47 protein-coding genes (2 of these 47 only partly in view) are annotated in these 56,432 nt (G+C 74.9%); 24 read left to right on the top strand and 23 right to left on the bottom strand.

All coding sequences use genetic code 11. The features are described from left to right. A protein-coding gene (locus ACZ6Y7_RS11415) for a response regulator (protein ID WP_465757653.1) crosses the window boundary here: on the top strand, positions 1 to 93 show its final stretch. 585 nt of this gene lie to the left of the window's left edge; only the last 93 of its 678 coding nucleotides appear in the window; its start codon lies beyond the left edge, outside the window; it ends in the stop codon at positions 91 to 93. Between the two features lie 15 nt (positions 94 to 108). Here ACZ6Y7_RS11415 and ACZ6Y7_RS11410 read toward each other — a convergent pair whose 3' ends face one another. The 3 genes from ACZ6Y7_RS11410 to ACZ6Y7_RS11400 all read right to left on the bottom strand — a co-directional run bounded on the left by ACZ6Y7_RS11410 (position 109) and on the right by ACZ6Y7_RS11400 (position 3,560). Next, the gene (locus tag ACZ6Y7_RS11410) at positions 109 to 1,536 is read right to left on the bottom strand and encodes a phytoene desaturase family protein (RefSeq protein ID WP_465757652.1); all 1,428 of its coding nucleotides are present in this window, start codon (positions 1,534 to 1,536) and stop codon (positions 109 to 111) included. After that, complete coding sequence (locus ACZ6Y7_RS11405; protein ID WP_465757651.1) at positions 1,533 to 2,768, bottom strand: PP2C family protein-serine/threonine phosphatase; 1,236 nt, start codon at positions 2,766 to 2,768, stop codon at positions 1,533 to 1,535. The genes ACZ6Y7_RS11410 and ACZ6Y7_RS11405 overlap by 4 nt, the downstream gene beginning before the upstream one ends. 324 nt (positions 2,769 to 3,092) lie before the next feature. Beyond that, positions 3,093 to 3,560 carry a MarR family winged helix-turn-helix transcriptional regulator gene (locus ACZ6Y7_RS11400; RefSeq protein WP_465757650.1) on the bottom strand — a complete coding sequence of 156 codons (468 nt, stop codon included), beginning with the start codon at positions 3,558 to 3,560 and terminating at the stop codon, positions 3,093 to 3,095. Here ACZ6Y7_RS11400 and ACZ6Y7_RS11395 point away from each other — a divergent pair. Further along, complete coding sequence (locus tag ACZ6Y7_RS11395; protein WP_465757649.1) at positions 3,559 to 4,428, top strand: SAM-dependent methyltransferase; 870 nt, start codon at positions 3,559 to 3,561, stop codon at positions 4,426 to 4,428. The two genes, ACZ6Y7_RS11400 and ACZ6Y7_RS11395, sit on opposite strands and share 2 nt — an antisense overlap. A 177-nt stretch (positions 4,429 to 4,605) precedes the next feature. Here ACZ6Y7_RS11395 and ACZ6Y7_RS11390 read toward each other — a convergent pair whose 3' ends face one another. Continuing rightward, positions 4,606 to 5,280, bottom strand: coding sequence for a helix-turn-helix transcriptional regulator (locus ACZ6Y7_RS11390; protein WP_465757648.1), 675 nt, complete (start codon positions 5,278 to 5,280; stop codon positions 4,606 to 4,608). Positions 5,281 to 5,447: 167 nt separating this feature from the next. On the opposite strand from ACZ6Y7_RS11390, the gene ACZ6Y7_RS11385 reads away from it, so the two are divergent. Continuing rightward, complete coding sequence (locus ACZ6Y7_RS11385; RefSeq protein WP_465757647.1) at positions 5,448 to 8,627, top strand: cytochrome P450; 3,180 nt, start codon at positions 5,448 to 5,450, stop codon at positions 8,625 to 8,627. A gap of 119 nt (positions 8,628 to 8,746) precedes the next feature. Here the strand turns inward: ACZ6Y7_RS11385 and ACZ6Y7_RS11380 are convergent, their stop codons facing one another. From ACZ6Y7_RS11380 to ACZ6Y7_RS11365, 4 genes are all read right to left on the bottom strand, one after another. Next, positions 8,747 to 9,634, bottom strand: coding sequence for a S1 family peptidase (locus ACZ6Y7_RS11380; protein ID WP_465757646.1), 888 nt, complete (start codon positions 9,632 to 9,634; stop codon positions 8,747 to 8,749). Positions 9,635 to 10,143: 509 nt separating this feature from the next. Then, on the bottom strand, positions 10,144 to 10,713 hold the full coding sequence (locus tag ACZ6Y7_RS11375; protein ID WP_465757645.1) for a GNAT family N-acetyltransferase: 570 nt from the start codon (positions 10,711 to 10,713) through the stop codon (positions 10,144 to 10,146). 25 nt (positions 10,714 to 10,738) lie between these two features. After that, positions 10,739 to 11,494 carry a DUF3592 domain-containing protein gene (locus ACZ6Y7_RS11370; protein WP_465757644.1) on the bottom strand — a complete coding sequence of 252 codons (756 nt, stop codon included), beginning with the start codon at positions 11,492 to 11,494 and terminating at the stop codon, positions 10,739 to 10,741. 150 nt (positions 11,495 to 11,644) lie between these two features. After that, a complete protein-coding gene (locus ACZ6Y7_RS11365) occupies positions 11,645 to 12,091 on the bottom strand; it encodes a hypothetical protein (protein ID WP_465757643.1) in 447 nt (148 codons plus the stop codon). Positions 12,092 to 12,606: 515 nt separating this feature from the next. Between ACZ6Y7_RS11365 and ACZ6Y7_RS11360 the strand changes: the two genes are divergently transcribed. From ACZ6Y7_RS11360 to ACZ6Y7_RS11325, 8 genes are all read left to right on the top strand, one after another. Then, positions 12,607 to 13,152, top strand: coding sequence for an STAS domain-containing protein (locus ACZ6Y7_RS11360; protein ID WP_465757642.1), 546 nt, complete (start codon positions 12,607 to 12,609; stop codon positions 13,150 to 13,152). A gap of 5 nt (positions 13,153 to 13,157) precedes the next feature. Continuing rightward, the gene (locus tag ACZ6Y7_RS11355; RefSeq protein ID WP_465757641.1) at positions 13,158 to 13,622 is read left to right on the top strand and encodes an ATP-binding protein; all 465 of its coding nucleotides are present in this window, start codon (positions 13,158 to 13,160) and stop codon (positions 13,620 to 13,622) included. A gap of 155 nt (positions 13,623 to 13,777) precedes the next feature. Continuing rightward, positions 13,778 to 14,161, top strand: a complete 384-nt coding sequence (locus ACZ6Y7_RS11350) for an STAS domain-containing protein (protein ID WP_465757640.1) — start codon at positions 13,778 to 13,780, stop codon at positions 14,159 to 14,161. A 204-nt stretch (positions 14,162 to 14,365) separates the two neighbouring features. Continuing rightward, positions 14,366 to 18,529, top strand: a complete 4,164-nt coding sequence (locus ACZ6Y7_RS11345) for a HAMP domain-containing protein (RefSeq protein ID WP_465757639.1) — start codon at positions 14,366 to 14,368, stop codon at positions 18,527 to 18,529. Positions 18,530 to 18,689: 160 nt separating this feature from the next. Further along, the gene (locus ACZ6Y7_RS11340) at positions 18,690 to 21,185 is read left to right on the top strand and encodes a PP2C family protein-serine/threonine phosphatase (RefSeq protein ID WP_465757638.1); all 2,496 of its coding nucleotides are present in this window, start codon (positions 18,690 to 18,692) and stop codon (positions 21,183 to 21,185) included. 98 nt (positions 21,186 to 21,283) lie between these two features. After that, positions 21,284 to 21,754: a hypothetical protein gene (locus tag ACZ6Y7_RS11335; protein WP_465757637.1), complete on the top strand. Its 471-nt coding sequence runs from the start codon at positions 21,284 to 21,286 to the stop codon at positions 21,752 to 21,754. Between the two features lie 39 nt (positions 21,755 to 21,793). Continuing rightward, positions 21,794 to 22,213, top strand: coding sequence for an ATP-binding protein (locus ACZ6Y7_RS11330; protein ID WP_465757636.1), 420 nt, complete (start codon positions 21,794 to 21,796; stop codon positions 22,211 to 22,213). A gap of 114 nt (positions 22,214 to 22,327) precedes the next feature. Beyond that, the gene (locus ACZ6Y7_RS11325; RefSeq protein WP_465757635.1) at positions 22,328 to 23,485 is read left to right on the top strand and encodes a baeRF2 domain-containing protein; all 1,158 of its coding nucleotides are present in this window, start codon (positions 22,328 to 22,330) and stop codon (positions 23,483 to 23,485) included. 157 nt (positions 23,486 to 23,642) lie between these two features. Here the strand turns inward: ACZ6Y7_RS11325 and tsaA are convergent, their stop codons facing one another. Then, positions 23,643 to 24,089, bottom strand: a complete 447-nt coding sequence (tsaA, locus tag ACZ6Y7_RS11320; protein ID WP_465757634.1) for a tRNA (N6-threonylcarbamoyladenosine(37)-N6)-methyltransferase TrmO — start codon at positions 24,087 to 24,089, stop codon at positions 23,643 to 23,645. A gap of 115 nt (positions 24,090 to 24,204) precedes the next feature. Between tsaA and ACZ6Y7_RS11315 the strand changes: the two genes are divergently transcribed. Next, positions 24,205 to 25,365 carry a hypothetical protein gene (locus ACZ6Y7_RS11315; RefSeq protein ID WP_465757633.1) on the top strand — a complete coding sequence of 387 codons (1,161 nt, stop codon included), beginning with the start codon at positions 24,205 to 24,207 and terminating at the stop codon, positions 25,363 to 25,365. Positions 25,366 to 25,479: 114 nt separating this feature from the next. On the opposite strand, the gene ACZ6Y7_RS11310 is transcribed toward ACZ6Y7_RS11315, so the two are convergent. Both ACZ6Y7_RS11310 and ACZ6Y7_RS11305 read right to left on the bottom strand, forming a co-directional pair. After that, positions 25,480 to 28,146, bottom strand: coding sequence for a glycoside hydrolase family 31 protein (locus ACZ6Y7_RS11310; protein WP_465757632.1), 2,667 nt, complete (start codon positions 28,144 to 28,146; stop codon positions 25,480 to 25,482). 279 nt (positions 28,147 to 28,425) lie between these two features. Further along, positions 28,426 to 28,917 (bottom strand): Lrp/AsnC family transcriptional regulator, encoded by a 492-nt coding sequence (locus ACZ6Y7_RS11305; RefSeq protein ID WP_465757631.1) that lies wholly within the window; start codon positions 28,915 to 28,917, stop codon positions 28,426 to 28,428. A 159-nt stretch (positions 28,918 to 29,076) separates the two neighbouring features. Here ACZ6Y7_RS11305 and ACZ6Y7_RS11300 point away from each other — a divergent pair, with 159 nt between their 5' ends. After that, positions 29,077 to 30,792: a PLP-dependent aminotransferase family protein gene (locus ACZ6Y7_RS11300; RefSeq protein ID WP_465757630.1), complete on the top strand. Its 1,716-nt coding sequence runs from the start codon at positions 29,077 to 29,079 to the stop codon at positions 30,790 to 30,792. 27 nt (positions 30,793 to 30,819) lie between these two features. Here ACZ6Y7_RS11300 and ACZ6Y7_RS11295 read toward each other — a convergent pair whose 3' ends face one another. Continuing rightward, the gene (locus tag ACZ6Y7_RS11295) at positions 30,820 to 31,068 is read right to left on the bottom strand and encodes a hypothetical protein (RefSeq protein WP_465757629.1); all 249 of its coding nucleotides are present in this window, start codon (positions 31,066 to 31,068) and stop codon (positions 30,820 to 30,822) included. 119 nt (positions 31,069 to 31,187) lie between these two features. Here ACZ6Y7_RS11295 and ACZ6Y7_RS11290 point away from each other — a divergent pair, with 119 nt between their 5' ends. Further along, the gene (locus ACZ6Y7_RS11290; protein ID WP_465757628.1) at positions 31,188 to 31,916 is read left to right on the top strand and encodes a ribonuclease H family protein; all 729 of its coding nucleotides are present in this window, start codon (positions 31,188 to 31,190) and stop codon (positions 31,914 to 31,916) included. A 166-nt stretch (positions 31,917 to 32,082) separates the two neighbouring features. On the opposite strand, the gene ACZ6Y7_RS11285 is transcribed toward ACZ6Y7_RS11290, so the two are convergent. Beyond that, entirely contained in the window at positions 32,083 to 33,330 is a 1,248-nt protein-coding gene (locus ACZ6Y7_RS11285) for a hypothetical protein (RefSeq protein WP_465757627.1), read from the bottom strand. Between the two features lie 436 nt (positions 33,331 to 33,766). Here ACZ6Y7_RS11285 and ACZ6Y7_RS11280 point away from each other — a divergent pair, with 436 nt between their 5' ends. Continuing rightward, positions 33,767 to 34,489, top strand: a complete 723-nt coding sequence (locus ACZ6Y7_RS11280) for a hypothetical protein (RefSeq protein WP_465757626.1) — start codon at positions 33,767 to 33,769, stop codon at positions 34,487 to 34,489. A gap of 119 nt (positions 34,490 to 34,608) precedes the next feature. Here ACZ6Y7_RS11280 and ACZ6Y7_RS11275 read toward each other — a convergent pair whose 3' ends face one another. Continuing rightward, positions 34,609 to 35,190, bottom strand: coding sequence for a hypothetical protein (locus tag ACZ6Y7_RS11275; RefSeq protein WP_465757625.1), 582 nt, complete (start codon positions 35,188 to 35,190; stop codon positions 34,609 to 34,611). A gap of 228 nt (positions 35,191 to 35,418) precedes the next feature. Between ACZ6Y7_RS11275 and ACZ6Y7_RS11270 the strand changes: the two genes are divergently transcribed. After that, positions 35,419 to 36,696: a YncE family protein gene (locus ACZ6Y7_RS11270; RefSeq protein WP_465757624.1), complete on the top strand. Its 1,278-nt coding sequence runs from the start codon at positions 35,419 to 35,421 to the stop codon at positions 36,694 to 36,696. A 222-nt stretch (positions 36,697 to 36,918) separates the two neighbouring features. Then, positions 36,919 to 37,407, top strand: a complete 489-nt coding sequence (locus ACZ6Y7_RS11265) for a hypothetical protein (RefSeq protein ID WP_465757623.1) — start codon at positions 36,919 to 36,921, stop codon at positions 37,405 to 37,407. 80 nt (positions 37,408 to 37,487) lie between these two features. Here the strand turns inward: ACZ6Y7_RS11265 and ACZ6Y7_RS11260 are convergent, their stop codons facing one another. Next, positions 37,488 to 37,880 carry a DUF4267 domain-containing protein gene (locus ACZ6Y7_RS11260; protein WP_465757622.1) on the bottom strand — a complete coding sequence of 131 codons (393 nt, stop codon included), beginning with the start codon at positions 37,878 to 37,880 and terminating at the stop codon, positions 37,488 to 37,490. Positions 37,881 to 37,999: 119 nt separating this feature from the next. Further along, positions 38,000 to 38,665, bottom strand: a complete 666-nt coding sequence (locus ACZ6Y7_RS11255) for a hemerythrin domain-containing protein (RefSeq protein ID WP_465757621.1) — start codon at positions 38,663 to 38,665, stop codon at positions 38,000 to 38,002. Positions 38,666 to 38,748: 83 nt separating this feature from the next. Between ACZ6Y7_RS11255 and ACZ6Y7_RS11250 the strand changes: the two genes are divergently transcribed. Next, complete coding sequence (locus tag ACZ6Y7_RS11250; RefSeq protein ID WP_465758018.1) at positions 38,749 to 42,084, top strand: BTAD domain-containing putative transcriptional regulator; 3,336 nt, start codon at positions 38,749 to 38,751, stop codon at positions 42,082 to 42,084. 172 nt (positions 42,085 to 42,256) lie between these two features. On the opposite strand, the gene ACZ6Y7_RS11245 is transcribed toward ACZ6Y7_RS11250, so the two are convergent. Next, complete coding sequence (locus tag ACZ6Y7_RS11245; protein ID WP_465757620.1) at positions 42,257 to 43,192, bottom strand: hypothetical protein; 936 nt, start codon at positions 43,190 to 43,192, stop codon at positions 42,257 to 42,259. 92 nt (positions 43,193 to 43,284) lie between these two features. Then, a complete protein-coding gene (locus ACZ6Y7_RS11240; RefSeq protein WP_465757619.1) occupies positions 43,285 to 43,686 on the bottom strand; it encodes a hypothetical protein in 402 nt (133 codons plus the stop codon). Between the two features lie 391 nt (positions 43,687 to 44,077). Between ACZ6Y7_RS11240 and ACZ6Y7_RS11235 the strand changes: the two genes are divergently transcribed. Then, entirely contained in the window at positions 44,078 to 45,484 is a 1,407-nt protein-coding gene (locus ACZ6Y7_RS11235; protein WP_465757618.1) for a HEAT repeat domain-containing protein, read from the top strand. Between the two features lie 217 nt (positions 45,485 to 45,701). Here ACZ6Y7_RS11235 and ACZ6Y7_RS11230 read toward each other — a convergent pair whose 3' ends face one another. After that, a complete protein-coding gene (locus ACZ6Y7_RS11230; RefSeq protein WP_465757617.1) occupies positions 45,702 to 46,271 on the bottom strand; it encodes an RICIN domain-containing protein in 570 nt (189 codons plus the stop codon). 375 nt (positions 46,272 to 46,646) lie between these two features. Continuing rightward, a complete protein-coding gene (locus ACZ6Y7_RS11225; protein ID WP_465757616.1) occupies positions 46,647 to 47,159 on the bottom strand; it encodes a DUF1877 domain-containing protein in 513 nt (170 codons plus the stop codon). Positions 47,160 to 47,466: 307 nt separating this feature from the next. On the opposite strand from ACZ6Y7_RS11225, the gene ACZ6Y7_RS11220 reads away from it, so the two are divergent. After that, positions 47,467 to 49,512, top strand: a complete 2,046-nt coding sequence (locus tag ACZ6Y7_RS11220; RefSeq protein ID WP_465757615.1) for a sensor histidine kinase — start codon at positions 47,467 to 47,469, stop codon at positions 49,510 to 49,512. Between the two features lie 165 nt (positions 49,513 to 49,677). On the opposite strand, the gene ACZ6Y7_RS11215 is transcribed toward ACZ6Y7_RS11220, so the two are convergent. After that, complete coding sequence (locus ACZ6Y7_RS11215; protein WP_465758017.1) at positions 49,678 to 50,259, bottom strand: TetR/AcrR family transcriptional regulator; 582 nt, start codon at positions 50,257 to 50,259, stop codon at positions 49,678 to 49,680. Positions 50,260 to 50,394: 135 nt separating this feature from the next. Between ACZ6Y7_RS11215 and ACZ6Y7_RS11210 the strand changes: the two genes are divergently transcribed. Beyond that, positions 50,395 to 51,504, top strand: a complete 1,110-nt coding sequence (locus tag ACZ6Y7_RS11210) for an FAD-dependent oxidoreductase (RefSeq protein ID WP_465757614.1) — start codon at positions 50,395 to 50,397, stop codon at positions 51,502 to 51,504. Between the two features lie 254 nt (positions 51,505 to 51,758). Further along, complete coding sequence (locus ACZ6Y7_RS11205) at positions 51,759 to 53,048, top strand: hypothetical protein (RefSeq protein WP_465757613.1); 1,290 nt, start codon at positions 51,759 to 51,761, stop codon at positions 53,046 to 53,048. Here the strand turns inward: ACZ6Y7_RS11205 and ACZ6Y7_RS11200 are convergent. Then, positions 53,030 to 53,809 (bottom strand): hypothetical protein, encoded by a 780-nt coding sequence (locus tag ACZ6Y7_RS11200; protein ID WP_465757612.1) that lies wholly within the window; start codon positions 53,807 to 53,809, stop codon positions 53,030 to 53,032. The two genes, ACZ6Y7_RS11205 and ACZ6Y7_RS11200, sit on opposite strands and share 19 nt — an antisense overlap. A 538-nt stretch (positions 53,810 to 54,347) precedes the next feature. Here ACZ6Y7_RS11200 and sph point away from each other — a divergent pair. Together sph and ACZ6Y7_RS11190 are read left to right on the top strand one after the other, a co-directional pair. Beyond that, positions 54,348 to 55,325 carry a sphingomyelin phosphodiesterase gene (sph, locus tag ACZ6Y7_RS11195; RefSeq protein ID WP_465757611.1) on the top strand — a complete coding sequence of 326 codons (978 nt, stop codon included), beginning with the start codon at positions 54,348 to 54,350 and terminating at the stop codon, positions 55,323 to 55,325. Positions 55,326 to 55,483: 158 nt separating this feature from the next. Beyond that, positions 55,484 to 56,341 carry a thioesterase family protein gene (locus ACZ6Y7_RS11190; protein WP_465757610.1) on the top strand — a complete coding sequence of 286 codons (858 nt, stop codon included), beginning with the start codon at positions 55,484 to 55,486 and terminating at the stop codon, positions 56,339 to 56,341. A 69-nt stretch (positions 56,342 to 56,410) separates the two neighbouring features. On the opposite strand, the gene ACZ6Y7_RS11185 is transcribed toward ACZ6Y7_RS11190, so the two are convergent. Then, positions 56,411 to 56,432, bottom strand: partial view of a radical SAM protein gene (locus tag ACZ6Y7_RS11185; RefSeq protein WP_465757609.1) — the final stretch only. It continues 1,304 nt past the right edge of the window; 22 of the gene's 1,326 nt are visible here — the last part of the coding sequence; its start codon lies off the right edge, out of view; its stop codon occupies positions 56,411 to 56,413.

Here is a 56,432-nt window from a genome sequence, read left to right as displayed (position 1 = left end):
CGGGTCCTGGCGAAGATCGGCGCCCGGGACCGGGTGCAGGCGGTGATCTTCGCCTACGACCGCGGCCTGACCCGCCCGCAGCCGCCGCTCTGAGCCGCGGCCCCACGCTCAGCCCGCCGGCGTGATCCCCAGGTGCCGCAGGGCGGAGCGGGCCGCGTGCACCCCGCACAGGCCGTGGACGCCCGCACCGGGCGGGGTGGCGGCCGAGCACAGGTAGACGCCGGGGATGCCGGTGGCGTACGGGTCGAGGGCGGCGCGCGGGCGCAGCACGGTCTGCAGCGGGGTGTTGGCGCCGGTGCAGATGTCGCCGCCGACGAGGTTGGCGTTGCGGCCGGCCAGTCGCAGGGCCGGGGTGACGGCGGTGGCCAGCACCCGCTCCCGGAAGCCGGGGGCGAAGCGTTCGAGCTGGGCGAGGATCGGCTCGGAGGCGTCCCCGTCGTAGCCGTGCGGCACGTGCGCGTAGGCGTACACGGGGTGGACGTCGCCGCGCGAGCGGCAGGGGTCCGCGAGGTACTGCTGCGCCACCAGGACGAAGGGGCGCTCGGGCAGGCGGCCGAGGGCGGCCTCGCGTTCGGCGTGCGCGATCTCCTCCAGGGTGCCGCCGAGGTGGAGGGTGCCGGCCCGGCGGCAGTCCGGGTGGCGCCAGGGGACGCCGTCCTGGACGGCGAAGTCCATCCGGAACGCCGCCGGCCCGTACCGCCAGCGCCGGTAGGCGCGCCGGACGCGCGGGGGCAGCTCCTCGCCGCAGAGGTCCGCGGCGGCGCCGGGGGCGAGGTCCAGCAGGACGAGCGGGCAGGGCCGCAGCTCGGCCAGCGAGCGCACCTCGCGGCCGGTCTCGACGCGTCCGCCGAGTTCGGTGAGCCGGGCCGCGAGGGCGGCGGCGATCCGGCCGGATCCGCCCCGGGCGACCGGCCAGCCGCGGTGGTGCGCGGCCGCGAGGAGCAGCAGGCCGACGGCCGAGGTGAGCGGGCGGTCCAGCGGCTGGAAGGCGTGCGCCGCCGCCCCGGCGAACAGCGCCCGGGCCCGGTCGGTGCGCCACTGCCGGGCGAGCAGGGTGGCGGGCCGGACGGCCCGCAGGCCGAAGCGGGCGAGCGGCAGCGGGTGCCGGGGCAGGTGCGCCAGCGGGCGCAGGGCGTCCTCGGCCAGCGCGTCGAAGTCCGCGCTCGGCCGGGCGAACACCCGCAGCCAGGCGTCGGCGTCGGGCCCGAGCGCCCGGGCGGAGTCCCGGAGGGAGCGCGTCGCCACGGCCGCGTCGCCGCCGTCCAGCGGGTGGGCCAGGTCGACCTCGGGCCAGGCCCACCGCAGTCCGTGCCGGGCGAGGTCGGGGGAGCGCAGCAGCGGGGAGGCCACGCCGAAGGGGTGGACGGCCGAGCAGTGGTCGTGCAGCAGGCCGGGCAGGGTCGCCTCCCCGCTGCGGGTGCCGCCGCCGATCTCCTCGGCGGCCTCCAGCACCGTGACGGCGAGTCCGTGCCCGGCGAGCGTGACGGCGGCGGCCAGGCCGTTGGGCCCGGAGCCGACGACGACGGCATCGGTCATGCGCCCGCTCCCGCCCGTGATCCGGCGGGCCGGCGGACGGCGAGCAGCGCGGTGTCGTCGCCGAGGCGGCCGCCGGTGTGCCGGGTGACGGCGGCGGCGACCTCGTCCACCAGGCGGTCCGGGTCGCCCGCCCCGGGCACGCCGGCCAGCCCGGCGAGGTGGGCGCCGAGCGGGAAGAACCCGCCGTGCCGGTCGCGGGCCTCCGTCACCCCGTCGGAGACGATCAGGACGGTCTCGTCCGCGGCCAGGGGCACCCGCAGGACGGGCGGCAGCCCGCCCGCCAGGTGGGCGAGGCCGATCGGCACGCCGTGGCCCGGGGGCAACTGCCGTGCGCCGCCGGGCCCGAGGACGTGCGGGCTGTCGTGGCCGAAGTTGACCACCTCGATCTCGCCCGGCGCCGTCCGCGGGAAGGAGATCACGACGGCCGTGGTGAACCGCTCCTCCGGCGCGCCCAGCCGGACGGACAGCAGGTTCTGCCGGTGCAGCCGCTCCTCCAGCCAGGACGCGACGGCCGCCAGGTCCTCCTGGTGGTAGGCGGCCTCCCGGAAGCAGCCGACCAGGGCCGCCGCGGTGGAGACGGCCGGCAGTCCCTTGCCCTGGACGTCACCGAGGATGACCCGGGCGCCGTACGGGGTGGACAGCACGTCGTAGAAGTCGCCGCCCACCCGGGCCTCCACGTCCGCCGCCAGGTAGCGCGCCGCCGAGTCCACCCCGCCCCAGCCCGGCGGCACCGGACGCAGCACCACCTGCCGGGTGGTCTCGGCGGTGCCCTGCAGCCGGTGGACGTAGGCGGCGGCCCGGGCGCGGTTGACGCTCAGCGGGACGGCGAGCACGGAGCCGGCGATCACCAGCAGGTAGTCCTCGATCCCCTGGTCCTTGGCCCAGATGCCGTCCAGCACGGGGTACCCGGCGATCGCGACGCCCGCGAACACGGCGGTGAGCGGCGGGCCGCAGAGCCCGGCGGCGACCACCGGCACCAGGGCCAGCCAGCTGACGGACGAGAACGTGGTGGGCGTCGCGGCGGCCACGCCCACCACCGCGCCGAGCAGCGCCGTGGGCACCAGCCAGGAGCGGTGGCCGTACCGGACCAGCAGGGGCAGGGACGGCTCGGTCGCGTCGACGGATCCCGCCCCGTTCCGAGGGCCCGGGCGCCACCGTTCCGGGAACCGCCCCGACCGCCACCGCCCCGACCGCAACTGCCCCCGCCCGGCCCGACGTCGCTCGGAAGCCACCCGTGCCGTCCCTCCTCGGTCCGATGTCGCGTGGGGCCCTCGGTAGGGCGCGGCGGTCATGGACGTCGTCCCTGGTCTCCACCCCCGCGCCAGGTGCGAAGCCCTGGGGCGGAGCCGTCGCCCCAGGCTAGGGCCTCTTCGTCGGATCCGGTCGGATCAGCGCGCGGGGTCGGGCGCCGTCCTTCCCGGTCCGGGTGTTCATCCCCACCTCCGTGGACCGGCCGGGAGGCCTCCCCGGTGGCCGGTCGGGATGATGCCGGCGACGTGACCGCCGCGGGCGCCGTGGATGCTTCGCGACGGAGTCCCGTGGCGGGGACGGAGCGGTCAGGGGAGCAGGAGGGCGGCGAGTTCGTCGAGCAGCTCGGCGACCCGGTGGGCCTGGGCCGGGTCCGGGACGGCCGCCGCGATGACCGGCTCCGCGGGCTGGGCGACCCGGGCGCGGATGGCGCCGCGGGCGCGGTCGGAGACGGTCAGCAGGGTGCGCCGGCCGTCCGCCGGGTCGGCGGTGGCGTCGAGCAGGCCGGCCTCGCGCAGCCGGGCGACGGAGGCGGAGACGTGGCTCTGGGCGAAGCCGGTGCGTGCCCGGACCTCCTGGGCGGAGGTGCCGGGGTGGCGGTACACGTCGGAGATCACGGCGATCTCTCCGGCGGTGTAGCGCGCGGATGCCGGCTCGGTGATCATCGTGCGGCCGAGGTCGGTCAGTCGCTTGCCGAGTCTGAGGAGTCGCACACCGTCCATGCCCGCAGAATACATCTGCACCGATACATCGGTGGCGATGTAGATTGCCGACATGACGACCTCCGAAGCCGCCCCCGAGCCCGCCTCCGAAGCCGCCCCCGAACCCGCCTCCGAACCGTCCGGCGCGACCGCGGAACCGCTCAGCCCGGTCTCCCGCACCGCGCTGTCCGTCGCCCGGGTCCGGGCCTACGAGAGCGCCCGCCCGCAGCCGCTCTTCGTCGATCCGTACGCCGCCGCCTTCGTCGCGGCCGCCGACCTGCCGGCGCCCGCCGCGGACCGGGGCAGCCCCCTCGCCCGGGCTCTGGTCGCGCACGGCATCCTGCGCACCCGCTTCTACGACGACCGCCTGCTCGCCGCCGGCACCGACCAGATCGTGCTGCTCGCGGCCGGCCTGGACACCCGCGCCTACCGGCTGGACTGGCCGGCCGGCACCCGGGTCTTCGAACTCGACCTGGCCCCCGTGCTGGCCTTCAAGGACCAGGTGCTCGACGGGCTCGGCGCCCGACCGACCGGCGGGCGCACCACCCTGCCCACCGACCTGCTCGACCCGCACTGGCCCGCCCGGCTGGTCGCGGCCGGCTTCGACCCCAGCAGCCCCTCGGCCTGGCTGGCCGAGGGGCTGCTGGTCTACCTCACCGCCGAGGAGGCCGCCGGGCTGCTCACGGCCGTCGCCGACCTCGCCGCCCCCGGCAGCCGCCTGCTGCTGGAGAAGGGCGGTGACCCGGCCGCCACCCCGCAGGACCCGTCCCTCGCGCACATCACCGGCCTGTGGCGCGGCGGCCTCGGCCCCGACACCCACGGATGGCTCGACCGGCACGGCTGGACCACCGAACTCACCACCCTGGACCGGATCGCCGAGACCCACGGCCGCCCGCTGTCCCGTCCCAGCACCAGGGGCTTCATCGAAGCCGTTCGCAGCTAGGCCCCGTCCGGCGAAGGCGCCGAACGTCCACGCCGCTACCGCCGCGCGGTGCTTCCGGCGCCGTGTCGGTCGATCGAGAGATCCCTGCCAGGCGTGGCCGGGCCGGCGCACGGCGTCACCCGTTCGGGCTGTTCCGCCGCCGGATCCGGCCGGGTTCCGGGCCCGGTGCCGACGGGGTCAGGTCGGCTCCGGTGGCCAGGCGCCGATCGCCAGCACGCCGGTGGCGTAGGCGCGGGCGACCAGGGCGGTGCGGTTGGGCACCCGCCACCGCCGGGAGAGCCTCGCCAGGTGGTAGTTGACGCCGTCCGTGGTGAGGCCGATCTCCCGGGCGATCTGCGCGGTGGTGGCACCGCGGGCCGCCGCGGCGAGGATCCGGGCCTCCACCGGGCTGACCTCGACCCGCGGGCCCGGCGGCGGCTCCGCCCCGGCGGCCTCCGCGGCGGCCTCCACGCGGCGCAGCGAGAGCAGCAGGTTCGGGGTCTGCTCGGGGGTGTCGGCGACCAGGTCGACGGTCATCACGCCGTACCGTTCGCCGCCGTGGGCGGGCTTCCAGGAGACCCGGGCCGGGTACTGCGAGCGGCGGTGCAGCCGGACCGCCTCGGCGAGCGCCTGCAGGGTGTCGCTGTCCCGCAGGGTGAAGAACTCCAGGATCTTCCGGTCGCGGAACTGCCCCGGCAACAGGCCGAACTCGGCGGCCATCGCGCGGTTGACGATCAGGGTCCGGCCGCCGAACTCCACCACCGCTATCGGCAGCGGCACGTGGTCCATCAGCCGCAGTGCCCGGTTGCGCCAGACCACCGCGGCGTCCTGTCCGTTCCCCGGTGCCGGACCGCAGCCCTCGGTCGCTTCCATGGTGTCCTCTCCTCCCGTGGCGTCCGCACAGCCAGAACTGACGGTCCGTGGGCAAGACCGGGGACGCTCCGCGTACTACACAATCATGTAGTGATCACGGCCGGGCCTCCCTCCCGGTGGGCGCAGAGTGGGGGGAGCCGAAACGTCAGCTGCGGGAGGGACCCACGATGACCGAGACCACCATGACCGGGGCCGCGAGGACCGGGGCCGCCGTCGCCGAGCAGGGGGCCGGAGCCGTCCCCCTGGTGGACATCTCCTCGGCGCCGCCGGTCGCCGCCCCCGTGCTGCGGACCATGGAGCTGGCCAGAGAGCACGGCCCGGCCTTCGTGCAGCGGCTGCACGGGCGGGACACGCTGGTCGTCAGCGGCCTGGAGCTGGTCGAGGAGCTCGCGGACGAGACCAGGTTCACCAAGTCGATCGGGCCGGGCCTGGAGAACGTCCGCCAGTTCACCGGCGACGGCCTGTTCACCGCGTACAACGAGGAGCCCAACTGGGCGCGGGCGCACGACATCCTGATGCCCGCCTTCGCGCTCGGCTCGATGCGCACCTACCACCCGGTGATGCTGCGGGTGGCCCGCCGGATGATCGACTCCTGGGACCGCCGGGAGGCCGCCGGGCTGCCGGTGGACGTGCCCGGCGACATGACCCGGATGACGCTGGACACCATCGGGCTGGCCGGCTTCGGCTTCGACTTCGGCTCCTTCCAGCGGGACGAGCCGCACCCCTTCGTGGACGCCATGGTGCGCTGCCTGGAGTGGGCGATGACCAAGTTCACCCGCGACCCGGCGCTGGACCACTCCGAGCGCGACGCGGCCTTCCGGGCCGACGCCGACTACCTGGCCGACGTCGTCGACGAGGTGATCGCCGCCCGCGCGGGGGAGGAGCGCGAGGGCCCGGCCGAGGACCTGCTCGGTCTGATGCTCGGCGCGGTGCGCCCGTCCGACGGCACCCGGCTGGACGCCGAGAACATCCGCAACCAGGTGATCACCTTCCTGATCGCCGGGCACGAGACCACCTCCGGCGCGCTCTCCTTCGCGATGTACTACCTGGTCAAGAACCCGGCCGTGCTGCGGCAGGTCCAGCGCGAGGTGGACGCGCTCTGGGGCGACCGGGCCGACCCGGAGCCCTCGTACGAGGACGTCGGCCGGCTGCGGCTGACCCGGCAGGTGCTCAACGAGGCGCTGCGGCTGTGGCCCACCGCCCCCGCCTTCAGCCGCGAGGCGCGCGAGGACACCCTGCTCGGCGGCCGGATCCCGCTGCGCGCCGGGGAGACGGTCTTCGTGTCGACCCCGATGCTGCACCGGGACCCGGCCTGGGGCGACAACCCCGAGCTGTTCGACCCGTCCCGGTTCGACGAGGAGGCCGAAGCGACCCGCTCCCCGCACGCCTTCAAGCCCTTCGGCACCGGTGAACGCGCCTGCATCGGGCGGCAGTTCGCGCTGCACGAGGCGACCATGCTGCTCGGCATGCTGGTCCACCGCTACCGGCTGATCGACCACACCGACTACCGGCTGACCGTCAAGCAGACGCTCACCATCAAGCCCGACGAGTTCACCCTCGTCCTCGCCCGGCGCACGCCCGTCCCCGTGGCCGCCGAGCCGGCGGCCGGCTCGGCGACCCGGGCCGGTGCCGCCGAGCGCCCGGGCCGGGTCCGGCAGGGCACCGGGCTGCTCCTCCTGCACGGCTCCAACTACGGCGCCGGCCGCGAGTTCAGCCGGCAGCTCGCCGAGGCGGCCGCCGACCTCGGCTGCGACACCGCCGTCGCGCCCTTGGACGCGTACGCGGACGGACTGCCCACCGACCGCCCGGTGGTGATCACCGCGGCCTCGTACAACGGGCAGCCGACGGACGACGCCGCCGTCTTCGTCCGCCGCCTGCAGGAGGCCGAGGACGGCGCCGCGGCGGGCGTGGCCTACGCGGTGCTCGGCATCGGCGACCGCACGTACGCCGCCACCTACCAGCGCGTCCCGGGCCTGATCGACGACCGGCTCGCCGCCCTCGGTGGCACCCGGCTGCTCGCCCGCGCCGAGGCCGACGCCTCCGGCGACCTCTCCGGCACCGTCCGGCAGTTCACCGAGGCGCTGCGCGAGGCCCTGCTGGAGCGCTACGGGGACGCCGACGCCCCCGCCGCGCCGCGCCAGGAGGCGGCGTACACGGTGACCGAGGTGACCGGCGGCCCGCTGGCGGCGCTGGCCGCCCGGCACGACATGACCGAGCTGACCGTCACCGCCGTCGGCAGCCTGACCGACCCCGACTACCACCGGGTCAAGCGCCTGGTCCGGCTCGCCCTGCCCGAGGGCACCGGCTACCGGACCGCCGACCACCTCACCGTGCTCCCGGCCAACGACCCGGCGCTGGTCGAGCGCGCGGCCAAGCTGTTCGGCGCGGACCCGGACACGGTGCTCAACATCGTGGCGCACCGGCGCACCGGCCTGGCCGTCGACCGGCCGCTGACGGTGCGCGAACTGCTCACCCACCACGTCGAGTTGCAGGACCGCCCGAACGCCGAGCAGCGCGCCGCGCTCGCCGCCCTCAACCCCTGCCCGCCCGAGCGGGCCGCGCTCAGCGCACTGCCCGAGGACGACCCGCGCACCCTGCTGGACCTGATCGAGGACCACCCGGCCCTGCACGGCGCGCTGAGCTGGCCGGTCCTGCTGGACCTGCTGCCGCCGATCCGGCCCCGGCACTACTCGATCTCCTCCTCCCCCGCCCGGGACGCGACCGAGGTGGACCTGATGGTCTCCGTGCTCAGCGCCCCCGCCCGCTCCGGCCGGGGTACCTTCCGGGGCACCGGCTCCGGTCACCTCGCCCGGCTGGCCGTCGGCGACACCGTGCTGGCCCGGGTCCAGCCCTGCCGGGAGGCGTTCCGGATCGGACACCGCACCCCGGTGATCATGATCGCGGCCGGCACCGGCCTCGCCCCCTTCCGCGGCGCCGTCGCGGATCGCCGGGCGATGCTCCACGGCGGCGCCGAACTCGCCCCCGCGCTGCTGTACTTCGGCTGCGACACGGCGGAGGCGGACTACCTGCACCGGCCGGAGCTGGAGGCCGCCGAGCGGGAGGGCGCGGTCTCGCTGCGGCCCGCCTTCAGCGAGCGGCCCCAGAACGGGCGGCGCTTCGTCCAGGACCGTCTCGCCGCCGAGGCGGCCGAGGTGTGGGAACTGCTGGCGGCCGGCGCGGAGGTGTACGTGTGCGGTGACGGCGCGCGGATGGCGCCGGGCGTGCGGGCGGCCTTCCGGGCGCTGTACCGGGAGCGCACGCCGGGCGCCGACGAGCAGCGGGCGCAGGCCTGGCTGCAGGGCCTGATCGAGGCGGGCCGGTACGTCGAGGACGTGTACGCCGGCTGACCCCGCCGGGAACGGCCCCCGGCCCCGCCGCGCGAAGCGGCGGGGCCGGGGCCAGACGGTTCGGGGGCCAGACGGTTCGGGCCCGGTGGCTCGGGGTTCGACGGCCGGGGGGCTCGGGCTCAGTAGATGTGCACTCCGTACGCGGTGAGCGCCGCGTTGACCGGCTGGAAGAAGGTCGTCCCGCCGACGGTGCAGTTGCCGCTGCCGCCCGAGGTGAGCCCGAGGGCCTTGGTGCCGTCGTACAGCGGGCCGCCGGAATCGCCGGGCTCGGCGCAGACGTTGGTCTGGATCAGCCCGCGCACGGTGCCGCCGCCGCTGTAGCGGACGGTGGCGTTGAGCCCGGTGACCCGGCCGCTGTGGGTGCCGGTGGTCGAGCCGGTGCGCTTGACCACCTCGCCGACGAAGGCGTTCGGCGCGGAGGTGAAGCCGCCGGGGTGGCTGAGGGCGGCGTTGTCGTAGCGGACCAGCGCGTAGTCGTGGGTCGGGAAGGTCGAGGCGACGGTCGGTCCGATCGCGGTCGTGTGGGCGGCGTCCGTGTACCACTCGGGTGCGATGTTGCCGCAGTGGCCGGCGGTGAGGAAGTAGTGGGTGGCGCCGTCCACCACGTTGAAGCCGAGCGAGCAGCGGTAGTTGCCGCCGTAGATCGCGTCGCCGGCGGCGAGCAGCGGGCGGAAGGCGCCGGGGACGCGGTGGACGGTCAGGACGGACGCGTCACCGCCGGCGAGCCGGGTGATCCGGTCGAGCGCTTCGGTGGAGACGGTGCTGTCGGCGGTCACCACGACGCGCCCGGCGGCCTCGTCGACGTACCACGCGGTGCCGTCGACCTCGGCCTTCAGCACGGCGTCGCTGAGGGCGGTGAGCTGGGCGGGCTCGGGCTTGGTGTCGGGGGCGGCCGCGGCGCCCGGCACGGCGACCGCGGTGGCGGTCAGCAGGCCGAGGGCGACGGCGAGCAGGCGGGTGCGGCGTCGGGCGGTGCCGGGACGGGGGGTTCTGCGCATGGTCCTCACCGTTCTCCTCCGGGAGTGAGAGGCCCCCGGGGTTCGGGGGGCCGTGAGGCGCGGTCAGACGGCGGGCGGACGCCGGCGCGCTGTCCGGAAGCACGGCGGATGATCTGCCCCTGACAGGCGCTGACCGGAAGTATCAGGAAACGGACTGTTCGGTACAAGCTTCCTGACCGGGTGTCGGCGGACCCGCGCGCGGTCGGCGCAGTGCGCGGATCCGCCGTTCGGAGGTCCGGGCGCCCGCCGTGCCGCCACCCGGCGGGGGCGGCCGCGGGAAAGTGTTATCGGCGCGGCGCGGGGAGGTCTCCCAGGTACGGGAACGGACGCGCGAAGCCGCGGGTGAGGGTCCGCGGCGGGTCTGCGGGGTTCGACAAGGGGCGCTCCGCACGGAGGCTTCGGCCTCCCACCGCGTCCGTTCCCGGCGCGCCGCCGGACCGTCCCGTCCGGCCGGGCGTGCCCGGCGGTCCGCCCGCTCCCCCCACGGCGGCGGACCGCCGGGAATTGCCGGACACGCCTTACGGCCTGGTCAGCCGCCAGACCTGCTCCTCGCCGGATTCGGCCGGGGCGAGCGCCTCGGCCGGGCGGCGCAGGTGCGCGGTGAAGCCGAGGCGGGCCGGGACGGCGCCGCTGGCCCGGTTGGCCGGGTCGTGGACGATCTCCACGTGCTCCACCCCGGGCAGCCGGAAGGCCTCGTCGACCAGGGCCGCGGCGGCCCTGGTGGCGACGCCCCGGCCGGTGGCGGCCGGGTGCAGCCAGTAGCCGATCTCCAGGACCTCGGCCGAGCAGTCCTCGCGCCGGTACAGCCCGCAGGCGCCGACGATCGCGCCGTCCCGCACGACCGCGTAGGAGAAGTCCTCGCCGCTCGCCCAGCGTTCCGCCCGGGAGGCCAGGTACTCGGCGGTCTTGGCGCGGCTGTGCTCGGCGACCCACGGCATCCACGGCCGCAGGTGCTCCAGCGACTCCTCGATGACCGCGAAGAACTCGGGGAGGTCCGCCTCGCCGGCGAAGCGGCGCAGCGTCAGGCCGTCCAGGGCGATGACCGGCCGGGGGGACGTCGTGGGTGCCGCGGGTTCCAGGTGTTCCATCCGCAGAGGATCGTCCGTACCCGGCTCAGTCGGCAAACGGGTTTTCCGGCGGAGGCGGCGCGGGCGGGCGGCGCGCGGCGCGGCCGCGGGCGAGGTGGAGTACGGCGCCGAGGCCGGCCGCCGTGCCGGCGACGACGAGCAGGACGACATCGAAGAACCCCACCAGCGCCAGGTCGGCGCGGGCGCCGCGGGCGACGGCGGTGAACTCCGGCTCCACCAGGCCGTCCGGGTCCTCGGTGACACTGACCCGCTCGCCCACGGTGTCCCCGGCGCCGCACCTCACCGAACCGCCGTGCCCGGGCGCGTCCTCGTAGCGGACGGCGCACCGGTAGGTGGTGGTCCTGCCGTGGCTGACCCGCACGCCGGTGACGGTGCCGGGGTGCGCGACACCGCGCAGCTCCAGCACCGCCGCCCGGGTGGCGTCCATGCTCAGCAGCGGGACCGCGATCAGCGGGGCGAGGACCAGCGGCAGCACGACGATCCGCAGCGGCCGCGACCGGCAGAGGCTGAGGAGGGCGTGGACCAGGCCGAGCAGCACGGCGACGACCAGCGCCACCGCCGGCACCAGCAGCCACGGCCCGAAGGCGCCGAGCGCGCCGACCAGCGGGAGCAGGACGGCGGCGCCCGGGATCCACAGGGCCGTCAGCAGCGGACGCCGGGGCCAGGGCGGGTCGTCCCGGCCGCCCCGACCGCGTCCGCCCCGGCCGCCTCCTGTCCGGCCGATCCCTGTCCGGCCGCGCCGTGGGCGGGAGTCGGGGGAGGAGGTCTCGCTTCGCGTCATGGCGGGAGATCCTGCCAGGCCGACCCCCGGCGGTACATGCGCGAGACGTCGAAGGCGGCGACCGGGGGCGGGAGGGATCCGGGGACGGCGTCGACGCGGTGCCGGGGACCGGCGACCGCTCTGCGGTGGCCGGGCCCCGGCAACCGCCGATCAGCCTGTGTAGACCACGGGCGACCAGAAGCCGCCGATGATCCGTCCCGACTCGGTCTCGTAGACGTGGGAGTAGAAGTGCGCGGGGTGCGTGCACGACCACGAGATCTGGGTGCTGTAGGGGCCCTGTCCGGGCCAGGCGTGGATTCCGCCTTCGCTGTAGTTGGAGGCCACCACGCTCCACCCGCCGCTGCAGTCGCTGTACAGGTCGTCATAGACCCGCACGTCGGTGCCGGCACCGACGCTGGTGACGGTGTATCCATCGGTGGCACGGTAGCCGGACGTGCTGATGCACTCGTGAGCCGACCAGCCGTAGCCGATGGGGCCGCCGTTGCACGCACCGTCGGCGTGGGCGGCCCCGGCGGTGGCGAGGGTTGAGCCGCCGGCGAGCGCGAGAACGGCGGCGGCGGTGGCGATGCCGCGTCGGATGTTGCGAAGCTTGAGCACGGTGCTGTCTCCTCGGTCCGAGATGGCGGCCGGTATGCCGTGCGGATCCGGGAGTCTCCTCCCGGACCGGCCGGGGACGGACGACGCACTCCGCAGTCAGCGGTGGTGCCTCTCGTTCCCGACCCCAGGAAACCAGTGACAGGTCCGTCCTCCCCGACGATTCGATGAGGTTCGAACGCTCATGACGCCGCCGGCCCCGCAGGTGCCCGACGGCTCGCCCCGGGGGTGCTGTGCCGTCCGGGGGTTCCGCGCGTCGTGCGGACGGCCACCGGCCGGCGCCGACAGACAGGACCGTCGGTCGCCACGCCTTCTCCCGTCCGCCTTCTCCCGTCCGCCCCAGGTGTGACCGCGGCGCGCCGGGGCAGACGCCGGCCGTGGACGACCGACGGACGGTGCCCCCGGCCGTCATCGGGTGATGGCCGGATGCGGGACCGGTCGTCCGCGCGGCCCGGGACGTCGGGCGCGATGATGGTCACGACGGCGCCCAGCCGTCCCGACCGGACCGGGAGTGAACCATGGCACGGCCATCCGAGGAACCCCGCGAGCCCGACCGGGAGCACGCATCCGGCGGCCTGCGCGTCGCCGTGGTGGACCAGCCACCGCTGCGGACCGTCACCGTCGCCGGTGAACTGGACCACGACACGGCGGCCGGCCTGCGCGCCGCGCTCGCCGCTCCGCACGAGGACGGCTTCGCGCACATCCTGGTCGACCTGGCGGACCTGCGCTTCTGCGATTCGACGGGCCTGAACGTCCTGCTCCGCGCCCGGTTGGACGCGGACGCGGCCGGGGTGCGGCTGGCGTTGGTCGGACCGAACCCCGTGGTGGCGCGGCTGTTCGCGATCACCGGGGCCGACACCGTGCTGCCGATCCACCCGGACCTCGACACGGCCCTGAAGGAACTCGCGGCGGACCCCGGGCCGGCCGACTCCGCCCGGTCCGGCGATTCCGCCGGTCACCCCGAGGCCGCCGATTCCGCCGGTCACCCCGAGGCCGCCGATGCCGGTGATGCGGGCAGGCCCCAGGGCTCCACCGGTCCCGCTGCCTCGTCAGGGCCGTCGTGAGCCGCGTGACCGGCGACCGTCGCGACGGCGACCGGCCGCCGGGCCCGGAGCAGACCCGTCGGCTGCCGTTCACGGGCAGCACCGGCGCGGTGCAGCGCAGCCGTGACTTCAGCCGGCAGGCGCTGGTGTCCTGGCACTGGCTCCCGACCGCCGACGAGGACCAGCGGCTGGCGGTCGAGGACGTGCTGCTGATGGTCTCCGAGCTGGTCACCAACGCCTGCCTGCACGCCCCCGGCGGCCCGCGCGAGCTGCGGCTGCGCTGGGACGGCGACCGCCTGCGGGTGGAGGTGGCGGACGCCAGTCCGGTGCTGCCGCGGCTGCGCGCGTCCGCCGACCCGGGCCGGCCGGGCGGGCACGGGCTGCGGGTGGTGGACCGGCTCTCCCGGGCCTGGGGCGCGCAGCCCGAGGACGGCGGGAAGCTGGTCTGGCTGGAGGTGCCGGCCCCGGCGGTCGGCTCAGGCCGGGGCTGACGACGGCGGTCCCCCGTCCGTCCCCCCTGTTCGTCCTGCCCTGTCGGCTCGTCCGGCCCGGTCCGTCCGGGCTTCCTCGGGCGCGGGCGTTTCCGGCCGCCCCGACCGGTTAGCCGAGTGGTCGAAGCACCGGCAGCCGGGAGGAGCACGCAGCCATGACGGAGCGCTCGTCGAAGACCGGGGACCAGGCCGTGGACCGGGCCGCGCGGAGCGGTGAGGGCCTCACCTTCGAGATCCGTCCGTGGGCCCTGGGCACCGTGCTGGTCCTCCACGGCGAGCTGGACCTCGACTCGGTGGCCGATCTGCGCTCGGCCGTCGAGCAGGCCCTCGCCCGGCCCGCCGGGGTCCTCGTGATCGACTGCGCCGGGCTGGAGTTCTGCGACTCCACGGGGTTGAACGCCCTGCTCCGGGCGAGGGCCCGGGCCGCGGCGGACGGCAGCCGGCTCGAACTGGCCAGGCCCCGGCCGCTGTTCCTGCGGATGCTCGAACTGACCGGTGTCACCGACGCCTTCCCGGTCCGCGAGAAGGTGCCGGGCTGAGCGTGCCCGGCCGAGCGCGCAAGGCCACCCGTGCCGGCCCAGGGCGCCGGGACGGCGTGCGGCCCGAGCGGGCGCTGCGTCCTCCCCGTCCGCCGCCTCCCGGATTCGGTGGCACAGTGGGAGCAGGGGCGGCGGCCCGCCGCCCCCGATCCGAGGTGCCCGGACGGTGCACCCCGGTCGTGCCAGGCTCCGGACGGTGGACGGATGGACGAGCACCCGGTACCGGCGGACCCGGCCGAGCAGGCGCTGCGGCAGCTGCTCGCCGGGCTGACGGCCGTACGCGACGGAGACTTCCGCACCCGGCTCACCCCGGACCGGCCGGGGGTGCTCGGGGAGATCGCCGAGGTCTTCAACGGGATGGCCGACCAGCTGGCCCGGGTGACCTCCGAGGTGACCAGGGTGGCCCGGGAGGTCGGTACGGACGGGCGGCTCGGCGGGCAGGCCCAGGTGCCGGACGCGACCGGGACGTGGCAGGAACTGACCGACTCGGTGAACGCGATGGCGGGCAACCTGACCTGGCAGGTGCGCAACATCGCCCAGGTGACCACCGCGGTCGCCCGCGGGGACCTCACCCAGAAGATCGAGGTGGCCGCGCGCGGGGAGATCCTGGAGCTGAAGAACACCGTCAACACGATGGTCGACCAGCTGTCGTCGTTCGCCGACGAGGTGACCAGGGTGGCCCGGGAGGTCGGTACGGACGGGCGGCTCGGCGGGCAGGCCCAGGTGCCCGGCGTCGCCGGGACGTGGCGCGACCTGACCGACTCGGTGAACGCGATGGCCGGCAATCTCACCTGGCAGGTGCGCAACATCGCCCAGGTCGCGACCGCCGTCGCCGAGGGCGACCTCACCCAGAAGATCTCGGTCGCCGCGCGCGGGGAGATCCTGGAGCTCAAGACCACCATCAACACGATGGTCGACCAGCTGTCGTCCTTCGCCGACGAGGTGACCAGGGTGGCCCGGGAGGTCGGCACCGAGGGCCGGCTGGGCGGCCAGGCGGACGTGCGGGACGTCTCCGGCACCTGGAAGGGGCTGACCGAGTCCGTCAACGTGATGGCCGACAACCTCACCGCGCAGGTCCGCGCGATCGCCTCGGTCACCACCGCCGTCGCCGAGGGCGACCTCACCCAGAAGATCCGGGTGGACGCGCGCGGGGAGATCCTGGAGCTGAAGGAGACCATCAACACGATGGTCGACCAGCTGTCGTCCTTCGCCGACGAGGTGACCCGGGTCGCCCGCGAGGTCGGCACCGCCGGAAACCTGGGCGGCCAGGCCACCGTGCGGGGCGTCTCCGGCACCTGGAAGGACCTCACCGACAACGTCAACGTGATGGCCTCCAACCTCACCGGGCAGGTCCGCTCGATGTCCGAGGTCGCGACCGCCGTGGCGCGCGGTGACCTGTCCCGGAAGATCACCGTGGAGGCCAAGGGCGAGGTCGCCGCCCTCGCCGACGCGATCAACACCATGGTCGACACCCTGTCCGTCTTCGCCGACGAGGTCACCCGGGTCGCCCGGGAGGTCGGCACCGAGGGCATCCTGGGCGGCCAGGCCCGGGTGCCGAACGTCGCCGGGACGTGGAAGGACCTCACCGACAACGTCAACTTCATGGCGCACAACCTGACCAGCCAGGTGCGCAACATCGCCCAGGTCACCACCGCCGTCGCCGAGGGCGACCTGACCCGCAAGATCGACGTGGACGCGCGCGGGGAGATCCTGGAGCTCAAGACCACCGTCAACACGATGGTCGACCAGCTGTCCTCGTTCGCCGCGGAAGTGACCAGGGTGGCCCGGGAGGTCGGCAGCGAGGGCCGGCTGGGCGGCCAGGCCCGGGTCGAGGGCGTCTCCGGCACCTGGAAGCGCCTCACCGAGAACGTCAACGAGCTGGCCGGCAACCTGACCCGGCAGGTCCGGGCGATCGCCGAGGTCACCAGTGCCGTCGCGGCCGGCGACCTGACCCGCTCGATCAGCGTCGACGCCTCCGGCGAGGTCGCCGACCTGAAGGACAACATCAACGCCATGGTCGGCTCGCTGCGCGAGACCACGCTCGCCAACCAGGAACAGGACTGGCTGAAGACCAACCTGGCCCACTTCTCCGCCGCCATCCAGGGCCGCCGGGACATCCGCTCGGTCGCCGAGATGATCACCGACGAGCTGACCCCGCTGGTCGGCGCCCAGTACGGCGCGTTCTTCCTCAGCGAGGAGGGCGCGACCGGCACCGAACTGGTCCTGATCAGCGCCTACGGCCGACCGGCCGGGGAGGAACGGCGGCTGCGGCTCGGGGAGTCCCTGGTGGGCCAGGCCGGCCGGAGCCGGCGCACCATCACCGTGGACGACCTGCCGCCCGGCTACGCCCCGCTCTCCTCGGCCGCGGGCAGCGGCGACGCCCGCTCCCTCGTCGTCCTGCCGATCGCGCTGGAGGAGTGGCTGATCGGCGTCATGGAGTTCGCCTCCGTGCACGCCTTCACCCAGACCCACCGCGACTTCCTGGAGCAGTTCGCCGAGGCCTGCGGCGTCAACATCGGCACCCTGCTCGCCAACGCCCGCACCGACGAACTGCTCGGCGAATCCCAGCGGCTCACCGCCGAACTGCAGGCACGATCCGGCGAGTTGCAGGAAGGCCAGGAGGAACTCCGGCGGAGCAACGCCGAGTTGGAGGAGAAGGCCGCCCTGCTCGCCCAGCGGAACCGGGACATCGAGGCGAAGAACCTGGAGATCGAACAGGCCCGCCAGGAACTGGAGGAACGTGCCCGGGAGTTGACCAGGGCCTCGCTGTACAAGTCCGAGTTCCTGGCCAACATGAGCCACGAGCTGCGCACCCCCCTCAACAGCCTGCTCATCCTCGCCCAGCTGCTCGCCGAGAACGCGAGCGGCAACCTCAACGCCAAACAGGTCGAGTACGCGGGCGTGATCCACTCGGCCGGCACCGACCTGCTCCAGCTCATCAACGACATCCTCGACCTCTCCAAGGTGGAGGCCGGGAAGATGGAGCTGACCCCCGAACCCTTCGCGCTGCGCGAGCTGCTGGAGTACGTCGAGTCCGGCTTCCGGCCGCTGGCCGACCAGAAGGGCCTGGCCTTCGAGGTCACCGTCGACCGGGCCGTCCCGGAACGGATCGTCACCGACCAGGCCCGGCTGCGCCAGGTGCTGCGCAACCTGCTCTCGAACGCCGTCAAGTTCACCGACACCGGCCGGGTCGAGCTGCGGATCCAGCGGGTGGAAGCGGCCGACCTGCCGCCCGAACTCGGCCGGGCGCACGCGGCGGTGGTCTTCCACGTCCAGGACACCGGGATCGGCATCGACCCGGGCCACCTGGACAGCATCTTCGGCGCCTTCCAGCAGGCCGACGGCTCCACCGCACGGCGCTACGGCGGCACCGGCCTCGGGCTGTCCATCAGCCGGGAACTCGCCCGGCTGCTCGGCGGCGCGATCACCGTCCGGTCCGCCACCGGGCAGGGCAGCCGCTTCACCCTCTACCTGCCGCTCGGCGAACCCGAGCAGCGGCCGGCCGACGACCCGCCGGCCGAGACCCGGATCCTGGTGGTCGAACCGGACCCGCCGGCCCTGCTCACCCAGCTCGCCCGCGCGGCCGCGGCGGAGCTGGGCGGGGCCTCCACGGGCGGGACGCCGGCGGACGGGGCCGGGCCGGGCCCTGCCGAAGCGGGCGAAGCGGTCGCGCCGGTACGGGTGGACGGAGCCGGCGACGAGTCCGCGCTTCGGGCCGCGCTCGCGGGCGGGCCGTACCGCTGCGTGCTGCTCGACCTGGCCGGCTCCGCCGAGCTCGCCCCCGTGCTGGCGGAGACCGCGGCGGCGGGCACGCCCGTGCTCGGGTACGGGGGCGGCGGCGACCTGCCCGGCGGGGTGGAGCGCGCCGGGGGACTGGACGACCTGCTGGAGCGGGTGGTCCGGCTGCTCGGCGGCCGCCCGTCGACCGGGCCCGTCGCGCCGACAGCGGCACCGGCGACCACACCCGCCGGGCGGCGCGCCGACGACCCGCTCGCCGGACGGACCGTCCTGATCGTCGACGACGACATCCGCAACGTCTACGCGCTCACCGCCGCCCTGGAACAGCACGGACTGACCGTCCTGCACGCCGCCGACGGCCGCGCCGGGCTCGACCTGCTGCGCGCCCACGCCGAGACCGACCTGGTGCTGATGGACGTCATGATGCCCGGACTGGACGGCTACGCGGCCATCGAGGCGATCCGCGCCGACGCCCGCTTCGAACGGCTGCCGGTGGTGACCGTCACCGCCAAGGCCATGCCCGGCGACCGGGACCGCAGCCTGGCGGCGGGCGCCGACGACTACGTCACCAAGCCGGTCGACACCACCCTCCTGGTCGAGCGGATCCGGACCTGGCTGGACGCGTCATGACCACCGGGGCGCCGCCCGTCGGCCGCGGGTGCCGGCGGGCCGTGCGGCCGGGGGTCGCTCCCGCTGCCGCGCGGCGCGGGTCCGTGGTGTGCCGGTGGGGTGCCGCGGCGGGGCGCGCCGGCCCGTGCCACCGGGCGGGCCCGCGCCGACCGGAGCGGCCGTGACCGCCGCCCAGGACCCCCGGGACGCCCAGGACCCCCGGGAACCCGGGGACGCCCAGGACCCCCGGGAACCCGGGGACGCCCAGGACCCCCGGGAACCCGGGGACGCCCAGGACCCCCGGGAACCCGGGGAGCAAGCGGCGCGGGAGTCCGCGGACCGGACCGCCTGGGCCTTGGCCGAGGCCGTCCGGCGGCTGCGGGGCGCCGTCGTCCGGCTGCACGCCGAGGCGCGGACGCGGGCCGCCGTCGACCTCGCCACCGGCATCCTGGCCGAGCGGCTCGGGCTGCCGACCACCGAGGCCGCCGCGCACCTCGCCCGACTGGCGCGGGACGCGGGCGTGCCGGTCGTCGCGCTGGCGGCCGAGATCGCCGGGCTGCCCGAGCCGGAACCGGAGCCGGACGACCTCGGCGCGGTCGACGCCCCGGGAGTCCCCGGGGGCCCCGATGACGCCGCCGTCGCCGTCCCCGGCGCGCTCGGCCCGGAGCCCGGCACGGGCCCGCCCGTCGCGCCCGCGCTCGCCGCCGCCTCCGACCTGCAGCGCGCCGCCGAGGCCGTCCTGGAGCAGACCGGCGCGGTGCTCGGCGCCCGGGCCGTGGTCGTCTGGCTGCGGCTGCCCGACGGCGCGCTCGCCCTCGCCGCGCACGCCGGGCTGTCCGCCGGCGAGGCCGCCGGCTGGGACCGGGTGCCGCCCGGGGTCGCCACCCCGGCGCGGCGGGTGGTCGACGGCGGGGGTGACCTGTGGCCCGGCGAGCCGGGGAGCGCGGCACCCTCGGTGGGCGGCGGGTCCGCCCGGGCCGTCCTGCCGCTGCTCGACCAGGGCCGCCGCCGGGGCGCCCTGGAACTGCTCTGGTCGGGCCCCGCCCCGGAACTCCGCCCGCCCGAGCGCCGCCCGCTGTACGCGCTGGCCGACCTCTGCACGACCCTGCTCGGCCCGCCCGCGGAACCCGTGACGCCGGAGGAGACCACCGTCCTCCTGGACGGGCTGCTCACCCCCGCCCTGCTGCTGGAACCCGTCGTCCGGGACGGCCACGTCGCCGACTTCACGATCCGGCGTCTCAGCGCCCGGTTCCGCGACCCGCTCGGCCGCCCCCGGGACGTGCTGGAGGGCGCCTCGCTGGTGGAGGCCTACCCGGTCGCCGCCGCCGGGGGCCTGTTCGACCGCCTGGTGCGCGCGCACGAGACCGGGGCGCCGCTGCCCGCCGAGCGCGTCCGGCTGGCCTTCCGGGGCACCGGGCGCACCGCCCCCGGGGCCGCCCCCGCCGCCGTCCAGCTCGCGGTCGCCCCGCTGGGCGGCCGGCTGCTGCTCTGCTGGCGGCTCGACGACGAGCCGCCCGGAGCGGACGAGCGGGCCGAGGAGGACGCGCGCGCCGACCTGCTGCGCCAGGCCCAGCGGCTCGCCCGGGTGGCCGGGTTCGAGGAGCACCCCGGCGAGGGCCGGATCCGCTGGAGCGACGGGCTGCACGAGCTGTACGGGCTGCCGCCGGACGCCGCGCCGGTACCGCTCGCCCTGCTCGCGCAGCACACCCACCCGGACGACCGGCCCGCCATCCGGCGCCTGCTGGACACCGTCCGGCACCGCCACCGCACCGCCTCCGCGGTCGTCCGCCTCGACCGGCCGGACGGCACCCACCGCTTCACCCGGGTGATCGCCGAGCCCGTCCTGGACGAGACCGGCCGGCTGACCGCGATCCGCGGCGCCTACCACGACGTGTCCGCCCAGCACTGGACGGAGGTCGCGCTCGGCGCCACCCGGGAGCGGCTCGCCGACAGCGAGCAGGAGTCCGCCGAGCGGGCGCGACTGGCGCTGCGCCTCCAGCAGGCCATCCTCCCGGCCGCCCCGCCGCCGCTCGGCGTCACCGGCCTGCACGCCGCCGTGCGCTACCGCCCGGCCGCCCAGCAGGACCGGGTCGGCGGCGACTGGTACGACGTGCTGCCGCTGCCCGGCGGGCGGGTGCTGCTCGCGGTCGGCGACGTGGCCGGGCACGGTGTCGGCGCGGCCACCGGCATGGTCGCGCTGCGGCACGCCCTGCGCGGCCTGGCGGTGACCGGGGCCGGCCCGGCCCGGCTGCTGGAGTGGGCCAACACCGTCGCCCTGCGCGAGCCCGGGCAGGTCACCGCGACGGCCGTCTGCGTGCTGCTCGACCCGGTCGGCGGGGAACTGCGCTGGGCCCGGGCCGGCCACCTGCCGCCGATCCGGCTCGCCGCGGCCGGCGCCGAGGTGCTGCCCCTGCCGCACGGCGTGCTGCTCGGCGCCCTGGACGACGCCCGGTACGAGGAGCACACCGCCCGGCTCGACCCCGGGGACGTCCTGCTGCTCTACACGGACGGGCTGGTGGAGCGCCGGGACCGTCCGGTCGAGGAGTCGGTGGAGCAGCTGATCCGGGCGGCCGGCGCCCCCGGCCCGGACCTGGAGCAGTACCTGGACCGGCTGCTCGAACTCAGCCCCGCCGACACCGACGACGACACCTGCCTGATCGTCGTCCAGACCGAGTAGCGCGCCCCAGGCGGGCGCCCGGCGGCCGTTACGGACCGCGCCGCCCGGGTAGGCGCGACCCGTCGGGGGCCGAGCACGGGACGGGAAGGATCCCCATCATGCTGCTACTGGGACTTCTGCTGATGTCGGCGTCCGGCGCGTTCGTCGGGCTGTTGATCGCGGACAACCTCTCCGGCGGGCCGGACTACCAGGCCACCGTCCTGGGCAACGACCTCGTGACGCTGAACAGCCTGGGCATCTTCCTCTCCGGCGTGGCCCTCGCGCTGCTGTTCTGCCTCGGCCTGGCGATGATGCTGCGGTCGCGGCGGTACGCCCGGCCGGTCGGCCCGGCAGCCCCCGCGGGCACGGCACGACCGGCGCACCGCCGGGTGAGCCACCGCCGGGCCGAACCGGTGGCGCCGGTCGAACCGGCGGCACCGTACGAGCGGACGGCACCGGTCGAGCGGGCGGAACCGGTGGGGCGGGTCGAACCGGTCGAGCCGGCGGACCTGCCGGGCTCCGGGGGAGCGGGCTCCGACGAGGTACCGGCCCGAGCGGGCGGCCGGATGCGGAACCTGTTCAAGCGCTGACCACCACAGGCCAGGGGGAACCGGAGCAGGGACGATCGCATGGCGAGGGCCCGGGTGCCATCCGTACGCCGGCGACCGCAGGCGCTGCGCCTGCCGCTCGCCGACCGGCCCCGGGCGGCAGCCGAGGCACGGGCCTGCACCGAGCGCTTCCTGGCCGACGTGTCGGACCCGCTGGTGGTCGCCGACGCCGTGCTGCTGGTCTCGGAGCTCGTCGGCAACGCCCAGCGCCACACGGCGGGCCCCGGCGCGCTGCTGCTCGTCCGGGGGGACGATTTCGTCCGGATCGAGGTCAGCGACTCCAGCCCGCGCCCGCCGACGCCCCGGCCGCGGTACGGATCGAACGGCTCGGGCGGCCTCGGCCTGTACCTGCTCAGCCGGCTCAGCCGCCGCTGGGGCTGGCGCCCGGTGGGCCCGGGCAAGGTCGTCTGGTGCGAGCTTCGCGTGCCGCCCCCACGGTGACGGCCGGGCGGGGCCGGTGTCCTCCCGGTGCAGGAGGGTAGGTGCCCGAGTAACCCCCCTCGAACGACTGGCAGTCCCCTTCCACGGCAAGCCCATCCACTACGGGAGGCCACGATGGACCTCGCGTTCCTCACCCCGCTGCTCGACCGGCCCGGCCCCTGGGCCACCGTCTACCTCGACACCGACCGCGCCACCGAGGACGCCGTCCGGCGCCGGGCGCTGATCGACCGCGCCGCCGTCCACCGGCTGGCCGCCGCCGGCGCCGACGAGCGCTCCTGCGCGGCCGTCCGCGACCACCTGGCGGAGGAGCCCGCCACCGGCTCCCCGTCCGGCCGGGCCCTGTTCGCGGCCGGCGGCGAGGTGGCCCTGGACGTCCCGCTCGCCGCCTCCCCGCCCGACGTCGCCGCCACCTGGGCCCCGCTCCCGCACACCGGCCCGTTGGTCGGCCTGCTCGACGACGCGGCGCCCGCCTGCCTGGTCGCCGCCGTCGACCGCACGGGCGCCGGGCTGGAACGGTACGAACTGGGCCGCAGCGCCGCGGTCGGCACCGTCGAGGCGCCGCAGTGGCAGGGCCGCGGCCACCGCGCCCCGCCCGCCGACCGCTACGAGTGGCACTACCGGCACCGGGTCGAGGACACCTGGGAGCGCACCGCCGGGATCATCGCCGACCACCTCACCCGGATCTGGCCGGACAGCGGCGCCAAGCTGCTCGTCCTCACCGGGGACGTCCGCGAACGCCGCGCCGTCCACGAGCGGCTGCCGCAGCACCTGCGACCGCTGACCGTCGAACTGGACGGCGGCGGGCGGGCCGACGGAATCGCCCGGGAAGCCTTCGGCCGACGCATCGCCTCGGCCTGGGACGACCACCGCGCCCGGCACCTGGCCGAGGTCCTGGACACCTACCGCACCGCCGTCGGCCGCCCCGGCGAGCACGGCACCGACGCGGCCGGCACCTCCACCGCGCCCGGTCCCGCCGCCCAGGGCATCCCCGCCGTGGTGAGCGCCGCCCGGCAGCACCAACTCGCCGCCCTGCTGCTCCAGTCGGGCGGTCACGACCCGGAACGCCCGGTGTGGACCGGCCCCGAGCCCGAGCACATCGGCGTCCAGCGGGCCGAGCTGCGCGGCATGGGCGTCAGCCACCCCGAACAGGCCCCCGCCGCCGACGCCCTGCTCCGCGCCGGCGCGGCCTGCGGCGCCGAGGCGCTGCTCGTGCCGGACACCCTCCCCGGGCCGCCCGGCGGCCTTGGAGCGGTGCTGCGCTGGCCCGCCTGAGGGCCCGGCGGCTTGACGGCCTGACGGTGTGGGGGCCGACGACCTGACGGCATGAGGGCCTGACGACCTGACGACCTGACGACCTGACGGCATGAGGGCTTGACGGCCTGACGGTGTGGGGGCCCGGCGGCTTGGTGCTTGACGGCCGTACGGGTCCCTAGCGCTCCGCGACCCCGGGCAGCACCGGCTTCACGTCCAGCACAGGCGTGCCGTCGATGGCCTCCAGGCCGCTGACCCGCAGCCGCAGGCCGTCCACGGCCAGCACGGTGACCCGGTGCAGCCCGATCGGGTTCGGCCGGTCCGGCGAACGGGTGGCGAACACCCCGGTCGACGGCCGGGAGCGGTCCCCGCGCGGGTGGACGGCGAGCACCTCCCGGTCGGCGCGGTCGAGCCAGGTCAGCAGCAGCACCTCCTGCCCGACCACCAGCTCCCGCAGCGCCCGCGCCACCGACGCGTCGAAGGCCACCCAGGCCTCCGGCGCGCCCTCGTCACCCTGCCGGGGCGCCCCCGCCCGCTCCCTCAGGGGGGACTCCACCCGGCCGAGTTCCCGCACCTCGAAGGAGCGCCGCCGCCCGGCCGGCCGCTCGAAACCCGTGTCCGCCATTGCGCCCTCCGTGCACCCGGGACTCCGTCCACCTGCACCGTAGCGGTCCTCATCGTCGTCGGCCCGGTGCAGACTGGAAGCTCCCTCTCGTGGTTGATGGCAGAGACGAGACGCCATGAACGAGTACGACGGTGAACTCCCCACGCGCAACCCGGTCTTCAGCACCGCACTCGACCGCCTCCTCGACCTCGACCGAGCCGACCTCGGAGTCCCCGAGCTGCCCGGCCTGTGGGACCGCCTCCGCGCCGACCGGCGGCCCGTCGCCGAACGCGGACTGCGCTGCCCCACCTGCTTCGACGCCCGCCCCGACCAGCCGGAGTGGATGTACCTGTCGCTCCGTCGGGGCCGGCGCATCGCCAGCCACCACAACCCGCACCGCCGGGCCCACCAGGACCCGCGCAGCGAGGAGCGCCGGGCCTACCAGGAGCGCTACGCCCGGGCCGCGGCGAGCGACGGCCACGCCGTCGAGATCGAGCCCCGGGCGGCGGACGGCCGGTGCCGGGCCGCCGTGCTGGTCACCGGCGCGGACGGCCGCCGCTTCGGCTTCGAGCCCCAACTGTCCCACCTCACCGCGCAGTCCGTACGTCGGCGGAGCCGACTCGCACGGCAGGAGGGCATCACCGCGGTCTGGCACACCGTGGACCCGAAGGCGCCGCTGATCGACCGGGCGCCCTGGGTGCGCACCGACGACCTGCCCGCCCGGGCCATCCGCGAGGACCGCGACCTGCTGGTGCGCGGCGGCGTGCGGGCCCTGCGGCTGCGCAGATGCGACCACACCGACGCCCGGCCGTGCCCGGTGCGCGGCAGCGGCCGCTGCCGCCGCTGGCACCCGAGCTGGGAGGTGCTCGTCCCACGGATCGACGACTTCGTGCGCCGCGTCGTCGGCGGCACCTACGTCCCGGTCGCCCTGCGGGCCGACTCCGGTGGCGCGCTGCGCTTCTGGACACCGGAGGAGGACCGGTGCCGCTACCTCGACAACGGCGGGGTCCTGGTGGACCCGGAGGCCCGTCCGCCGATCCCCCGGCAGCGCGGCGCCTCCACCGGGCGCCGCACCGTGGAGTGCGTCCGCGTCCCCGCTCAGCGGCGCGGCGTGGACACCGGCGAGCCCTACCAGGCCGCTCTGACGCTGGACGCCTCGCCCCCGGCCGGCCGGGTCATCCCGCCGGTCCGCACCGGCCACTGCTCGGCCGGTCGCATCCCCTGCGGCGCGCCCGGTGCCCGCCTCTACCCGGGCGGCTGGTACTGCGACACCCACCGGCCCGGCGCCCGCACCTGACCGCGGGTACCGCCCGCCGGACGCGGCACGGGGCTCCATCGGTGCGCCGAGGGAGCCCCGCGGTGGCCGGGTGGCCGGGTGGCCGGTGGCCCGTGGGTCAGTGACCGGCGTGGGTCAGTGGCCGCCGCGGATCAGGTGGAGGGAGAAGGCCCGGTCGGTGGAGACGGCGGGCGTCTTGACCTCGGTGACGCCGGTGGCCGGGTCGTGGTACCACCCGGACGCGGCGGAGGCGAGGGCCGCCGCCGAGCCGAGCCGGGGCAGCGGACCGCCCTCGGTGACCACCTGGCGCGGGGCGTCCTGGCCGTGCACGGTGAAGCGGTAGCTGCGCGCGCTCGGCTTGTCGGTGTAACTCCCCACACTCGCGCCGACCTTGACCGTGGTGACGGCGCGGTTGGTGTGCACGTCCACCTGCTGGGTGGCCGAGGCGCCCGCGGTGAACTGCCGGGTGACGCCGTCGTCCTCGTACAGGGTGTAGGAGGAGTCGCCCTGCGGCTGCGGGTAGAGGTCGTAGTCCAGCTCGCCGCGGTCCCGGTTCTGCCAGGACAGCGTGCCCTTGGGCCACATCGGGACGATCGCGCCGCCGCGGACGAACAGCGGCAGGGTGTCCAGCGGGGCGGAGTAGCCGTCGATCGTGGTCGGGCCCTGGTAGGTGCGCCCGGTCCAGTAGTCCGTCCAGGTGCCCGCGGGCAGGTAGATGCCGTTGCGGACCGAGGTGTCGGAGTAGACCGGCGCGACCAGGAAGTCCGGTCCGGCCAGGAACTCGTAGGTCGCGTTCGGGCCGAGCGCCGCGGGGTCGTCCGGGTACTCCAGGGCGAGCGGGCGCACCGCGCCGATCCCCGTCCGGGTGGCCTCCGCGGACAGCGTGTACATGTACGGCAGCAGCCGCTCCTTCAGCTGCAGGTACGTGCGGTTGATCGAGGTGTAGGGCTCCCCGTCCAGCCAGGGCTGCTGGTCGCGCTGCTCCTTGCCGGACATGTCCCGGGCCCAGCCGTCCATGGTCATGATGGCCGGGAGGAAGGTCTTCCACTGCAGGTCGCGGGTGTACATCTTCGGGTCGCGGCGGAAGATCGAGCCGACGTCACCGGTGTCGTACGCGATGCCGGACATCGTGGCGCCCGCGTAGGTCGGGATCTGCCAGCGGATGTAGTCCCAGGACAGGCTCTGGTCGCCGCTCCACAGCACGCCGCAGCGCTGCGCGCCGGCCCAGGAGACGGGCAGCCAGACGAAGCCCCGGGCGTCGCTGTTCTGCTCGATGCCGGCCTTGGCCTGGTCGCAGGCGTTCAGCGCGAAGTCGTAGCCGTTGCCGACCCAGGCCACGTCGAGCTTGCGCACCCGTACCCCGGCCTTGACCTCGTCGGCCTGGTCGGGCAGGCCGTTCTGGGTCCACAGGCCGAGCTGGGCGTGGTCCTTGCGCAGGCCCGCGCCGGTCGCCGCGAGGTCCTCGTAGCCGCAGCCGTAGCCGTCGTTGACGAGCATCCAGCCGAGCGGCATCTGGTTCCGCACGTAGGCGTCGGCGACCTTCAGCGCGTCGGTGGTGTGGCGCTCGCCGCGGTTGGCGTTGTGCAAGTAGCAGTCGGAGTCGCCGGGTTCCAGGCCGTAGACCGGCGGCATGAAGGGCTTCCCGACCAGGGCGGTGTACTGGCCGATCACCTTCTTCACGTCGCCGGTGAAGTAGTAGGCGTCCAGTCGCCGTTCCTGCTGGCCGGTGCGGACGGGCGAGCCGAAGTCGTAGCTGCCGGGGGCGAAGGTGTTGCGGAAGACGCCGTAACCGGCGCTCGAGACGTAGAACGGCTGGGAGTTGTTGTAGCCGCCCTCGTTCCAGTCGAAGCTGTTGGCGACGTGGATCGTCTTGTCGCGGTGGGAGAAGCCGCCGTTCTGTTCTCCGCCGCCGAAGAACTGCTCGTCGGCGCCGCGGACCAGGGACTGCCGCAGCCCGCCGGTGCTCCAGCGCAGCGGCGCGTCCTCCTGCCAGACGGCGGTGCGGTCGTCGGCCCGGTAGAGGCCGAACCGCAGCGGGTGCTTGTAGACCCGCAGGACCTGGTCGCCGGAGCGGATGCCGTAGTACTCCCCGGCGTCGAAGGTGCTGGTGTCGTGCCGGAGTTCGGGCTGCTTGCGGATGATCGTGCTGCCGGCCGGGTCGGTGAGGACGCCGTCCGGGGCGGCCCGCAGGCGCAACTGGTCGTCGGCGAGGAAGTCGACCTTGGCCTTCAGGGCGCCGGCGCTGATGTCGTAGCTGCCGTCCGAGCCGCCGAAGGAGGTCAGGTCGCCCGCGTCGGCGGTCTGCGGGAGGTAGGCGCGGCCGGTGTACGAGCCGCCGTGGACGTCGTAGGGGACGACCACGACGTGGTAGGTGCCGGAGGCCCGCGGGATCACGGTGGCCTCGGGGTCGGCGGTGCCCGCGCTGGTGGCGACCTCCTTCCCGGCGGCGTCGTAGACGTAGAGGTCGAAGTCGTCGGCGGGGTTCTGCCACTGGACGGACACCGGGACGCCGCCCTCGGGGTTGTCGTTCCAGTAGCCGGCCGGGACGTCGACGGTCAGGTCGAAGTGGTCGCAGACGGTGCCGCCCGGGTCCTGGGCGGCGGGCGGGCAGGCGGTGGCGCCGCCCAGGGTGCCCTTGGCGTACTGCGGGCTCTGCCAGGTGACGCTCTGGTGGCCCTGGTCGAGGACGGCGGAGGCGGGACTGGCGGCCCGGGCCGGGAGGGCGGGGCCGGCGACGGCGGCGAGGCTGGTGAGGGCCGCCGCGAGGGCGGCGTGGCGGAGGTGGGGCCGGAGTAAGCGCACGGTGGTTTCTCCTGTCGAGTACTCCGCTGAAACAAGCTGATCGATAATGATCTGAAGTGCTTGAAGAGTGCGTGCAGCGAGCAGTTTCGACAGAGCTTGCTGTGCCCGGGTGGCCATGTCAACGGGGCGGACGCTGCGAGGTCCGGTGGATCCTGCAGGTTTCGAGCAGGCAGAGAGTCCGGGGGTGTTCCTTCAGGGCGCTGATTGCGCAGCTTCGAGCATCATGCGCCGGGCTGACTCCGGCGGCGCGGCGGAGGGCGACCGGCACGGGGTGGGCGCTCAGTGCCCCGGGGCCAGGTAACGCCGGCCCGGTATCTGCTCGAAGATCAGGTTGGTCCGGGTCTGGGCGACCGCCGGGTGGGTGGTGAGGTGGTCGACCACGAAGTCCCGCAGCGCCTCCGGGCCCGCCACGCCGACGTGCAGCAGGTAGTCGTCCGAGCCGGCCATGTGGAAGACGGCCAGCACGCCGGGCAGGTCGGGCGCGGTGCCGCGGAAGCTCTCGTTCTGCTCCCGGGTGTGGGCGCGCAGCCGGACCGAGATCATCGCCTGGAGCGGCAGGCCGATCGCGGCGGGATCGAGCTCGGCGCGGAAGCCGCGGATGATGCCGCGCTCCTGGAGCGCGCGGACCCGGGCCAGACAGGTGGACGGGGCGATGCCGACGGCCGCGGCCAGGGCGTTGTTCGGGAGGCGGGCGTTGTCGGCCAGAGCGCGGATGATCGCCCGGTCCACGTCGTCCAGGGGTGCGCGCCGGGCCTGCGGATTGTTCGGCATGCCCGCCAGGATCGCAGCCGTTCCCGAAGATTCGCAAACCCGATCGAGCCGGGACCGAATGTTCTTCGGCGGACCTTCCCAGCGGCGGCGGAAAGTTCCATCCTTGCCGCGGTCGACGAACGTCCGTCGGCATCCACCGTGAGCCCGGAGTGCCCCGCCATGAGCCCGACCGCGTCCGCCACCTTCGCCCCGGCCGCAGGCCCGACGGCCGCCGCGCCCACGCCCGCCGTCCCGGGCGCCCGGACGGCCCCGCCCGCCGTCGACCCGGGCCCGGAGCTGGACGGCGGCGACTTCGCGCTCCCGGCGGGCGGGCTGGACGACGCGCAGCGGCTGCGCGCGCTCGACGCCGTCGACGAGTACCTGACCCGCAAGCGCAAGCACCTGGTCGGCTACCAGGCCACCCAGGACATGCAGGGCACCGCGCTGGACCTCGCCCGCTTCATGCCGAACAACATCAACAACCTCGGCGACCCGTTCCAGAGCGGCGGCTACAAGCCCAACACCAAGGTCGTCGAACGGGCCGTCCTCGACTACTACGCCCGGCTCTGGCACGCCGAGCGCCCGCACGATCCGGCCGACCCGGAGTCCTACTGGGGCTACATGCTGTCGATGGGCTCGACCGAGGGCAACATGTACGCCCTCTGGAACGCCCGGGACTACCTCAGCGGCAAGGCGCTGATCCAGCCGCCCGCCGCGCCCTTCGACGCGCTGCGCTACGTGAAGGCCGCGCCCGACCGGCGGAACCCGAACGCCCACCACCCGGTCGCCTTCTACTCCGAGGACACCCACTACTCCTTCGCCAAGGCCGTCCGCGTCCTGGGCGTCGAGACCTTCCACGCCGTGGGCCTGGAGAAGTACGCCGACGAGTGCCCGCTGGTCGACCCGGCGACCGGCCTGCGGACCTGGCCCACCGAGGTGCCCTCCCGCCCCGGGCCGTCCGGGCACAGCTGGGACGGGCCGGGCGAGATCGACGTCGACGCCCTGGCCACCCTGGTCGAGTTCTTCGCCGCCAAGGGCCACCCGGTCTTCGTGAACCTCAACCTCGGCAGCACCTTCAAGGGCGCCCACGACGACGTCCGCGCGGTCTGCGAGCGGCTGCTCCCGATCTTCGAGCGCCACGGCCTGGTCCGCCGCGAGGTGCAGTACGGCTCCGACCCGGCGACCGGGGAGCCGTTGGTCGACCTGCGGCGCGGCTTCTGGATCCACGTGGACGGCGCGCTCGGCGCCGGCTACGCGCCGTTCCTGCGGATGGCCGCCGAGGACCCGTCGTACGGCTGGAGCCCGGAGGTGGCGCTGCCCGAGTTCGACTTCGGCCTGCGGCTGCCCAGCGCCGAGCACGGCGAGGTCGACATGGTCTCCTCGATCGCGATGAGCGGCCACAAGTGGGCCGGGGCGCCCTGGCCGTGCGGGATCTACATGACGAAGGTGAAGTACCAGATCTCGCCGCCGTCCCAGCCGGACTACATCGGCGCGCCGGACACCACCTTCGCCGGCTCCCGCAACGGCTTCTCCCCGCTGATCCTCTGGGACCACCTGTCCCGGTACTCCTACCAGGACCAGGTGGACCGGATCCGCACGGCCCAGGAGCTCGCCGCCCACCTGGAGCGGCGACTGGTCGCCATGGAGCGGGAGCTCGGCGTCGAACTCTGGCCCGCCCGCACCCCGGGCGCCGTCACCGTACGGTTCCGCCGGCCGAGCGCCGAGCTGGTGGCCAAGTGGTCGCTGTCCTCCCAGGACGTGCTGCTCGTCCCCGGCGACGAGAGCACCCGGCGCAGCTACGTGCACGTCTTCGTGATGCCCTCGGTCGACCGGGAGAAGCTGGACGCCCTGCTGGCCGAACTCGCCGAGGACCCGGTGATCCTGGGGCGCGCGTAGCGGCCGGTGCTCCCCGTGAGCGGGCCCTCAGCGGACCGCGCCGGTGGGCTGGTCGCCGATGCCCTGCCCGTCGATGTCCGCCCCCCAGGCGTCCACGCCGACGGCCCCGACGCAGTACCCGCCGCCCTGGACGGTGCCGCCGGCCTCCTGGCACTGCTCGGCGGTGACGTCCCGCGGCAGTGCCCCGGCGGGGGCGCCCCCGACGAGGACCAGGACGGCGGTGGTGACGGAGACGGCGAGCGGGGCGGCCACCCGGGCCGACGACGAGGTGATCATGCGCCCCAGGACAGCATGCGCCCGGGAACCCGGCGACTCCGGAGCGGCCGTTCGCGGCGCCCCCGGCCGCGGCCGACCGGCTTTGGCTCCGGGCCGCCCGACCGGGCATGATCGGGGACATGGTCGAACGAGTCATTGCAGCGTGTGACGGAGCAGCCAAGGGCAACCCCGGTCCGGCGGGCTGGGCGTACGTGGTGGCGGACGCCACCGGCGCGCCCCAGCGCTGGGAGTCCGGCGCGCTCGGGCACAGCACCAACAACGTGGGAGAACTGACGGCGCTGCGGCGGCTGCTGGCGGCGACCGACCCGGCCGTCCCGCTGGAGGTGCGGCTGGACAGCACCTACACCCGCGACTCGGTGACCAAGTGGCTGAAGGGCTGGAAGCGCAACGGCTGGAAGACCGCGGCCGGCAAGCCGGTCGCCAACCAGGAGCTGATCCAGGCGATCGACGCGCTGCTGGAGGGCCGGGACGTCACCTTCGTCTACGTGCCGGCCCACCGGGTCGACGGCGACCCGCTGAACGCCATCGCCGACAAGGCCGCCAGCGACGCCGCCCGCACCCAGCAGGGCGCGTCCGGCACCGCCGCCGACCTGCCCGCGCCCGACCCGGCCGCCGCCACCAAGCCGCGCCCCGCCAGGGCCGCCGGCGGCGGAGCCGGCAGCACCGGCAACAGCGGGGGCACCGGCGGCGGCGCTGCCGCGAAGCGCAGCTCCTCGGGCAGCGCCCGCACCCTCGCCGCGCGCTACCCGGGCACCTGCCCGTGCAGCCGGCCGTACGCCAAGGGCGACAAGATCACCAAGGTCGGCAGCAGCTGGGGCCACCCGGAGTGCGTCGCCGCCCACGCCTGACCGGGCCGCCTCCCGGACGGCTCGACAACGGCGAGGGCCCCGCGCCGAGTCGCGCGGGGTCCTCGCCCACCGCGGCGCGACCCGCCACCGACCCGCGACCCGCCACCGGAACACGGCCGGCCGACCGCGGGTGCGGTCGGCCGGCCGTGGGGGAGACGGGGGAGGGTCAGCCCTCCTTCGAGATCTCCTTGATGTCCTCGAAGCTCATGCCGAGGGAGTTGAAGGTGCGGGCCTGCGACTCCGGGACGCCGAGCTGGGCGAGTTCCTTGAGCTGTGCGTCGGTCAGCGGGGCGGCCTGGGTGGTGGGGCCGCCCGCGGCGGGACGGCCGCCACGGCTACCGGCACCGGCGGGCCCGGCGGCGAGGCCGAGCACCGTCTTCATCAGGTCCTCGCTGGTCGTCTTCACCGCGCCGGACGGGGCCTGGACGTCCGGGGCCGTCTGGTTGAAGGCGAGCTTCACCGGGAAGTTGACGCCGGGCTCGATCTTGTCCGCCAGCTGGGCGAGGTCGAAGGTGGCCGAGGAGAAGGCGCCCTTCTTCAGGTAGAGGTCCACGCCGACCTTGCGGTCCGGCACGTCGCTCGGGGCCTTGGACGGGAACTTCTTGAACTGCTGCGGGAACTTGTCCGCGACCGGCTTGACGGACTTGAACAGCTCGTCCACCAGCTGGCGGGCCGGGGCGCTCATCCAGATGTGCTCGGCGCCGTCCTTCGTGCCCTTGTCCTCGTACGTGACGGTGCGGCCGAGCACGTCCTTCAGCGAGTTGAGGACCTGTCGGGCGGCCTCGGGGTCGACGGTCGGCGCGGCGCTCGGCGCGGCCTTCTTGCCGTCGTCCTTCTTCGCCGCGTCGGCGAGTTCCTGGAGGTCGAACGAGAGCCACTTGCCGGCCAGCGCGTCCTTGGCGACGCCCAGGTCCGGCGGCAGGTCCGCGCTGAGCTCGTCCACCTGGGACGGGTCCTCGCCGGCCAGCTTGAGCACGCCCTTGGCGTCGACGTGCAGGTAACCCTTGGCGTCGACCTGGCGGTACTCCAGCAGCGAGGTGCCGCTGCGGTCGGAGATCACGTAGGAGACGCGGACCGACTTGTCGAGCGTCAGGTCGTTGTTCGCTCCCGAACCCTTGGCGCTCTTGAAAGCCTCGATGTCCTTGAGCGGCTTGTCCGCGGAGATCGCGACGGCGAAGGTGAGCCCGGACAGGCCCTTGGCGCTCTTCTCGTCGACCTCGCTCTTGGCGCCCTTCTCCCCGGTGGCCTTGGCGAAGGCGACGATCTGCTCGGGGGTGGCGTCGATGGACAGCGCGAAGCCGGCCGACTTGCCGTCACCGATCGTGTTGAAGGCCTTGGACACCTTCTGAGCGGCGTTGAGCTGCTCGACGGTGCCGCAGGCGGCGAGACCGGTGGCGAGGACCGATGCGGTCACGGCGACGGGCATCGCACCGCGAGCGGCCTTGCGGATGGCGGTGTTGATGGTGCAACTCCTGTGTTACGGGGCCCGATCGGACGACCGGGGCTCCCTCCCCTGTGGTATGGAGCGCTGCAGCGCTCACACATGCGATCACACTATCAGCAAGTAATCACCCCATTATTTGAGGCAGGCTTTAAGCAAGCTGACGGGAATCCACCGAAGTGGCCTGATCTGTCCGTCCTTTGTTCGTGCAGCCTCCGGTTTCTCCCCGGTCGCTCTCCTTCCCGGCCGGGTGGTCGCCGGGCCACCCGGCCGGGCCCCGAACACACCGAAAGATGGCGAAAGCTTTGCCGAGAAGGGCTGTTCGGGCCCTGATCGCCGCCTGCTAACCTCAGCCGATTTCCCGCCGGGCAAGGTCGGCGGACATGACGGGGTAAGAGGTACCGAAAGCATGGCAATACGCCGGGCGAAGCAGAAGGCCCAGGTCATCGAGAAGCTGTCCCAGGTGGCACCGCCGGGAGACACCTTCATCGCGTGCGTGCACGTGGAGACCGGCCCCAGCCCGTGGCTCAACGCGGTCTTCGACGAGGTCCCCCTGCTCGGCCTGATCGTCGCGCTGACCCGTCAGTTCTACTTCCTGACGCTCACCAACAGCTCGGTCGTGGTCAACGCCGCCAGCCGTTGGACCAACCGCCCCGGTGAGGTGGTCGCGGTGTTCCCGCGGCACGCCTTCCCGGTCAGCCGGGTCAAGCGGGCCTCGCTCTGGAGCTCGATGTACGTGCAGCTGCCCAACAGCACCAAGCCGACCCGGCTGAACATCCACCGCTACTGGCGGGCCGAGCTGGACCAGCTGAGCGCGGTCTTCCCGCCCGGATCGATCGACCCCTCCTCGCAGCCCTTCGAGCTCGCGCCCCAGGGGATGCCGCACCCGGGGCAGGCGGCCCAGCCCTTCCCGCAGCAGCAGGCCTATCCGGCTCCGCCTGCGCAGGCGTACCCGGCCGCGCAGGGCCAGCCGTACCCGCAGCAGCAGGCCTATCCGGCTCCGCCGGCGCAGCCCTACCCGCCGCAGCAGCAGCCGTACCCGGCGCCGCAGGCCTATCCGGCCCCGCCCGCGCAGCCCTACCCGCCGCAGGGCGCGCCCTACGGCGGTCAGCCGGGTCACCCGGGGCAGTGACCTCGGGGTCGAACGGTCGGCGGTAGGCCCAGTCGCCGGGCGGCGGCCCGCACGCACATCGGCCCCGGCTCCCCTCGTGGGGAGCCGGGGCCGAAACGATTCCGCGCCTCAGCGGGCGGTCAAGGCCGCGGCGGCTGCTGCAGGACGGCGATGACGATGACCACCGCGCAGATCAGGAGCCCCAGCAGGACGCCCGCCACGGTGGGCGTCATCCGGTCTCGGAGCTGCTTCGCGGGCTTCACCCGCTGCGTCGGGTGCGTGCTGTACTCCCACCAGTTCACCAGCCGCCGGAAGTCGGTGTCGAAGTCCGCGGACGGGTACAGCCGACTGGTCTGGAGCCCCGGCAGCGAGCGGCGCCGTCCGTCGGCGAGGAACACCCGCGCGGCGTACGTCACCGAGCCGTTGCCCTTGGTCTCACGCACGTCGACCCAGCGGATCTCCTGCCACGCGTGGGTCCGGCCGCGTCCGAAGCCCCAGCAGATGGTGACGCCGTCGGCGCCGACCCGGCTCCAGGAGCGCCAGCTCAGGACGGCGCCGGGCACGCAGAGCGCGACGGTCGCGACGACCATCCAGAACGTGGGCCAGGCGCCGAGCTTCGTCCCGCCGACGACGAGTTGGGCGGAGAGCACGAGGAGGAGCGGGAGGAAGTTCGACCACGACGGCCGGAACAGGTCTTTCCCCCGGAAGATCAGTTCGTTCACTCGGCGCACACTACGCCTGGGCCAAGGCCTGGACCAGGGGCGCTCCCGGTGTCCGAAGGGTGGGCGGGTGGCCGGCGGAGCGGACGTCGCCGGCGGGCCGACGGCCCCGTCGCGCACGCGTGCGCCGCCGACGTCTTGCCAGCCGGCCGGACCCCTCCCTACCGTCGAGTGGCGCAAGCTGACAGACCGTCTCACAACCCGTCGTGCCACCCCCACGAAGGAGCGACGATGTCCAGGACAGGTCCCCGGCGCCGCCACGGCGCCCGATCCCGCTGCACCCGGTCCCTCTGCACGCTCGCGGCCGCGCTCGGCCTGCTCGCCCCGGCCGCCGTCACCGGCGGCGCCGCCGCCGCGGCCCCGGCGCTCCGGGAGGTGATGTTCGTCGGCAACAACTGGGACGGCACCGCCGACGTGATCGAATCCTCCGGCGCGCTCACCAGGGTCGGACGGATCAACGTCATCCCCGACAAGGACCAGCGGCTCGCCGAGATCTCCCTCGACCCCGTGAAACTCGGCTTCTTCCTCGGCGTCAGGCTCGGCCCGGGCGAGGGCCACGACCAGTTCGTCGACGACATGTACAGCACGCCGGACGGCAGCGCCGTGGTCGTCTCCCGCCCCAGCTTCGCGGACGTGGTCTCCCTCGACCTCGCCACCGGGCGGATCAACTGGCGCTTCCCCGTCGCGGGTTACCGCGCCGACCACATGGCGCTCTCACCCGACGGCACCCGGGTGGCGGTCTCCGCCTCCACCGCGAACACCGTGCACGTCCTGGACGTCCGCACCGGCGCCGAACTCGGCTCGTTCCACACCGGGGACAAGCCGCACGAGAACATCTTCACCGACGGCGGCCGGCAGTTGTGGAACATGTCCATCGGCAACGTCGAAACCGCCCTGGACGCGCCCTGGCTGGACTGGACGAAGGGCGACCGACACATCACCGTCGTCGATGCGGCCACCCTCACCCCGATCCGCGAGATCGACATGCGCAAGCGCCTCGACGACGCCGGCCTCGGCGGCCTCTCCAACGCCGTCCGCCCCGCCGTCTTCTCCCCGGACGGCACCCGCCTCTACTTCCAGGTCTCCTTCTTCAACGGCTTCCTGGAGTACGACGTGACGGCCGACCGGATCACCCGGGTCAAGACCCTCCCGGTCGACCCGGCCGCCAGTACGGACCGCACCACCTGGCCCAACGACTCGCGCCACCACGGCCTGTCGATGAGCCCGTCGGGCGACCGGATCTGCGTCGCGGGCACCGTGGACGGCTACGCGACGGTGGTCGACCGCGCCACCCTCCAGGAGGGCCCGCTGATCCCGGCGTCCAAGCCGTACTGGGCGACGGTGAGCGGGGACGGCAAGTCCTGCCTGATCTCGGAGAGCGGCGCGGACCAGGTCACCGCCATCGACTTCGCGACCGGCCGCAAGACCGCCTCCGTCGCCGTCGGCCACCACCCCCAACGCGTCCGCCTCGGGCACGTCCCCACCGGCTGGACCGGGCCCACACCCTGACCTCCCGGCCCCGCCGGCCCCCGCCGGCCGGCCACCGCACGAACGCGCGCGCCGGCTCGCCGCCCCGGGCATCTCGGCCGGGGAGGGCGCCTTCTCCGGCGCGACCCGTTGAGCGCCTTCGGCAGACCCGCCGCCGACCCGAGCACCGTCGTTCCCCGGATCCGGGCCGGGCGGACGGGGGACAGCGGGTTCCCCTCGGGGCGGGTCGGTCGTTGAGCCGTCATGGCTGATGGGACGGACAGGGGCCGGGACCGGGCTCCGGTGGTGTGGGCGTTGACCGTGCGGGAGCCGGCGCAGGGGCCTCCGCTCGCGGAACTGATCGTGGAGGTCGGTCCGGACCTCCACGGCGCGCTGGTCGAGGGCGCCGTCGACAGCGGTTTCACGCTCGCCGCGGGCGAGCCGCCGGACACCACCGCGAGCGTCGCGGTCGGCGACGGACGCGTGGAGCGCTTGGAACTGGTCGGCGGCCGCGACCTGTGGGAGCCGGACTCGCGGATCGAGGTCTCGCCCGGCTGGCTGGCGGCGGCGGAAGCCCGGGGCACCGCCGTGGTGGTCCTCGTCCCGCCGGGCACCTGGCCGCCGGGCCTGCTCCAGCTGGAACCCCGGACCCGCCTCGACGTGTTCACCCGGCGCCTCGAAGCGGAGACTGCGGCGGGCCGGGTGCTGCACGGCACGGCGACGGTGCGGATCGCCCCGCCCCCGGAGGCTTAGGCAGGCCCGGAATCCCGGGGGATCGGTGCGGACGCGTCGTGGTGCGGTGGAGTCCCGAGGACTTCGACCCGCCCGCGGGCTCAGGCGGCGGACGGGGTGGGGCGTTCGCGCAGGAGGAGGGTGGCGTTCAGGGCGACCAGTGCGGCGGCGAGGCCGTGGACGCCGAAGGCGACGGCGGGGGACCCGTGGTTGCCCAGGACGGTCAGCATGTCGGTGACGGGCGCGAAGGTCAGCCCCAGCAGTACCCAGCCCAGGGCCTTGCGCTGGCCGGTCAGCAGGAGCGCGAAGACGCCGAGGCAGATCGCGATGTCGCGCCCGCCCTTGACGGTGAGGAAGCCCGTGCCCTCGTGCTGGGGCCAGGTCGGCAGGCCGAATCCGGCGGCGGACGCCTGCGGGTCCAGCAGGTACAGGAGGCCGATGTACAGCAGGAACAGGCCGCTCAGGACGGAGAGGACGGTGGTGAAGCGCTTCATGGCGATTCCTTTCGTTCGGAAGGAGCTCGGGGAGAACGGACGGCGACGGACGGCGACGGACGGTGACGGACCGGGACGGACGGGGTCGGACGGCGGCGGTCGGCGGCGGTCGGCGGCGGTCAGCCCCGGACCCGGCGGGTGAGGCGGGCGTACTGTGCGCGGCCGACGGCGTACCAGAGCAGGCGGGCCGGGAGCGGCAGGCCGTCGAGGATCGCGGAGCGTTCGGCGGGATCGGCCTCCTCGAGCACCATGCCGAGGAAGAACAGCAGCTTGGGCTTGGGCGTGTGGGCCAGGAAGTGCTCGCCCATCGCGTTCCACTCGTGCTGCCACAGGTGCTGCGCGGCGAGGGGGAGCAGTGCGGCCTCCTCCTCGTCGAGGTGCTCGACGAGGACCGCGCGGTGGTCGGCGAGCGCGGCCGTGAGCGCGTCGCGCTCCGCCTCTCCGGCGCTCGACTCCCAGACGGGCAGGGCGGCTTCGGCCGCCGCGAGGGTGGCGGCGACGCGCTCGTGCTGGGCCTCCATCCGCAGGACGAGGTCGGCCTCCAGGTCGACCCTGGCCAGCAGCGGAGGCCACAGGAACGCGTCCTCGCCGTGGTGGTGGTTGCTCAGCCCGAGCCGGTAGTCGCGGAAGTGGTCCGCCAGGACGCGGGCGCGGGCGGTGTCGCCGGGGGCGACGGCGGCGACCAGCTCGACGAGCAGTCGCGACTCGCGGCGCAGTCCGCGGTGGATGACCACCATCTCGCGGGTGTTCGGACGGGTCTGCTGCGGTGCGTTCGTGGTGTCCATGCGAGAAGCCTCGCCCGGGCCTCCTGGAGGTCGGTTGGAAGCGACTTGGAAGCTCGGGCGGGCCGTCTACGATGTGCCCGGTGATGGTCTCCCTACGCGTGCTCGGCTCCTTCGCCGCCGAGCGGAACGGCGGGCCCGTGCCGCTCGGCGGCCGGCGCCAGCGCGCGGTCCTGGCCCGGTTGGCGGTGGCGCGTGGCGCGGTCGTCTCGGTGGACCGGCTGATCGAGGAGATCTGGCAAGGGGCCCCGCCCGCCCGGGCCGTGACGTCCCTGCAGGCGTACGTGTCGAACCTGCGGCGACTGCTGGAGCCGGGCCGCGCACCGCGCACTCCGGCCGCCCTGCTGGTCAGCGCACCACCCGGGTACGCGCTGCGCCTGCCCGACGGCGCCGTCGACGCCTGGCGGTTCGAGCGCCTGCTGCGCGAGGCGCGGGACGTCCCGCCGTGGCAGCCGCAGACCGCGCGGGGCCTGCTCGGCGAGGCGCTGTCGCTGTGGCAGGGCCCGGCGTACGCCGAGTTCGTCGACGAGTCCTGGGCCCGTGCCGAGGTCGCCCGCCTGGACGAGCTACGCCTGGTCGCGCGCGAGCTGAACGTGGTCGCCGCCCTGCGGTCGGCGCAGGCCGCCGTGACCGTCCCCGAGGCCGAACTGCTCACGCTCGACGAGCCGTTGCGGGAGGAGGGCTGGCGTCTGCACGCGCTGGCGCTGTGGGCGGCCGGCCGGCAGGCCGACGCGCTGGCGACGCTGCGCCGGGCCCGCGCGGTCCTGGCGGACGAGGCGGGCCTCGACCCGGGCCCCGCGCTCAACGAGCTCGAAGCGGCCATCCTGGGCGGCCGCACCGCGCTGCTGCGGGCCGCCACGGAGGTGCCGGAGCACCGGCCGCCGACCCCGCCCGAGGGCCGGACCGCCCCGGCACCGCCGCGCCGACCCGCCCCGGACACCCGCCCGTTCGTCGGCCGCGACGCCGAACTCGCCCGGCTGGCGCAGGCCGCCGACCGGGCGGCCGCCGCCGGGCCCGGGTTCGCGCTGATCACCGGCGAGGCGGGCCTGGGCAAGTCGGAGCTGCTGGAACGGCTCGGAGAACGGCTCCGCACCGCGGGCTGGCTGGTCGCGGCCGGTCAGGCCACCGACGACGAGGGCGCGCCACCGGCCTGGCCCTGGGTGGTGGCCCTGCGGACGATCGCCGCCGCCCTGCCGCCCCCGCCCGAGTCGACCGAGGCACTGGCCCCGCTGCTCTCCGACCGCGCGTCCGGCGGGCGCCCCGACGAGGACGCGGCCGCCGGCCGGTTCCGGCTGAACCGCGCGGTGGCGCGCTGGCTCGCGGCGGCGGCCCGCGAGCGGCCGCTGGCCGTACTGCTGGACGACCTGCACTGGGCCGACGCCGAGACGCTCGCCCTGCTGACCGGCCTGACCGACCTGCCCCCGGGGACACCCCTCCTGGTGGTGGCCGCCTACCGCCCGGACGAGATCGAGGGCCCGCTCGCCGACCAGCTCGCCGTGCTCGCCGGGCGGTCCCCGTTGCGGCTGCCGCTGCCGGGGCTGACCGCGTCGGCCGTCGCCGAGGTGGTCAGGGCGGCGGGCACCGGGCCGGTGGACGCCGGGACGCTCGCCGCGCTCGCCGAACGCACCGGCGGGAACCCCTTCTACGTCTGGGAGAGCGCCCGGCTGCTCGGCAGCGAAGGCGCGCTGGTCGCGCTGTCCGAGGTGCCCCAGGGCGTCCGCGACGTGCTGCGCCGCCGACTCGGACGCCTCCCCGACACGGTGGTGGCGGTCCTGCGGCTGGCCGCGGTCGTCGGGCGTGAAGCGGACGTCGAGCTGCTGGTCGGCGCCGCCGACACCGACGAGGACGCCGTCCTGGCCGCGCTGGACGCCGGTCTGGTCGCCGGACTGCTGACCGAACCCGCCCCCGGCCGCGTCCGGTTCACGCACGCGCTGGTGCGCGACACCCTGCTCGCCGACCTGAGCGGCCTGCGGGCCCGGCGCATGCACGGCCGGATCGCGGCCTGCCTGGAACGGCTCGGCTCGGGCGACGTGTCCGCGCTGGCCCACCACTTCGCGCGGTCGGCGGCCTCGGCGACGGCCGCCAAGGGCGTCCACTACGGCCTGCGCGCGGCCGACCTGGCCGCCGCCCGCTACGCCCACGACGCGGCCGCCGAGCTGCTCGCCGCCGCCCTGGACTGCTTCGAGCGCAGCCCGTCCGGCCCCTCGGAGGACCGGGAGGCGGAACGCCTCGACCTGCTGGGCAGGCTGCTGCGCGCCCAGGTGCGGGCCGGGGCGGTCACCGCCGCCCGCGCGACCCGGCAGCGGGCGATCGACGGCGCGGTCGGCAGCGGCCGCGGCGAGCTGGTGATCCGCGCGCTCACCGCCTGGTCCGAGCCGACGCCGTGGCAGACCCGGCCGTACGGCGTCGTCGACGAGCCCGTCGTCGCGCTGCTCGGCCGGACGCTCGACCGGCCGGACCTCGCCCCCGCCGCCCGGTGCGGGCTGCTGCTCGCCTACTGCGCGGAGCTGTCCGACGAGCGGAACCCGCGGGTGCGGGCAGCCGCCGAGGAGGCCGTGGCGATCGCCACGGCCCTGGGGGACCCAGGCCTCCGCGCGAGGGCGCTGGCGGCACTGCTGCGCGAGCTCGACGCCGAGTTCGACGGGCCGGCGCCCGTGCTGCGCGGCGAGGAGCTCGTCCGGCTCGCCACCGAGCACGACCTGCCGGCCTTCCGCTGGTTCGGCCTGCTCAGCCTGTCGATCGCCGCCGCTGCCGAAGGCGACGTCACCGGTGCCTACGGTCACATCGACACGTGCGTGGAACTGGCCCGGACGTACCGGATGCCGGGGCCCGTCGTGGTCGGCCAGACCGCGCTGGCGACCCGAGCGCTGATCGAAGGACGCAGCGAGGACGCCGAGGAGCTGTACGCCGAGGCCACCGCCGGCATGGCCAGGCAGGGCTCCCCGCACGCCGACGGCTTCCTGCAGCTCGCGACGGCGACGATCCGCGCCGCGCAGGGCCGGCTCGGCGAATTCCTCCCCCAGGCCCGGCGGCTGGCCGAGGAGTACGGCCCGGCGATGGCGGACCTCCTCGCGGCGGCCCTGTGCGCCGCCGGGCAGCACGACGAGGCCCGCGCCGTCCTCGCCCGGGTCGGGCCGCTGCGCACCGACTACCTCCTCACGGTCCTCGCGACCTTCCGCGCGACGGCCGCGGTGGCGCTCGGCGAGAAGGAACGTGCCGAGGAGCTCTACCGCACCCTGCTTCCCCACCGGGACGCGCCGCCGGCCTCCGCGGGCTTCACCCTGGCGATCCGCCCGGTCGCCGCCACCCTCGGCGAACTCGCCCGGCTGCTCGGCCGCGACACCGAGGCCGCCGCCCACTTCGCGCACGCGGCCGCCATCGCCGAACGGTGGCACACCACCCTGGGCCGCGGCGGCGGCTGATCCGGCGCCGCCCGGCCGCCGACCGGGCACCGGAAGCGGTGGCGAGCCGACGGACGGGGGCCGGCCGCACACGAGCGGGTTCCTGGCGTCCCGTCACCGACCGCCGCCGCGTCCGAGCGCGTCCGCCGGCCCGTACCCGGCCCCGTGCCGGATCTGCGGGGCGCCGGGCGGGTCAGTCCTCGACGGGCACGCCGAAGCGGATCGAGTAGCGCTGCTCCAACTCGGCGATCCGCCCGGGCAGGGCCTCGCGCACCTGGACGAGCTCCGCCTCGTGCTCACGGACGAAGGCGTCCCGGAGCGCGGCGCGCAGCGGCTCGCGAGCCGCCTCGACCGGCTGCATACAGGTGGCGTAGACCGCGCCGAGGCGCCGGTCCTCGGCGTTCGCGGCCTGGTCGGTCGCGGCGCTCTGGAGCGTCCGGTCCACCTGGTCGAAGAAGTCCCGTTCGCTGTCGGCCCGTACGCCGTGCGCGGACAGGCAACCGGGCAGGCCCCGTCGGGCCGTCACCACGGCGGTGTCCTGTTCCACGGCCGCGAGGCCGGTGAGCCAACGGGACTGCAGCGGCCCGTATCGGGACTGCAGCTCGCCGGCGGCAGCCGCGCCGTCCTGGCCGCAGCGCCGCTGGACGGCGGGATCGGCGGAGGCCGCGACGGAGGCGGGGGAGGGGGTGGACGAGGGGGTGGCGGTGACCGCGGCGGCGCTCGGGACGGCGCTCGGGCTGAAGCCTCGGCGAGCGATGTGGGCCAAGTCGGGGATCTCGAACTGCCGGATGAACATCGGCGGAGCGGCGTCGGGCGCCTGGACCCGGGCGGTGTCCAGGCAGGCGCGCGTCGCGCGCTCCCGGACCAGGTCGGTGAATCCGTCCAGCCCCTGGGTCAGCCGGGTCTCCGCGCCGGTGGCCGGCAGCAGCATGGGGGTGAGGTCCGGCGGCAGTCCGTAGGCCACCGCGGCCTGCGCACCGGCCGGCGGTGGGGCGGCCGCAGCCGAGGCGGCGGGGCCCGGCTCGGCGGCCGAGCACCCGGTGATCACGGCCAGTGCGGCGCAGACCAGTCCCGCCGCGCTGGTGCGCGAAGCGGTGGAGCGGCGCTGAGGCCGGTGGACGCGGGGCATGAGCAGAGGACTCCGGCAGGAGAGGGGGACGGGACCGGTGGCGCGCGCGGCACCGTGGCCCCGGCCGGAAAAGGGCGGGGCCACGGAGGGCGTCAGTGGACGACGGTGACCTGGTCGCCCGGGTTGCGGCTCAGCACGCTGAACTCGGTACCCGGGTTGAGGTCGGTGATCAGCGCGAAGTAGGAGTTGTTGATGTCGTGGTAGCCGTTGTTCATCTGGACGTAGCCGCGCGAGGCGCCGGTCCACGAGCCACCGGGCCGCCGGTACACGCCGGTGTAGCCGGAGTAGTCGCCCTGCGGGTTGTACGACCAGGAGACGTTGACGTCGTGGCAGGGCGAGTTGGCCTTGGTGACGACCATGATGTTGTTCGTCGTGGTGCCCTCGGACCGGATCCAGTTCGACACGCAGCCGGCGGCGGAGGCGGTGGGGGCCAGCACGACGACCGACGTGGCGGCCGTACCGGCCACGGCGAGAGCGGCCAGGAACTTCTTCATAAGTGACTCCTTGTGGGAAATATGTGGACGGCGGAAATGCGGCAGGAGCCGTCCAGCGCGCCGCAAGGCTACCCCGGAAACCATCGCTGACCTGCACGGATTTCGGCTTCACCGGCTCTGCGGGCTGTGTTGTGATCGTATTGAGACCGTGCAGGACGCGTGGAGCCCGTTTCCTGACCCGGCGTCACCGAACGTGACGTCAGCGCTCGGAGTTCCGACGACCCTCTCCGCCCGCACCGGGCGCACTTCCTCGGGGAGGGATGAGGGACGGCGACCCGTTCGTCCGTGCTGGGCGACCGTCCGCCGGACCGGTCGTCGACGGCATCGGCCGGGGAGGACCGCGCGCCATCCGCCCGGCGCGACTGTCGGAGCGCCCGGTTAGGGTGCCCCCGTGGACACGAGACTGCTGGTCGAGGAACTCTCCGGCACCTGGAACGACACCCGCTCGGCGCGCGACGCGCTCGTCGCACAGGGGGCGGAGGTCGTCGCGGCAGTGCTGGAACTGCTCTGCGACGAGCGGTCACCCGTGGACTGGGCCGTCCCGGCAGACGTCCTGTGCCGGATCGGTGAGCCCGCGCTCCGGCCGTTGGCGCAGGCCGCGGCGGCAGCGCAGTCGCCCGAGGTCGTCCGGAGGATCGGCTGGGCGCTCGGGAGGTCGGCGGTGGCCGACCACGCGGTCTACGTGCCCCTGCTGGACCACCCGCACCCCCGGGTCCGAAGCGTCGCGCTCTTCGCCCTGCAGACCCAGGGCAAGGCCGCGGCGAGGTTCGTCGACCGGATCATTCCGGCCCTGGGAGACCGGGACGACGAGGTGCGGCAGCGAGCCGTCTCGACCTTGCGGGCGATCGGCCCCTCAGCCGGCCCCAGCCTGCGGCAGGTGCGTGCCCGTCCCGCTCCGGCACCCCGGGTACGGGCGGGCGCGCTGGAGGCCCTCGCCGCCATCGGCGGGCCCGCCGCCCTCGACCACCGGGAACGCGACCTCTGGGACCGGCTGACCAGGATCAAGCTGCTGACCGAAGTCCCGCAGGACGTGCACCTGTGCGGAAGCTGGTACGCCGTACCGACCACCGACCAGGACGCGGTCCTCGACGCCTTCGACCTCACCGGCGCCCACCCCGTCACGTTCCGCACCGGCGCGGCAGCCTGGAACCACGACCGCCACGACTGGGACCGGAAGCAGCCCCACAGCGCCTGCTCACGCGTCTTCGTCAGCCCGGCCCTGAACGGCTGGACCCTCGTCTTCGGCGACACCTCCGAAGCCACCCACCGCATCCGTGCCGCGGACGGAGACGACCGGGCACGCGAGGACGTCGTGCGGAAGCGGTGCGCGGACCTCGGCCACCGGTTCGGCTCAGCCCAGTGGTACGGGATGAGCTGCGGCGACGATTGGACCGCCTGGTGCATCGCCGAGGCAGGACGCGTGGTGCGTTACTACGACGCCTACACCGCCGAGGAGGGGGACGACCGGGCCGATCGGGACGACCGGGGCGACGGGGCCGACGGCACCGCGGGACATCCGGCCGAGTCCGGCTACCTCCTCCCGCACCAGGACGGGTTCCCCGACGACGCCTTCGAGGGCGTGAGCCCCTTCGACTCCGACGCGTTCCGCACCCGTTGTTTGCAGGTGAAGGAGGAACTCCGCATTCCCGACACCTGTGTCGCCACCGACATCGCCGCCCGACTCTCCGTCAATCCCGCCGAGCTGGGGCCGGCCACCGGCATCGAAGGCCACGGGGTCCTCGCCCTCACCGCGTGCGGCCGAGAACACGGCCACCCGGCCGGTGCGCTCCCGGTGTGACCGTGCCGACGCCGATTCCGCCCGAGCCGAGGCACCCGCCCCGGGCGGGGCGGGCGGCCCGCTGACTGTCTCCGGGCTGCAGACGTGCGCCCCTCCACCGGCACGGCCACGCTCGGCCTCGTCGGCAGGAGGGGCAGCGGCGCGCGGTCGTTCTCGGGACGCGGGGCGCCTGTGGCAGGCGCCCCGCCCTCACGGCCGCGTGGCTTCCGTGCGTCGTTCAGATGTTGGGGTTGATCGGGCGGTCGCTGTCGGAGTGGTGCCAGTCGAATTCCTGGGTGAGGCCCGCGCTCGCGTTGCGGCCCAGGGTCCACAGCCCGTAGGAGGAGCGCGGGCCCGGGTTGCCGACGTAGGTCAGGCAGGCGCCGGCCGCGTTGCACACGCTGCGGTCGGTGTTGAACGTCCAGCGCTGGTTCGCGTCGTTCGCGTTGCAGCCCACCGCCCGGGCGCCCGGGTTGTCGGACGGGCTGTCCGGGAAGTGGCCCCACAGGCACCGGCCGTCGTTGGTGCTGTGGATCAGGCCGTCCTGGGAGACGAACCAGAACTGGTTCCAGGAACCGTCGCACGGGCGCAGCAGGACCGGGCGGCCGTCGCCGTTGATCTGCCGGTACTCGTCCATGCAGTAGTAGGTGCCGTTGGGGCCGCCGTCGGCCGGTCGGGCGAGCGCCGCGAGGAAGCCGTAGGCGTAGGGCTGCGGGTTCATCGGGTCGGCCTGTGCGGTGGTCGGCAGGGCGAAGGCCCCCGCCAGGGCGAGCAGGACGGTGGACAGGGCGGTGAGTGTTCGTCGCATCGGCGTGTTCCTTGACCTTCCGGTGGGTGGTCGATGACCGCAGCGGGCGCCCGGCCCGGCTGCGCGCCACCCACAGTGGAGGACTTCGTCGCCGCCGGTCAGCACCAGTCGGGACCGGACAATCAATCCCGGAGAACGCCGCCGCGGCAGGCACCCGGTGCGTCCGAGCGCGGACAAACAATCCTGCGGCTCTGACCAGAGGGAGCAACGGAAGTGGGCCGCGAACAAACTGCGTGGGACCCTTCCGCCTGCCCGGTGGCCGGCATGGAGAGACCGTCCGCCCACGCCGGCGTGGACACGTTGACCTCGGTGTCGCCGACGACCCCCTTCCTCCCGTTCGTCGACGCCGACATGCGCGGGTTCGCCGAGGACGGGTCAGTCCCACCACAACACGACGAGAAGCCCCCTTCGGGCCGCCTCCGCGTAGAAGTCGCGCAGAGCAGCGAAGTGGCTCAGCAGGTACGCCGTCGGATCGCCGACGAATCCGTAGCCCAGCGGGGAACCCTCACCGATGTCGGGGACCGCTTCGAGGACCGCGCGCATGTCGATCTCCCCGAGCCGTGCCGACACCTGCGCAACCGCTGCTGGACAGAGCGCGGTCGGAGCGGAGTTGCTGAAGAAGGCGATCGCGTGGGCGTTCCCGTCGAGGAAGTCCAGATCGATGCCGCTCTCGCCGTCGGTCGCGCGCTTGAGCGCCTCCAGGCGGACGGCGTCGAGCCGCGCCAGTTCGCAGGCGCGCTCCAGCATGGCCGGTGCCCAGTCCAGATCCAGACGGTCCACGGCCGGCGGGTCCCAGTGGTGATCCCCGTCGGGTGATTCCTCGGCTGACTGACGGCAGGCGGCGAGGTACTCCGCCGAGACTCGGGCGAGTTGCTGGGTGACGGCCATGACGGCAGTATCCCGGCGCCGTCGAGCGGTTTTGCCGCCGCCTCATCCGGTCGCGTCGGCTCCTGGCGCCCTGGACGGTCGGTCCTGCCCCCGCGGCCGCGCGGTGAGGCGCTGCTGCGGTGCGAGCGGGCGGCCCGCCCCGGGGGCTGTCAGCGGCGGCACGCCGGTCGGTGCCGGACGGAAGCGGTTCGTGGCCGTACAGTGCTGCCGCCGACCGCCCGCTCCTGCGGGAGGCGGGACCGGTGGCCCGTGCGGTCGGGACCACGGGCCGGGCGGCATGGAACGGTTCAGGGAGGTGGTGTGGCGGATGGGACGGCTCAGGCCCGGCGGCGGCGCCGGCGTCGCCACGGCGATCGCGGCCGCCGGGACGGCACTGCTGTGCGCGGCGGTGTGGTCGCTCCTCGCGCTCACCCACCCCGCCGTGGAGGGCGTCAGCGGGCAGTACCTCCTCGGCGGCCTCTGGGTCGCGGTCGGCCTGATGTTCACGCTGGCCGGCCTGCTCCTGGTCGTCAACCGGAACGGGCAGGCCCTGGGAGCGCTGTTGTTGTGCGCCGGCGTGCTGGAGACGCTGCGCACGGCGGCGTCGCTGGCGGCCGCACTGGCCGGGGCCGGGCCGGGGGTCGTCGGGGTGGTCGCGGCGGTCGTCCTGGCCGCCTCCACCCTCAACGCCTTCGCGGTGGTGAGCTTCCCGCTCTGGTTGCCCGACGCCCGGCTGCCCGGCGGGGTCTGGCGCTGCATCCCCGTCCTGGTGGCCGCGTGGAGCGCCGTGGCCGCCTTCGGCACCACCGCCCGGGTGCCCGAGTGGTACGGCCTGCCGAACCCGCTGCACCACACCGCGCTGTACGCCTGGGTGGACGGATGGCTCAGCCCGTACGCGATCGTGGAGTTCGCCGCGAGCCTGGTGCTCACCCTGACGGTGGCCGCGGTCCGCTGCCGGCGCCTGCCCGGGCCGCACCCGTACCTGCGGGCGGTGATGGCCACCTACCTGGTGTGGGCCGCGCTGGCCGTCGTCCCGAACTTCGTCGGCGACCAGCCCACGTGGCTGCCGTACGCGGTCGTCGTGGCGGGTGAGGCGGTCTGGATGCTGGTGCCGCTCGCCGCCTTCCGGCGCGACCGCCGGCTCTCCCTGGACCGGGTCACCCGGCGCTACCTGACCGCGTTCGCGTTCGGCGCGCTGCTCTTCGTCGCGGTCGTGTTCGCCGCCTACCTGACGCACCGCCTGCTGCCCGGCACCGGCACCGGCACCGGGACCGGGACCGGCATCCGGTGGTGGCAGCTCGCGGCGGCCGCGGCCGCGGGCGCGCTGCTGCGCCCGGCCGCCCGCGGGGTGGGGTGGGCCGTGGACCGCTACTACTACGGCGAGCGGGCCCACCCGTACCAGCTGGTCCGGCAGCTGGCGGAGCGGATGAGCCACGCCGTCGACCCGGCGGACGCGGCGCCGCTGCTGTGCCGGACGGTGGTCCTGGCCCTCGGACTGCCGGCCGCCGCGGTCCGGGTACGGACCCGGGGCGGACCGCGCGAGCTGGCCCGGATCGGGGGCCTCGACGGGCCCGGCGCGCGCTTCCCGCTCACCTACGAGGGCGCCGAGATCGGCGAACTCCTCGTGCCGCCGCGCCCCGGGCAGCCCGAACTGGACCGGCAGGACCGCGACGTGCTGAGCCTGCTCGCCGACCAGGCCTCGCCCGCGATCGCCTCCATCGGCCTGTACGAGGACCTGCGGGCCAGCCGCGAGCAGCTCGTACTGGCCCGCGAGGAGGAACGCCGCCGGCTGCGCCACGACCTCCACGACGGTCTCGGGCCCGCCCTGTCCGGCCTGCGCCTGAGGATCGACGCCGCCGGCGCCGACCTGCCCGCGGGCTCCGAGGCCGCCGACTCGCTCACCGCCGCCTCCGCCGGCATCGGTCACGCGATCACCGAGCTCCGGCGGATCACCCACGACTTGGGCCCGGGCCCCCTCGACGGCAAGGGGCTGGCCGACGCGCTCCGCCGCCTCGCGGACACCCTCGGGAGCCGGTCGCTCGACGTCACCCTCGACCTGTACCCCGACCCGCTGCCCGCACTCTCCGCGGCCGTGGAGGCCGCCGTCTACCGGATCAGCGGCGAGGCCCTGAACAACGTGGTCCGCCACTCGGGTGCCACGGCCGCCCGGCTCACGCTGTGCGCCCTCCCCGACCGGATCACCGTCGAGGTCGCCGACAACGGGACGGGCTTCCCCGCCCGCGCCGCCACCTCCGGGGTCGGCCTGCGGTCCATGGCCGAGCGCGCCGAAGAGCTCGGCGGCACCTTCACCGCCGCCAACACCCCCGGCGGCGCCGTCGTCCGCGCCGTCCTGCCCTTCGGCTCAGCCCCCTGACCCGGCCCGCCGCCGGGCCCCGGCGGCGTTCGTCCGGCACAGAGTGCCGAGGGGCGCGAGGAGTTGCCGGGTCGCCGAGCAGCTCCCGGCGTGTCCGCAGGGTCGGTCGCAGGCGATGTGCCGACGGCTGGGCGCGCCGCGCGTCGGGGCTCCTCGGAGCACGGGTCAGCTGGTCGGGTGGGAGGCTGCCCAGCCGTGTTCGAGCAGGGCGAAGGCCTCCTCGGCGGCCCGGCGCGGGTCGGGGTGCTGCTGGATCAGGCTGCGGGCCGCCAGGGCGAACCGGGCCAGGGCGGCGCAGCCGGTGTCGTCCTCGGGCGCGCCCACGGCCTGGGCGATGGCCCGCGCCAGGGCTGCCTCGTGGCGGGTCCACATCCGCTGGGAGTACTCGCGCAGCGCGGGGGTCTCCCGCACCAGGCGGAGGAAGTCGGCGAACCGCGGGTCGGCGGCGTGGACGGCGAACCGGGTCTGGTGCAGCAGCAGGTGCTCCCGCAGCGCCTGCGGGATCGACCGGCCCGGAGGTCGGTCGCGCACGGCCGCGACGAGGGCCGCCTCCAGATCGTCGTCCTGGTCGAAGACCAGCGCTTCCTTCCCGGGGAAGTGCTTGAACAGGGTGGTCACCGAGACGTCCGCGGCGTCGGCGATGTCCTTGACGCCGACTTGGTCGTAGCCGCGTTCGAGGAAGAGTTCGAGTGCGGCGTCCGCCAGGGACTGGCGGGTCTGGGCCTTCTTGCGCTCACGGCGTCCCATCGCTTCGGTCACCCCGCCACCATAGCCCGGCGTGCACCCACTAAGAAAGTGTAGTCATTGCACTTATGTAGCGAGTGTGCTTTCTTGGTGCTGCCGGCCCGCCCGGCCGCCCACCCACCCCTGGAAGGACCCCCTGTGCCCCCTCTCCCTGCCCCTCGCATCGCAATCGTCGGCGCCGGCCTCGGCGGCCTGACCTGCGCCCGGGTCCTGCAGCGACACGGCCGCGCCGTCACGGTGTACGAGCGCGAAGCCGACGCCGACGCCCGCCCGCAGGGCGGCTCCCTCGACATGCACGCCGACACCGGCCAGGCCGCCTTGCAGTCGGCGGGCCTGCTCGACCGGTTCCACGCGCTCGCCCGCCCCGAGGGCGACGAGTGGCGGGTGTTCGACCATGCCACCGGCGCCCTCATCGCGCAGCGGGGGCCGACCGCGGGAGGCGGCCGCCCGGAGATCGACCGCGGCCAGCTGCGCGGCCTGCTGCTGGACTCGCTCCGCCCGGGCACGGTGCGGTGGGGCCGGGCCGTCACCGGGGTCACGCCGTTGGCGGGCGGTACGTGCCTCCTGCTCCTGGACGGCGGTGCGGCCGAGGAGTTCGACCTGGTGATCGGCGCCGACGGTGCCTGGTCACGGGTCCGGCCGGCCCTGTCGCCCGCTGTGCCGCACTACACCGGCGTCACCTTCGTCGAAACCGGCTTCGACCGCTGCGACGCCCGCCACCCCGAACTCGCCCGGCTGGTCGGCAACGGATCGCTGCTGGCGAAGGGCGTCGGCCGGACCCTGGTCGCCCAGCGCAACAGCAACGGTCACATCCGCGGCTACCTCGCCCTGCGCGCGCCGCAGGACTGGCACGCGGCCGCCGGGCTCGACCTCGGCGACCAACGGGCCGTGCGGGAACACCTGGTGAAGCTGTTCGACGGCTGGGACGAGGACCTGCTGCGGATCCTGCGCGACAGCGACCACGGCTTCGTCAACCGGCCCCTGCACGTGCTGCCCGCCCCGCACAGCTGGGCGCACGTTCCCGGCGTGACGCTGCTCGGCGATGCCGCACACCTGATGCCCCCGGTCGGGCTGGGCGCGAACCTCGCCATGCTCGACGGCGCCGACCTCGCCCACGCCCTCGTCACCGAACCCGGTGTCGACGATGCCGTTCGCGCCTACGAGCGCGTCATGCTGCCCCGCTCGGTGGAGGCCGCGACGGGCAGTGCCCAGGGCCTGGATCACCTCGTACCCGCGACGGCCTCCTGAACCGGGGAAGGGTGCCGTGGTTGCAGGTCGGCCGGTCGGCCGGTCGGCAGGTCGGCGGTCGGCGGGCCCGCGGCGTCGGGGGCGGCGGTGAGGCCGGGCGGTGCGTGTGAGTTGTGTGCGGGAGTTGGCGGAATCGTGTCCATCGGAACGCCCGCCCGGTTGACCGTGGACGCACCGGAAGGTTGGCTCGACGCCAGGCGGGCTGCGCGGGGGCGGGGAGCAGGGGCGGCCCGGGCGGAAGGGGAGGACAGCCCATGAAGGCCACGAAGGCCACGACGGTACGGGCGGCCTGCGTTCTGGCGGCCGCGCTCCTGGCGGGCACCGCGGCACCGGCACCGGCATCCGCGACGCCGCCGGCGGGGGACGACGTGGTGAGGGTGAACGTCGGCCCGGACGGAGCGCCGGCCGACGACTGGTCCGAGCCGCTCGGACTCAGCGCCGACGGCCGCTACGCCCTGTTCACCTCCCTCGCCTCGAACCTGGTGCCCGGCGACACCAACCGCCTCTACGACGTGTTCGTCCGCGACCTGGTGACGCGGCGGACCGAGCGGGTCAGCCTGGCCGACGGCGGCGGCCAGTTGGACGGTTCGACCAGTCAGGCGGCGATCAGCGCCGACGGCCGGTACGTGGCCTTCAGCAGCGACGCCACCAACGCCGTCCCGGGGCATCCCGGCAGCGGCCGCACCGACGTCTACGTCCACAACCGCCGGACCGGCCGTACCGAAGCGCTCACCGCCGGAAGCGGCGTCGGCAACTCCCTCAGCCCGGCGATCAGCGCGGACGGCCGCTACGTCGCGTACTCCTCGGACCGCACCGACCTGGCCCCCGGAGCCGCACCGGGCACGGCGAACGTCTACCTGACGGACCGCCGGACCGGCACCACCCGCCTGGTCAGCACCGGCCGGGACGGCGCTCCCGCCGACGGCAGCTCGGTCGAGCCCTCGCTCAGCGCCGACGGCCTGACCGTCGCCTTCCGTTCGAAGGCGGGCAACCTGCTGCGGCCGGCGCCGGGCGGGCCCGAGCCCGCGGCTCCGGCGGTCGGGAGGCCCGCGCCGACCCGGCAGCTGTTCCCGCTCTACGTGTACGACGCGCGCACCGGCCGGATCGAGGGCGCGAGCGTCGACGGCGGCGGCACCCTGCGGGACGCGGCGCGTCAGGGCCGGGTGAGCCCGGACGGACGGTACGCGCTGTTCCGGGTGTTCCGGTCCGACCAGGGCACCGTCCGGGTCACGCTGTACGCGCGGGACCTGCGGGCCGGCACGGTGACGGAGGTGGCCGCCGACGGCAGTCAGCCCGGCGTGATGACGGCGGACGACCGCTGGGTCTACTTCGCCTCGGACGCCGACACCCTGGTGCCCGGCGACACCAACGGCGTCGCGGACGTGTTCCGCCGGGACCTGTGGACCGGCCGGGTCGAGCGGGTCGGCGCCGCGGCGGGCCCGTCCTCCGGGCCCGCCGTGGACGCGTTCGGGACCACGCTGCTGTACGGCACGCTCACCGGCACCGGTCAGGACGTCCTCGTGCGCTACCTCCCGCTCTTCTGACCGGACGCCTTCTGACCGGGCGTCCTCCGGTCGGGCGCCTTCCAGTCGGACGTCCTTTGGCCGGACGTCCTCCGGCCGGAGGACGCGGTCGACTCCCGGAGGGTGCGGCGCGCCGCGGCCAGGGTGAGCAGGCTCCACAGGGCGGCGAGCGCGGCGACGACGTAGACACCGCTGCCGTCGAAGTCGAGGTCCTCGTCGAGTGCGACCGGCGGGGCCCAGCCCTGCGGGTCGACCACCACGGTCATGGTGTCGCCGATGTCGTAGGTGCCCCCGCAGCCGAAGCCGCCGACCCGGGCGTGCGGCAGCGCCTGGCCGTCGGCGCGGCGGATGTCGCAGGTCCAGTGCACCTTGCCGCTCTTGTCCTTCCCGCTGTGGGCCGCGGTGATCACCACCGAGGTCTCCTCGCCGCGGTGGGACAGGATCTGGCCGCGGATGCCGGTCCCGGTGATCGCCAGCATCAGCACGCCGATGAACGTGGCCGGCAGGATGACCCAGCCGCGAGCGCGGACGAAGCCGATGCCGAGGACGCCCGCCGAGAGGAAGAGGAACGCGACGAGGCCGCAGGCCGGTTGGTAGTCCGGGTTGCTGCCGAGTGCCGCCGCTCCGGCCAGCAGCACCGGGGTGAGCAGCCCGACCAGCCAGGCCGTCCGGCGTACCGTCCGCGGCGACAGCTCCGGTGCGGGGCGGCGGCGGACCCGCTTCGGGGGAGGGACCACCCCTTCGGCGAGCGGTCTCTTCTGCTTCTTCTTCCTGCCGGCCATGGAGCCCCCGTTCGGTGCCGTGTTCCTCAGTGCTGGTGCTGCGTCTGCTGCCGTGTCGCCGCCGGGCCTCCTGCCGTGCCTGGCGGCGTTCCTGCTGCCGTGCCGGACGGTGTTCCTGCCGTGCTGGTCCGCCGCCTGCGACAGTGTGACCCCGTCCCCTGACAGCCGGAAGAGCGGGGGCCGGATCGCCTCCCGCCGCCCGAAGCCGGCTCACCTCGTCCGAGCGGGCGCGGGCGCGGTCGAGGTCCAGGTCGAGGTCGCGGTGGCCCGGAGCGGCCGCCACGTGGCCCCCGCTGACCGGAGCGGCCGCGACGCGCTCCCGCTGATCCGGTGTTCCTCGTGGAGGCGGTGCCGAGCGCGCGGCGGGGGAGTGGAGCCGGTGCAGCCAGCCTGACCGCCCGTCAGTCACCGTGCGGCGCCGGTGTTACCGGCGAGTTCACCGAATGCTCGCCCGACGTCTTGCGGGTCGTGCCACCGGGCACGTTGGATACACAACATCCCGCGACCCGGCGGGTCCACGACACCCCACGGAGCCCAGATGCCGCTGTCGTCCGTCCGCCGTGCCCTCGCCGCCGGCGCCGCCGCCACCGTGATCGCCGCCCTCGGCGCGGCCCCCGCCTCGGCCGAGAGCGCGCCGGTGACCGCGCCCCCGCTCGACGTGCTCACCTACAACGTCTTCCTGATGAGCACCTCGCTCTACCCCAACTGGGGCCAGCAGTACCGGGCGCAGGCGATCGCTTCGGCGGACTTCTTCCAGGGCCACGACGTGGTCGTGCTGGAGGAGGCGTTCGACAACGCGTCCTCCGACGCGCTGATTGCCAGGGCCTCGGCCGCGTACCCGTACCACACGCCGGTGGTCGGGCGCTCCACCAGTGGCTGGGACGCCACCTCCGGTAGCTACAGCTCCACCACCCCGGAGGACGGCGGGGTCACCCTGCTGAGCACGTGGCCGATCCTGCACAAGGAGCAGTACGTCTACAAGGACGCCTGCGGCTCGGACTGGTGGTCCAACAAGGGCTTCGTGTACGCCGTGCTGGACGTCGACGGCCGCCGCACCCACGTGGTCGGCACCCATCTGCAGTCCACCGACTCGGGCTGCTCCAGCGGCCAGGCCGCGGACATCCGGGCCAGGCAGCTCACCGCGATGCGCGGTTTCCTGGACGCCAAGCGGATCCCGGCCGACGAGCCGATCGTGGTCGCGGGCGACCTCAACATCGACTCCCACGGCACCGAGTACCAGGCGCTGCTGAGCAACGGCAACCTCGCCCCGGCCTCGGCCCGCACGGGCTGGCCGTACTCCTTCGACACCGCCGACAACTCCATCGCCCGCTACCGCTACCCGAACGACCCCAAGGAGGACCTCGACCACGTCCTCTACCGCGCCGACCACGCCCGCCCGCAGCAGTACACCAACCAGGTCGTCCGGGTACACAGCGCGCCGTGGACGGTGAGCAGTTGGGGCAAGAGCTACACCTACACCGACCTCTCCGACCACTACCCGCTCGCCGCGCACTGACGCTCTCCGGGACGGGGCGGCCGCCGGGTGTGGGATGCGTCACCGTCACGCCCGGGGCGCCGTTCGGCCCCTTACGATCCTGAACGCCGAGGTCGGGCCCCGTCGTACCCCGGCGGCGCCCGCCCGGCGTCCAGCGAACGGCCCGAGGAGAAGCGCACGTGACCACCCCCACCACCGCGCCCGACAGCTACTACCAGCGCACCGGCGAGAACCGCTACAAGCCGACCCTCCAGGCCCAGGGCGCCTGGCACCCGGACGAGCAGCACTTCAGTCCGCTCGGCGGCCTGATCGTGCACGCGATCGACCAGTACCGGTCCGATCGCTCCGATCGCTCCGAGGGCACCGGCCGCTCCGAAGGCACCGGCCGCTCCGAAGGCACGGGCCCCGGCCTGGCGCTGGCCCGGATCAGCTTCGACATCCTCGGGCTGATCGCCCTGGAGGAGTTCGAGGTCACGGTGGAGACCGTCCGGCCAGGCCGCACCATCGAACTGGTCGAGGCCACCGCGACGATAGGGGAGCGGGCCGTCGTCCGGGCCCGGGCGTGGTTCCTCGCCGAACTCGACACCGCCGCCGTCGCCGGCACCCACGACCGGCGGCTGCCCGCGCCCGAGGAGTTCGAGCCCTGGGCGATGAGCGGGCTGTGGGGCGGCGGCTACATCTCCTCGATCGACGTCCGCCGCCGGGAGACCGCGCCGGGCCGGGCCGCCGTCTGGATCGCGAGCCGGGCCGAACTGGTCGCGGGCGAGCCGAGCAGCCCGCACGCCTCCTTCGTCGCCCTGGTGGACACCGCCAACGGCATCGCCGTCCGGCAGGACCCGACCGCGTGGATGTTCCCCAACACCGACCTGACGATCCACTTCCACCGCCGCCCCGAGGGCCGTTGGACCGGCTTGGACACCAGCGTCAGCTTCGGACCGTCCGGCCACGGCGTCACCAGCACCGTGCTGCGCGACGTGCTCGGCCCGGTCGGCCGGGCCGAGCAGATCCTCACCGTGCGCCCGCAGCAAGGACGTTGACGACGGAGGCGCAGCGCGGCCCGACGGGCAGCCGGGCCCCTGCCGCCCGCGCGGCAGGGGCCGATCGGCTCACGCGGGCAGCGAATCCATG

This window comes from Kitasatospora sp. NPDC053308 (assembly GCF_055585785.1).
The sequence above is the reverse complement of the archived record's forward strand: the minus strand, read 5'-3'. Positions and strand labels throughout refer to the sequence as shown.

Coding starts and splice junctions, on each gene's coding strand:
- ACZ6Y7_RS11410 (WP_465757652.1), bottom strand. CDS start 1,536: ATGACCGATGCCGTCGTCGTCGGCTCCGGGCCCAACGGCCTGGCCGCC.
- ACZ6Y7_RS11395 (WP_465757649.1), top strand. CDS start 3,559: ATGACGACCTCCGAAGCCGCCCCCGAGCCCGCCTCCGAAGCCGCCCCC.
- ACZ6Y7_RS11400 (WP_465757650.1), bottom strand. CDS start 3,560: ATGTCGGCAATCTACATCGCCACCGATGTATCGGTGCAGATGTATTCT.
- ACZ6Y7_RS11390 (WP_465757648.1), bottom strand. CDS start 5,280: ATGGAAGCGACCGAGGGCTGCGGTCCGGCACCGGGGAACGGACAGGAC.
- ACZ6Y7_RS11385 (WP_465757647.1), top strand. CDS start 5,448: ATGACCGAGACCACCATGACCGGGGCCGCGAGGACCGGGGCCGCCGTC.
- ACZ6Y7_RS11375 (WP_465757645.1), bottom strand. CDS start 10,713: ATGGAACACCTGGAACCCGCGGCACCCACGACGTCCCCCCGGCCGGTC.
- ACZ6Y7_RS11370 (WP_465757644.1), bottom strand. CDS start 11,494: ATGACGCGAAGCGAGACCTCCTCCCCCGACTCCCGCCCACGGCGCGGC.
- ACZ6Y7_RS11360 (WP_465757642.1), top strand. CDS start 12,607: ATGGCACGGCCATCCGAGGAACCCCGCGAGCCCGACCGGGAGCACGCA.
- ACZ6Y7_RS11350 (WP_465757640.1), top strand. CDS start 13,778: ATGACGGAGCGCTCGTCGAAGACCGGGGACCAGGCCGTGGACCGGGCC.
- ACZ6Y7_RS11345 (WP_465757639.1), top strand. CDS start 14,366: ATGGACGAGCACCCGGTACCGGCGGACCCGGCCGAGCAGGCGCTGCGG.
- ACZ6Y7_RS11335 (WP_465757637.1), top strand. CDS start 21,284: ATGCTGCTACTGGGACTTCTGCTGATGTCGGCGTCCGGCGCGTTCGTC.
- ACZ6Y7_RS11330 (WP_465757636.1), top strand. CDS start 21,794: ATGGCGAGGGCCCGGGTGCCATCCGTACGCCGGCGACCGCAGGCGCTG.
- ACZ6Y7_RS11325 (WP_465757635.1), top strand. CDS start 22,328: ATGGACCTCGCGTTCCTCACCCCGCTGCTCGACCGGCCCGGCCCCTGG.
- tsaA (WP_465757634.1), bottom strand. CDS start 24,089: ATGGCGGACACGGGTTTCGAGCGGCCGGCCGGGCGGCGGCGCTCCTTC.
- ACZ6Y7_RS11315 (WP_465757633.1), top strand. CDS start 24,205: ATGAACGAGTACGACGGTGAACTCCCCACGCGCAACCCGGTCTTCAGC.
- ACZ6Y7_RS11305 (WP_465757631.1), bottom strand. CDS start 28,917: ATGCCGAACAATCCGCAGGCCCGGCGCGCACCCCTGGACGACGTGGAC.
- ACZ6Y7_RS11300 (WP_465757630.1), top strand. CDS start 29,077: ATGAGCCCGACCGCGTCCGCCACCTTCGCCCCGGCCGCAGGCCCGACG.
- ACZ6Y7_RS11295 (WP_465757629.1), bottom strand. CDS start 31,068: ATGATCACCTCGTCGTCGGCCCGGGTGGCCGCCCCGCTCGCCGTCTCC.
- ACZ6Y7_RS11290 (WP_465757628.1), top strand. CDS start 31,188: ATGGTCGAACGAGTCATTGCAGCGTGTGACGGAGCAGCCAAGGGCAAC.
- ACZ6Y7_RS11280 (WP_465757626.1), top strand. CDS start 33,767: ATGGCAATACGCCGGGCGAAGCAGAAGGCCCAGGTCATCGAGAAGCTG.
- ACZ6Y7_RS11270 (WP_465757624.1), top strand. CDS start 35,419: ATGTCCAGGACAGGTCCCCGGCGCCGCCACGGCGCCCGATCCCGCTGC.
- ACZ6Y7_RS11265 (WP_465757623.1), top strand. CDS start 36,919: ATGGCTGATGGGACGGACAGGGGCCGGGACCGGGCTCCGGTGGTGTGG.
- ACZ6Y7_RS11260 (WP_465757622.1), bottom strand. CDS start 37,880: ATGAAGCGCTTCACCACCGTCCTCTCCGTCCTGAGCGGCCTGTTCCTG.
- ACZ6Y7_RS11255 (WP_465757621.1), bottom strand. CDS start 38,665: ATGGACACCACGAACGCACCGCAGCAGACCCGTCCGAACACCCGCGAG.
- ACZ6Y7_RS11250 (WP_465758018.1), top strand. CDS start 38,749: ATGGTCTCCCTACGCGTGCTCGGCTCCTTCGCCGCCGAGCGGAACGGC.
- ACZ6Y7_RS11245 (WP_465757620.1), bottom strand. CDS start 43,192: ATGCCCCGCGTCCACCGGCCTCAGCGCCGCTCCACCGCTTCGCGCACC.
- ACZ6Y7_RS11240 (WP_465757619.1), bottom strand. CDS start 43,686: ATGAAGAAGTTCCTGGCCGCTCTCGCCGTGGCCGGTACGGCCGCCACG.
- ACZ6Y7_RS11230 (WP_465757617.1), bottom strand. CDS start 46,271: ATGCGACGAACACTCACCGCCCTGTCCACCGTCCTGCTCGCCCTGGCG.
- ACZ6Y7_RS11225 (WP_465757616.1), bottom strand. CDS start 47,159: ATGGCCGTCACCCAGCAACTCGCCCGAGTCTCGGCGGAGTACCTCGCC.
- ACZ6Y7_RS11220 (WP_465757615.1), top strand. CDS start 47,467: ATGGGACGGCTCAGGCCCGGCGGCGGCGCCGGCGTCGCCACGGCGATC.
- ACZ6Y7_RS11215 (WP_465758017.1), bottom strand. CDS start 50,259: ATGGGACGCCGTGAGCGCAAGAAGGCCCAGACCCGCCAGTCCCTGGCG.
- ACZ6Y7_RS11205 (WP_465757613.1), top strand. CDS start 51,759: ATGAAGGCCACGAAGGCCACGACGGTACGGGCGGCCTGCGTTCTGGCG.
- ACZ6Y7_RS11200 (WP_465757612.1), bottom strand. CDS start 53,809: ATGGCCGGCAGGAAGAAGAAGCAGAAGAGACCGCTCGCCGAAGGGGTG.
- sph (WP_465757611.1), top strand. CDS start 54,348: ATGCCGCTGTCGTCCGTCCGCCGTGCCCTCGCCGCCGGCGCCGCCGCC.